This is a genomic window from Halorientalis regularis, assembly GCF_023698535.1.
Taxonomy (GTDB): Archaea; Halobacteriota; Halobacteria; order Halobacteriales; family Haloarculaceae; genus Halorientalis; species Halorientalis regularis.
The window spans coordinates 1-50,489 of sequence record NZ_JALJCL010000019.1 but is presented as its reverse complement, the minus strand read 5'-3'; the positions used below and the strand labels follow the sequence as shown (position 1 = coordinate 50,489).

56 protein-coding genes and 7 pseudogenes are annotated in these 50,489 nt (G+C 56.8%); 48 read left to right on the top strand and 15 right to left on the bottom strand.

Annotation, left to right across the window (positions count from 1 at the left end):
- The first annotated feature begins 162 nt into the window (after positions 1 to 162).
- Together MU521_RS19505 and MU521_RS19500 are read left to right on the top strand one after the other, a co-directional pair.
- The gene (locus tag MU521_RS19505) at positions 163 to 945 is read left to right on the top strand and encodes a glycosyltransferase family 2 protein (protein WP_175452940.1); all 783 of its coding nucleotides are present in this window, start codon (positions 163 to 165) and stop codon (positions 943 to 945) included.
- A 44-nt stretch (positions 946 to 989) separates the two neighbouring features.
- The gene (locus tag MU521_RS19500; RefSeq protein ID WP_139171189.1) at positions 990 to 1,358 is read left to right on the top strand and encodes a hypothetical protein; all 369 of its coding nucleotides are present in this window, start codon (positions 990 to 992) and stop codon (positions 1,356 to 1,358) included.
- A 51-nt stretch (positions 1,359 to 1,409) separates the two neighbouring features.
- Here MU521_RS19500 and MU521_RS19495 read toward each other — a convergent pair whose 3' ends face one another.
- Positions 1,410 to 1,634 carry a YgaP family membrane protein gene (locus MU521_RS19495; RefSeq protein ID WP_092695099.1) on the bottom strand — a complete coding sequence of 75 codons (225 nt, stop codon included), beginning with the start codon at positions 1,632 to 1,634 and terminating at the stop codon, positions 1,410 to 1,412.
- Between the two features lie 176 nt (positions 1,635 to 1,810).
- Between MU521_RS19495 and MU521_RS19490 the strand changes: the two genes are divergently transcribed.
- Positions 1,811 to 2,515: a type 1 glutamine amidotransferase gene (locus MU521_RS19490; RefSeq protein WP_092695097.1), complete on the top strand. Its 705-nt coding sequence runs from the start codon at positions 1,811 to 1,813 to the stop codon at positions 2,513 to 2,515.
- A gap of 437 nt (positions 2,516 to 2,952) precedes the next feature.
- Here the strand turns inward: MU521_RS19490 and MU521_RS19485 are convergent, their stop codons facing one another.
- Entirely contained in the window at positions 2,953 to 3,702 is a 750-nt protein-coding gene (locus MU521_RS19485; protein WP_092695109.1) for a helix-turn-helix domain-containing protein, read from the bottom strand.
- Positions 3,703 to 3,830: 128 nt separating this feature from the next.
- Here MU521_RS19485 and dps point away from each other — a divergent pair, with 128 nt between their 5' ends.
- From dps to MU521_RS21895, 4 genes are read left to right on the top strand one after another with little or no spacing between them, the layout of a single operon-like run.
- Positions 3,831 to 4,490, top strand: coding sequence for a DNA protection during starvation protein (dps, locus tag MU521_RS19480; protein WP_092665038.1), 660 nt, complete (start codon positions 3,831 to 3,833; stop codon positions 4,488 to 4,490).
- Between the two features lie 48 nt (positions 4,491 to 4,538).
- A complete protein-coding gene (locus MU521_RS19475; RefSeq protein ID WP_092695095.1) occupies positions 4,539 to 4,922 on the top strand; it encodes a 2Fe-2S iron-sulfur cluster-binding protein in 384 nt (127 codons plus the stop codon).
- 7 nt (positions 4,923 to 4,929) lie between these two features.
- Complete coding sequence (locus MU521_RS19470; RefSeq protein ID WP_092695093.1) at positions 4,930 to 5,415, top strand: thiol-disulfide oxidoreductase DCC family protein; 486 nt, start codon at positions 4,930 to 4,932, stop codon at positions 5,413 to 5,415.
- 22 nt (positions 5,416 to 5,437) lie between these two features.
- Entirely contained in the window at positions 5,438 to 5,587 is a 150-nt protein-coding gene (locus MU521_RS21895; RefSeq protein WP_432613038.1) for a DUF7563 family protein, read from the top strand.
- A gap of 74 nt (positions 5,588 to 5,661) precedes the next feature.
- On the opposite strand, the gene MU521_RS19465 is transcribed toward MU521_RS21895, so the two are convergent.
- Complete coding sequence (locus tag MU521_RS19465; RefSeq protein WP_092695091.1) at positions 5,662 to 6,072, bottom strand: DUF7475 family protein; 411 nt, start codon at positions 6,070 to 6,072, stop codon at positions 5,662 to 5,664.
- Positions 6,073 to 6,337: 265 nt separating this feature from the next.
- Here MU521_RS19465 and MU521_RS19460 point away from each other — a divergent pair, with 265 nt between their 5' ends.
- The 4 genes from MU521_RS19460 to MU521_RS19445 all read left to right on the top strand — a co-directional run bounded on the left by MU521_RS19460 (position 6,338) and on the right by MU521_RS19445 (position 8,411).
- On the top strand, positions 6,338 to 6,547 hold the full coding sequence (locus MU521_RS19460) for a hypothetical protein (RefSeq protein WP_217630195.1): 210 nt from the start codon (positions 6,338 to 6,340) through the stop codon (positions 6,545 to 6,547).
- Positions 6,548 to 6,935: 388 nt separating this feature from the next.
- Positions 6,936 to 7,709, top strand: coding sequence for a ZIP family metal transporter (locus MU521_RS19455; RefSeq protein ID WP_092695107.1), 774 nt, complete (start codon positions 6,936 to 6,938; stop codon positions 7,707 to 7,709).
- Between the two features lie 169 nt (positions 7,710 to 7,878).
- Complete coding sequence (locus tag MU521_RS19450; RefSeq protein ID WP_092695087.1) at positions 7,879 to 8,079, top strand: hypothetical protein; 201 nt, start codon at positions 7,879 to 7,881, stop codon at positions 8,077 to 8,079.
- A gap of 134 nt (positions 8,080 to 8,213) precedes the next feature.
- Positions 8,214 to 8,411, top strand: a complete 198-nt coding sequence (locus tag MU521_RS19445; protein ID WP_092695085.1) for a DUF8073 family membrane protein — start codon at positions 8,214 to 8,216, stop codon at positions 8,409 to 8,411.
- 7 nt (positions 8,412 to 8,418) lie between these two features.
- Here MU521_RS19445 and MU521_RS19440 read toward each other — a convergent pair whose 3' ends face one another.
- Complete coding sequence (locus tag MU521_RS19440; protein ID WP_217630193.1) at positions 8,419 to 8,991, bottom strand: cytochrome d ubiquinol oxidase subunit II; 573 nt, start codon at positions 8,989 to 8,991, stop codon at positions 8,419 to 8,421.
- On the opposite strand from MU521_RS19440, the pseudogene MU521_RS19435 reads away from it, so the two are divergent.
- The 3 genes and pseudogenes from MU521_RS19435 to MU521_RS19425 form a co-directional block, all read left to right on the top strand.
- Positions 8,942 to 9,310, top strand: a pseudogene (locus MU521_RS19435) (MBL fold metallo-hydrolase); the annotation flags it as partial. The gene MU521_RS19440 and the pseudogene MU521_RS19435 sit on opposite strands and share 50 nt — an antisense overlap.
- Positions 9,311 to 9,331: 21 nt before the next feature.
- Positions 9,332 to 9,481, top strand: a complete 150-nt coding sequence (locus MU521_RS19430) for a DUF7512 family protein (protein ID WP_175452939.1) — start codon at positions 9,332 to 9,334, stop codon at positions 9,479 to 9,481.
- Between the two features lie 2 nt (positions 9,482 to 9,483).
- Positions 9,484 to 10,525 (top strand): annotated as a pseudogene (locus MU521_RS19425) (sulfite exporter TauE/SafE family protein).
- Positions 10,526 to 10,619: 94 nt separating this feature from the next.
- On the opposite strand, the gene MU521_RS19420 reads toward MU521_RS19425, so the two are convergent.
- The 5 genes from MU521_RS19420 to MU521_RS19400 all read right to left on the bottom strand — a co-directional run bounded on the left by MU521_RS19420 (position 10,620) and on the right by MU521_RS19400 (position 14,536).
- A complete protein-coding gene (locus MU521_RS19420) occupies positions 10,620 to 10,850 on the bottom strand; it encodes a hypothetical protein (RefSeq protein ID WP_175452933.1) in 231 nt (76 codons plus the stop codon).
- 186 nt (positions 10,851 to 11,036) lie between these two features.
- Positions 11,037 to 11,615 (bottom strand): peroxidase-related enzyme, encoded by a 579-nt coding sequence (locus MU521_RS19415; protein WP_092695078.1) that lies wholly within the window; start codon positions 11,613 to 11,615, stop codon positions 11,037 to 11,039.
- 281 nt (positions 11,616 to 11,896) lie between these two features.
- Entirely contained in the window at positions 11,897 to 12,121 is a 225-nt protein-coding gene (locus MU521_RS19410; RefSeq protein WP_092695076.1) for a hypothetical protein, read from the bottom strand.
- The gene (cydB, locus tag MU521_RS19405; RefSeq protein ID WP_092695074.1) at positions 12,121 to 13,122 is read right to left on the bottom strand and encodes a cytochrome d ubiquinol oxidase subunit II; all 1,002 of its coding nucleotides are present in this window, start codon (positions 13,120 to 13,122) and stop codon (positions 12,121 to 12,123) included. Before cydB ends, MU521_RS19410 begins: the two co-directional genes overlap by 1 nt.
- Positions 13,115 to 14,536: a cytochrome ubiquinol oxidase subunit I gene (locus MU521_RS19400; protein WP_092695072.1), complete on the bottom strand. Its 1,422-nt coding sequence runs from the start codon at positions 14,534 to 14,536 to the stop codon at positions 13,115 to 13,117. The genes cydB and MU521_RS19400 overlap by 8 nt, the downstream gene beginning before the upstream one ends.
- A 266-nt stretch (positions 14,537 to 14,802) precedes the next feature.
- Here MU521_RS19400 and MU521_RS21890 point away from each other — a divergent pair.
- The 7 genes and pseudogenes from MU521_RS21890 to MU521_RS19360 all read left to right on the top strand — a co-directional run.
- Positions 14,803 to 14,991: pseudogene (locus MU521_RS21890) on the top strand (hypothetical protein); the annotation flags it as partial.
- 417 nt (positions 14,992 to 15,408) lie between these two features.
- A complete protein-coding gene (locus MU521_RS19390; RefSeq protein ID WP_092695070.1) occupies positions 15,409 to 16,134 on the top strand; it encodes a helix-turn-helix domain-containing protein in 726 nt (241 codons plus the stop codon).
- 97 nt (positions 16,135 to 16,231) lie between these two features.
- Complete coding sequence (locus tag MU521_RS19385; RefSeq protein WP_092695068.1) at positions 16,232 to 17,119, top strand: sulfurtransferase; 888 nt, start codon at positions 16,232 to 16,234, stop codon at positions 17,117 to 17,119.
- 98 nt (positions 17,120 to 17,217) lie between these two features.
- Positions 17,218 to 18,954: a cbb3-type cytochrome c oxidase subunit I gene (locus tag MU521_RS19380; RefSeq protein ID WP_092695066.1), complete on the top strand. Its 1,737-nt coding sequence runs from the start codon at positions 17,218 to 17,220 to the stop codon at positions 18,952 to 18,954.
- 174 nt (positions 18,955 to 19,128) lie between these two features.
- Positions 19,129 to 20,090: pseudogene (locus MU521_RS21715) on the top strand (DHH family phosphoesterase).
- Positions 20,091 to 20,300: 210 nt separating this feature from the next.
- Positions 20,301 to 21,977, top strand: a pseudogene (locus MU521_RS19365) (transposase).
- Positions 21,978 to 22,427: 450 nt separating this feature from the next.
- The gene (locus MU521_RS19360) at positions 22,428 to 23,654 is read left to right on the top strand and encodes a tyrosine-type recombinase/integrase (protein ID WP_092695064.1); all 1,227 of its coding nucleotides are present in this window, start codon (positions 22,428 to 22,430) and stop codon (positions 23,652 to 23,654) included.
- A gap of 18 nt (positions 23,655 to 23,672) precedes the next feature.
- Here MU521_RS19360 and MU521_RS19355 read toward each other — a convergent pair whose 3' ends face one another.
- A complete protein-coding gene (locus tag MU521_RS19355) occupies positions 23,673 to 23,921 on the bottom strand; it encodes a DUF8139 family protein (protein WP_092695062.1) in 249 nt (82 codons plus the stop codon).
- Positions 23,922 to 24,057: 136 nt separating this feature from the next.
- Between MU521_RS19355 and MU521_RS19350 the strand changes: the two genes are divergently transcribed.
- Genes MU521_RS19350 through MU521_RS19340 form a run of 3 tightly spaced genes read left to right on the top strand, consistent with a single transcriptional unit; the run spans position 24,058 to position 28,809 of the window.
- Positions 24,058 to 28,224 (top strand): Eco57I restriction-modification methylase domain-containing protein, encoded by a 4,167-nt coding sequence (locus MU521_RS19350; RefSeq protein ID WP_092695060.1) that lies wholly within the window; start codon positions 24,058 to 24,060, stop codon positions 28,222 to 28,224.
- A gap of 11 nt (positions 28,225 to 28,235) precedes the next feature.
- Positions 28,236 to 28,436, top strand: coding sequence for a hypothetical protein (locus MU521_RS19345; protein ID WP_245681228.1), 201 nt, complete (start codon positions 28,236 to 28,238; stop codon positions 28,434 to 28,436).
- Complete coding sequence (locus tag MU521_RS19340) at positions 28,426 to 28,809, top strand: hypothetical protein (RefSeq protein ID WP_139171188.1); 384 nt, start codon at positions 28,426 to 28,428, stop codon at positions 28,807 to 28,809. Before MU521_RS19345 ends, MU521_RS19340 begins: the two co-directional genes overlap by 11 nt.
- 56 nt (positions 28,810 to 28,865) lie before the next feature.
- Here the strand turns inward: MU521_RS19340 and MU521_RS19335 are convergent, their stop codons facing one another.
- The gene (locus tag MU521_RS19335; protein ID WP_245681227.1) at positions 28,866 to 30,443 is read right to left on the bottom strand and encodes a methyl-accepting chemotaxis protein; all 1,578 of its coding nucleotides are present in this window, start codon (positions 30,441 to 30,443) and stop codon (positions 28,866 to 28,868) included.
- Positions 30,444 to 30,593: 150 nt separating this feature from the next.
- On the opposite strand from MU521_RS19335, the gene MU521_RS19330 reads away from it, so the two are divergent.
- The 9 genes and pseudogenes from MU521_RS19330 to MU521_RS19290 all read left to right on the top strand — a co-directional run.
- The gene (locus tag MU521_RS19330; protein ID WP_092695054.1) at positions 30,594 to 30,974 is read left to right on the top strand and encodes a hypothetical protein; all 381 of its coding nucleotides are present in this window, start codon (positions 30,594 to 30,596) and stop codon (positions 30,972 to 30,974) included.
- Positions 30,975 to 31,046: 72 nt separating this feature from the next.
- Positions 31,047 to 31,331 carry a hypothetical protein gene (locus tag MU521_RS19325; RefSeq protein ID WP_139171187.1) on the top strand — a complete coding sequence of 95 codons (285 nt, stop codon included), beginning with the start codon at positions 31,047 to 31,049 and terminating at the stop codon, positions 31,329 to 31,331.
- Between the two features lies 1 nt (position 31,332).
- Complete coding sequence (locus MU521_RS19320; RefSeq protein ID WP_139171186.1) at positions 31,333 to 31,659, top strand: FUN14 domain-containing protein; 327 nt, start codon at positions 31,333 to 31,335, stop codon at positions 31,657 to 31,659.
- Between the two features lie 42 nt (positions 31,660 to 31,701).
- Positions 31,702 to 31,962 (top strand): hypothetical protein, encoded by a 261-nt coding sequence (locus tag MU521_RS19315; protein ID WP_092695050.1) that lies wholly within the window; start codon positions 31,702 to 31,704, stop codon positions 31,960 to 31,962.
- Between the two features lie 407 nt (positions 31,963 to 32,369).
- Positions 32,370 to 33,278 carry a hypothetical protein gene (locus MU521_RS19310; RefSeq protein ID WP_139171185.1) on the top strand — a complete coding sequence of 303 codons (909 nt, stop codon included), beginning with the start codon at positions 32,370 to 32,372 and terminating at the stop codon, positions 33,276 to 33,278.
- A 100-nt stretch (positions 33,279 to 33,378) separates the two neighbouring features.
- Complete coding sequence (locus MU521_RS19305; protein ID WP_092695046.1) at positions 33,379 to 33,708, top strand: helix-turn-helix transcriptional regulator; 330 nt, start codon at positions 33,379 to 33,381, stop codon at positions 33,706 to 33,708.
- Positions 33,709 to 33,777: 69 nt separating this feature from the next.
- Positions 33,778 to 34,416, top strand: coding sequence for a DUF7474 family protein (locus tag MU521_RS19300; protein ID WP_139171184.1), 639 nt, complete (start codon positions 33,778 to 33,780; stop codon positions 34,414 to 34,416).
- A gap of 648 nt (positions 34,417 to 35,064) precedes the next feature.
- Positions 35,065 to 36,282, top strand: a complete 1,218-nt coding sequence (locus tag MU521_RS19295; RefSeq protein WP_092695042.1) for an orc1/cdc6 family replication initiation protein — start codon at positions 35,065 to 35,067, stop codon at positions 36,280 to 36,282.
- 81 nt (positions 36,283 to 36,363) lie between these two features.
- A pseudogene (locus MU521_RS19290) lies at positions 36,364 to 36,543 on the top strand (IS4 family transposase); the annotation flags it as partial.
- Between the two features lie 159 nt (positions 36,544 to 36,702).
- Here the strand turns inward: MU521_RS19290 and MU521_RS19285 are convergent.
- Both MU521_RS19285 and MU521_RS19280 read right to left on the bottom strand, forming a co-directional pair.
- A complete protein-coding gene (locus MU521_RS19285) occupies positions 36,703 to 38,265 on the bottom strand; it encodes a methyl-accepting chemotaxis protein (protein WP_175452937.1) in 1,563 nt (520 codons plus the stop codon).
- A 23-nt stretch (positions 38,266 to 38,288) separates the two neighbouring features.
- Positions 38,289 to 38,753 (bottom strand): hypothetical protein, encoded by a 465-nt coding sequence (locus MU521_RS19280; protein WP_175452936.1) that lies wholly within the window; start codon positions 38,751 to 38,753, stop codon positions 38,289 to 38,291.
- Between the two features lie 113 nt (positions 38,754 to 38,866).
- Between MU521_RS19280 and MU521_RS19275 the strand changes: the two genes are divergently transcribed.
- The 11 genes from MU521_RS19275 to MU521_RS19225 all read left to right on the top strand — a co-directional run bounded on the left by MU521_RS19275 (position 38,867) and on the right by MU521_RS19225 (position 46,054).
- On the top strand, positions 38,867 to 40,108 hold the full coding sequence (locus tag MU521_RS19275; RefSeq protein ID WP_092695036.1) for an IS4 family transposase: 1,242 nt from the start codon (positions 38,867 to 38,869) through the stop codon (positions 40,106 to 40,108).
- Positions 40,109 to 40,529: 421 nt separating this feature from the next.
- Positions 40,530 to 41,690 carry a hypothetical protein gene (locus MU521_RS19270; protein ID WP_139171183.1) on the top strand — a complete coding sequence of 387 codons (1,161 nt, stop codon included), beginning with the start codon at positions 40,530 to 40,532 and terminating at the stop codon, positions 41,688 to 41,690.
- A 221-nt stretch (positions 41,691 to 41,911) separates the two neighbouring features.
- Entirely contained in the window at positions 41,912 to 42,148 is a 237-nt protein-coding gene (locus MU521_RS19265; protein ID WP_139171182.1) for a hypothetical protein, read from the top strand.
- A 69-nt stretch (positions 42,149 to 42,217) separates the two neighbouring features.
- Positions 42,218 to 42,571: a hypothetical protein gene (locus MU521_RS19260; RefSeq protein WP_092695030.1), complete on the top strand. Its 354-nt coding sequence runs from the start codon at positions 42,218 to 42,220 to the stop codon at positions 42,569 to 42,571.
- Positions 42,572 to 42,579: 8 nt separating this feature from the next.
- Complete coding sequence (locus MU521_RS19255) at positions 42,580 to 42,870, top strand: hypothetical protein (protein ID WP_092695028.1); 291 nt, start codon at positions 42,580 to 42,582, stop codon at positions 42,868 to 42,870.
- A 14-nt stretch (positions 42,871 to 42,884) separates the two neighbouring features.
- Positions 42,885 to 43,298: a hypothetical protein gene (locus MU521_RS19250; RefSeq protein WP_092695026.1), complete on the top strand. Its 414-nt coding sequence runs from the start codon at positions 42,885 to 42,887 to the stop codon at positions 43,296 to 43,298.
- Positions 43,299 to 43,313: 15 nt separating this feature from the next.
- Complete coding sequence (locus tag MU521_RS19245; RefSeq protein WP_092695024.1) at positions 43,314 to 43,589, top strand: hypothetical protein; 276 nt, start codon at positions 43,314 to 43,316, stop codon at positions 43,587 to 43,589.
- Between the two features lie 60 nt (positions 43,590 to 43,649).
- Positions 43,650 to 44,024 carry a hypothetical protein gene (locus tag MU521_RS19240; RefSeq protein ID WP_139171181.1) on the top strand — a complete coding sequence of 125 codons (375 nt, stop codon included), beginning with the start codon at positions 43,650 to 43,652 and terminating at the stop codon, positions 44,022 to 44,024.
- Between the two features lie 118 nt (positions 44,025 to 44,142).
- The gene (locus MU521_RS19235; RefSeq protein ID WP_139171180.1) at positions 44,143 to 44,469 is read left to right on the top strand and encodes a hypothetical protein; all 327 of its coding nucleotides are present in this window, start codon (positions 44,143 to 44,145) and stop codon (positions 44,467 to 44,469) included.
- Between the two features lie 26 nt (positions 44,470 to 44,495).
- A complete protein-coding gene (locus MU521_RS19230) occupies positions 44,496 to 45,254 on the top strand; it encodes a GIY-YIG domain-containing protein (protein WP_245681226.1) in 759 nt (252 codons plus the stop codon).
- A gap of 41 nt (positions 45,255 to 45,295) precedes the next feature.
- Positions 45,296 to 46,054, top strand: a complete 759-nt coding sequence (locus MU521_RS19225) for a hypothetical protein (protein WP_092695018.1) — start codon at positions 45,296 to 45,298, stop codon at positions 46,052 to 46,054.
- Between the two features lie 8 nt (positions 46,055 to 46,062).
- On the opposite strand, the gene MU521_RS19220 is transcribed toward MU521_RS19225, so the two are convergent.
- Positions 46,063 to 47,133, bottom strand: a complete 1,071-nt coding sequence (locus MU521_RS19220) for a hypothetical protein (protein WP_139171179.1) — start codon at positions 47,131 to 47,133, stop codon at positions 46,063 to 46,065.
- 60 nt (positions 47,134 to 47,193) lie between these two features.
- Positions 47,194 to 47,847, bottom strand: coding sequence for a DsbA family protein (locus tag MU521_RS19215; RefSeq protein WP_092695016.1), 654 nt, complete (start codon positions 47,845 to 47,847; stop codon positions 47,194 to 47,196).
- A gap of 146 nt (positions 47,848 to 47,993) precedes the next feature.
- On the opposite strand from MU521_RS19215, the pseudogene MU521_RS19210 reads away from it, so the two are divergent.
- The 4 genes and pseudogenes from MU521_RS19210 to MU521_RS19195 all read left to right on the top strand — a co-directional run.
- Positions 47,994 to 48,302, top strand: a pseudogene (locus MU521_RS19210) (DEAD/DEAH box helicase family protein); the annotation flags it as partial.
- An 89-nt stretch (positions 48,303 to 48,391) separates the two neighbouring features.
- A complete protein-coding gene (locus MU521_RS19205; RefSeq protein WP_092695832.1) occupies positions 48,392 to 48,823 on the top strand; it encodes a DUF5805 domain-containing protein in 432 nt (143 codons plus the stop codon).
- Complete coding sequence (locus tag MU521_RS19200) at positions 48,816 to 49,928, top strand: site-specific integrase (protein WP_092695833.1); 1,113 nt, start codon at positions 48,816 to 48,818, stop codon at positions 49,926 to 49,928. Before MU521_RS19205 ends, MU521_RS19200 begins: the two co-directional genes overlap by 8 nt.
- A partial coding sequence (locus MU521_RS19195; RefSeq protein WP_250864822.1) for a hypothetical protein occupies positions 49,921 to 50,489 on the top strand: 569 nt, incomplete at its 3' end. The genes MU521_RS19200 and MU521_RS19195, both read left to right, overlap by 8 nt.

Below are 50,489 nucleotides of genomic sequence, written 5' to 3'. Positions count from 1 at the left end.
AAGCCGACGCATGATTCTCGATGAGGAGGCTCTGTTGGACACAGCTATCGCCTCCTCATTCCTCTCGAAAAGTAGCCTCGATAAGCCGCTGCTGTCACGCGGTTTCTCTCTTAGCTAAAGACGGATGGGCTCGCGATTAGTGGGCTTAAAACGTATGACATCGTGCAGGCCAAACAGACGGTGCGGAATCACACCAGCGGTTGGCTGCCGAGACTAGAAGCGATGGGAATCGCCGCCTGGTGTAACTCTATTTATACAAAGACAACAAAGGGTCCATATCAACTGCTTGGGAAGGGATACTTCCTCACGGTGGAAGATCTTTGGGAGATTGGCGATTGGCAGATCGACGCAACGACCGAAGATCTCACCCTGGGAATTGATGCCTACGAAGCAGGCTACTCGCTGGGTATCATCGACCGATACATTCAGGACATCTGCCCCGCCGATTTCAATGATTGGGTCAGTCAAAAGCGTCGCTGGGCGGCAGGCCCATATTCCTATCTTGGTAGTGATGATTTTGACTTCCGTGAACTAGTTCGGTTCTGGACGTATAGCGCCTCGAATCAGGTTATTTCAGTCGTGAACGTCATCGGAGTTCCAGCAGGAATTCTGTACTTCATGTTTGTGCTTGCGGGCTTCGACCTTTATAATTCACCGCCACTGGTGATCATCACTATCGTCAATCTCCTCAATTGGGTCTACTATTCTGTGAAAACGTATCAGGCAACAATACACGGCGTGCAATTTGAGTCCCGCCTCGAACGAGTGAAGTTCTACCTGAGCTCGAATCCAATCAGTCAGCTTATTTATTCGATGCTGTGGGCAATTCCGATTTCACTCGCGGTTTGGAATTATCTGTTCGGGGACGAAACGAGAGAGTTCCACGTTACCCCGAAACAAACCGACACCGAAGTCGAAATGGATAGCTCATACGTTGACGATTGACTTACAACAGGCCCGTCCAAACACGACAACGGGCATTTCCTGGTATGACTCCGACCGAGTGGGACGGCGTCACAACGGCCGTCGCACTGGGAGTGCGTGTAGACGACACAGCCATCCCTCGTATCCTCGAGGACGTGGACGTATGTGTGCCCGACACACGCTCGGTCGCTCATGGACCGGCCGAACGGGGCCGCAGTGATTTATTTCTTCGCTCGCTCGACCGCCGAGGCAGGTCCGTCGGGCCGGTCGAGTCGCCAGAACTTGTCTTCGATCATCGAACAGAGAAATGCCCTGGACATGAGTTCGGGTGTCTTGATGTGGACGTCGATGAACTCGTCGGACCCCAGCTCTTACCGGATCTCGAAGACGAATTCGCGCATCTGGAGGACGGGAGGAGCCTCAGAAACAATTAGTTCCGGCTCGATTCTCGCCTTATCCGGATCGACACGGTACGACCGACCAGCTTATTGTGGGTTCGCCGGGCAGGTATCGACCCCCAGCAGCGCATAGAGGCCACAGAAGCCGGTCATACCCGTCATGAGCAGTATCACTGCGCCCAAACCCAACACAGGCGAGAGCACTGTCGAGAGCGGGAGAACACCAGCAAGTGTCCCGACCGATAGCAGCCCCGCGATGGCGCCAACAACGATTCGCACCAGTTTGTCCGTCGACCCAACGTTTGTGTCCATAGTCATACGATAGTTCCAGAGCGCAAAAAAGGTACTGATTGTACATTTTAACCAATATAGGTGGCAACCTTCGGCGGCCACGGATCGCTGACCATCCTTATAATGGGTTGAAAAACTCTCTCAGAAGTTTTGTAGGAATCGTGTTACTGAACAGTATTGGGATAAAAGTGCATACAATGGGCACGAACATAGCGATACTCGACGCGTCTCTCGGGGACACACCGGCAGAGCGAAATCTCACTCGGGAGATCGACGCCCCGACCGCGGTTTACAAGGTCAGTGACGGCATTCGTCCACCGTTGCCGATGACGCGTGACTGCTCGTACGACGGTGTGGTAATAAGTGGGTCACAGACAGCAGTGTACGACGACTACGCATGGGTTCACGAACTGACATTGTGGCTCCGAGCACTGCACCGAGCGGACGTTCCAGTTCTGGGAATCTGCTGGGGCCACCAGTTCATCGCGCAGGCACTGGGTGGCCGTGTTGTCGATATGGGTGAGTACGAACTGGGATATCGGACCGTCGAGCGACGCGGTGGCGGTGAACTGCTTGCAGACCTTCCCGACTCGTTTACTCCGTTCCAGACACACTCGGACCGTGTGGCAGAACTGCCGTCCGGAGCCGTTGAACTGGCAAAAAACGACTACGGGATCCAGGCGTTCAGGCTGGCATCGAGCTACGGTGTACAGTTTCATCCCGAGTATGACCGGGAAACCGCCAAGTGGGTAATCGGCAACAAGGCCCTGTCTGCAGATCGGGAGGCGTCGGTTCGGGAAACGATCACCGACGAGCGCGTCGCCGCGGCCCAGGTGGTGACACAAGTGTTCGATAACTTCGTGGCTACCGTGGCGGATCACCAGCGTCAGCCCACACGCTGAGTTTACAGAGAATCACCACCGCGAAGTGCGAATTTCACGACACTGTAACGGTCGCTGATAGTCTGTCTTCTCGGCAATTTCTGCTCCGTCATGGGGCCGACTATCGTTTGCGCTCATGTGGCGTAGATTGTTGGTGACGATCTCGTACATCGGGTGAGTCACCTGAGATTCCTCATTCAACCAGTTTCGCCCCAGTTCTGGATCGACTGATCGCGTAGTTCAGCTCTTACATAATCACCAGGCAACTCTCCACTAACAATTCTCTACCCAAGAGCGAAGCCCAGAATGCGGATGTTGGGATTCCGCGTGAACCGACATGAAAGCTTAGATACCACTGGAACGATCTTGGTGAGTCAGAACCGGACGATTGCTACGTGGTTGGGGTCGGGACCCGTCGTCTCAACGCATATAGAGCCATCTCCCTTCGATTGCCCCCATTAGAGTGTCTGCGCAACGAACTGCGACACAATGCGGTCTTCGGCAGTCCGAAGCCGATACTGGACCGTCGAACGGGGTTCGTCGAGTATTGACGCCAGATCGGCGACGGAGACTTTTCGGGGCCGCTCGTAGTAGCCGTGATCGACTGCGGCATTCAACACTCGCCAGTGCTCCGGCGAAAAGTCCGTGGCGATCCGCTCGGTCGCGCTCCAGTTGCCGGCACTGGTAATGTGCGACACTGAGAGTGATACTCCATCACGAAGATGGGATTCCATCGTGTCGTACACATCACCGATCGGATAGTCCCCAGGAAAGAGAACGCGCCAGCGGTACTCGTCGCCGACGCGGCGGGACTCAAACACGGTCCCCTCTTGGACGTGTTCAAGAACGAAACGTGGGAGTGAGTGACATTTCTTGATCTCCCGACGGAGAGTGTAGATCGTTCGACTCGTCTCCTGACGATCAAGGACCTGATACGTGCGCGCCGTATCACAAGTGTCGACGTCGAAACACTCGTTACACCGACTCTCGTCGAGAAACACCCCGTCAAACGCGCTCAGCGCTTCGTCGGTTCCCTTGGCGTGATCGAGTCGCCACATATGATTGTCGTTCACGAAAATCGCGGACGACCACAGTGAGAGACTCTCGTACTGCCGGAAGACGTCCATCAGCTCGTCGGTCCCCGACTCGAACTGGAGGACGAACTCGAACTCACGTGTCTCGTCGACCCTCACACCTTCTCCACTCATTTTCATCTAAAGCTAATCACTTCTAAGACAAAAACACCGGCATTTGGACTCTAATAACTACCTGATACAGATAGTTGGTTATTGCTAAACAAAAGCTGATTGCTGCTCCCGGGGTACGTCGGAATGCGATGTCCGACGAGAAAGAACACGGCAGCGGTTCGGTGGCACCGGGCGACACGAGCAAACGAGTCGGGGCCGAAGTGATTCGCGAGCGTGGTGTCGACCCCGAGGAACTCCGCGAGAAGCTGATCGACGCCATCGGGGCGGAGTTCACGACGTACTACTACTACACGAACCTCCGGATGCACCTCGCCGGCGAGGAAGACTACAAGGAGATCACCGAGGACGCCCGCCTCGAAGACCGGGCCCACTTCGAGCTGGTCGTGCCCCGGATCTACGAGCTGGAGGGATCGCTCCCGAACGACATCCGTGACTTCGCAGATCGCGCGTCCTGTCCGGACGCCGAAGTACCGACGCCGATGGACGACAGCGGCGGGTTCGACACGTCCGATCTGGCGGTCGAGGACATTCTGGAGGTGCTGCTGGAGGCGGAGCGGTGTGCTATCCGGACCTGGAGCGAGATCTGTGACATGACTCGCGGTGCCGACCCGCGCACCTACGACATGGCTCAGCGGATCCTCAACGAGGAGATGGACCACGAGGCCTGGTTCATCGAGCTGCTGAGCAAGGAACGGGACGACGAGATCAACCCGGCCGGCCACTTCGCCCGCGGCGAACCGGGCGACGCGCCTTACTCGACGAACAACCGGTTCAACGACTCGGCCTGATCCCGGTCGTCGGCGCTCCCAACCCCCACCTTCCCCTATTCCCCTGTCATGACACAATCGTCGAACGAAACGTGGACCGTCACGATCGTCGTTCCCGAGGACTCGTCGCTGGACGAAGCCGGTGAGACCTACGACCTCGAAGTTGGCGCAGACGAGACGATCCTCGCGGCCGCGCGTTCGGCGGGTGTGTGGCTGCCAGCCGACTGCCAGCAGGGCTGGTGTACCACCTGTGCCGCCCGCCTCGTCGACGGCGACGTTGCCCACCCGAACGCGCGTCGGTACTACGACGAGGACGACGAGGCCGGCTACGTCCTGCCCTGCACTGCGAAGCCACGAACCGACACGACCGTCGTCGTTGACCAGTACGACGACTTTCTGGAGTTCAGAGCGGCCAACGACAGGCCACCCGGCAACTCGAAACTGGACTCGTAGACAGATCATGAGTACGAATGATACACAGTCGACTGAAACGGTCGACACAGATCACGCAGAGCCAGCCTACGAGGCAGTCCTCATTTTCGATGGGGAGTGTCCGTTCTGTTCGGCAGCAGCGACGGCACTCCGGCAACTCCCCGAAGTTGGCGTCATCGAGTGGAACAACGACGCTGCACAGCAACTCCTCGCGGCCCAGTTCGACAATCCGCCGTTCGCGCTGATACTTGTCGACGGAAGAGCGGGCCGGCTGTGGATCGGCCCGGCCGCTGCAGGCGAACTGTGTGACCGTGCGGGGGTCCCGACGCTCGTCCAGGATATCGTCGCGGACAACTTCGAGCGCGTCGGTAACGCGGTGCGGGGCGTCGCCGGTGCGAAGCGGGAGCCAGCCGATCTCGACGGGACGCGTTCGCTCCATGCCGCTGCTGCTGCCGAGTATCAGACGCTCGCAGCGAACGCTCGACGGACCCACAGGACTGGAGGATCCCACTAAATAGCCCTGGAGGATACAGGATATGCCAGTCTGTGAAACCTGTGACGAACACGTTTCCGAGCAGTTTGCGCGAGTGTTCGGTGACGAAACCGGACGTGTGTATGCCTGTCCCAGTTGTTCCGCGAATGCTGGGATCGGTGAAGTAACACGTGAGCGACGGCCCGAGCACTGAGAGCGGCATTTCCATCCAGTCACAGTACCGTTCTCACCGGGGCTTCGAGAGGATTCAGACGGCAATACCTGTAGTCAGGAGGTAGATTGGGTGTACAGATACCCAGCACAGACTGCGACAACGAGTTCTGCAACTTTCGAGCCGATAGCCATGGGATTAAGCGACTCACCCATGTAGAATGCATCAAGGCTAACGCCCTGGAAAGCAAATAGCGCGATAATCGTGATAATGGCGTAGCCGGCGGCTACGAGATACAGTTCTCGACGCCAGTACGATGTGACGTACAGTGCGATCCCACCGAGGAACCCGAGCCCGTTCAGAATAAACAGGATTCCCAACAGTTGACTGAACCCCATCACGCGTGGTCCTAACAGGAGATGGATTACGCCCGTCACCAACGCCGCGAGAATCGCAAGATATCCGACCGGGTCTGCTGGCAGGTTGAAATACGATCCATCGCGCTCTGTGGTCGATTGAGCGGTCACATAAATCAAGTATGCCAGAATAGTAATGAATGAAGACCACAATTCTCGTCATCCAATAATGACCTTGCCATTATATATGGCCGCCATTTCCCAGCAGAAAACCGGCGGTTCGGGATTGATTTTCCGTATGTCTGTGAGACGGAGAAGCCACATCAGTACCTTTCTTGAGCTTCGGTCTGTTTAAATGTGTGAAATACCCACTATATTACGGGAACAAAGGGCTATGAATGCTGATTCGACCTCTGACGGTTCGTCGCCGCCCCTCATGGGCGTCGTCGTCAGTGCTTTTGTTGTCGTAGTACTGCTCGCAGCTATCGCCTATACAATTATTTTGGGCGTCGTTGACTGGGTAGCGGTTAGTCTATTAAGATACCCCGTGAACACGGTTGCTCCCTTCGCAGTCATTAGCGGGGCGATATTGACGATCGCGATTATTGTTCCAACTGCGTTGATAACTGTTACCAAGACCGACTGATGGGCTCGAGAATAATACGCCTGGCTCAATTATAAAAAAAACGTGGACTGGCGATTTGCCAACTCCGCAAATCTGGTTCGACTATCCAGTGTTCTTCACACACTGCATCGGCAGTTCACTACTGCGCTGCCGGTTCAACCGCTGACGTAACTGTCCCGTCGAACCGGTCCTGTCTGACACTCTTTCGCGATCGGCGTTCGGAGCTATCAGCGATCCGTTCCCGGTTCAGGGTAATACCCGGAATCCTTATTAACTAATACAATATAGTTATTAAAACACAATAATGACAGAGAACACTCGACACTCGAGCGTGGGGAACCGAACAGTGAACGATCGGGAGTGGATCGTCGGCGCGGTCGGCGTGGTGGCGCTCGTCATCCTGTCGGCAGTGGCGATGGTTACGGGCGTCAACTGGAAACTGGTAGCCATCTCGTGGACGGCGTTCGCGGCGATGGCGGTGGGTGTACCGCTCGGGGCGCGGGCGGTGCGCAGCAGTCATCCCCTAGAACCGGTCTGGGGGTACGGCCTCGCCAGTGGTGCGATGGTGACAAGCGCCGCACTCTTTCTGGTGCCCCAGGCGCTCGGCCAGCACGGTCGCCTCGGTAGTCTAGGCATCGCGGCCGGCTTCCTCGGCGGGTACGTCGGCCACACAATCGGCCACAGGTTCACGCACCTGGACCTCCCCGTCGACCACACAGCGACGGAGCTGACGGTCCACGCGCTCTCGGCCGGTGCCATCATCGGCGCGATCTACACGGCGATGCCGTCGCTCACCTCGATTCTCGGAATCGCTCTGATTTCCCACAAGGCACCAGCGGGGTACGCGGCGGCTCGCCGTCTTGCCGACCGTGGCCGGTCCGTCTTTCCACTTCTGTTGCCGGCGGCGGCGGTCGGCCTCGTAGCATTGCCCGTCGGTATCGTGGGCTTCTCGCCAGAGAGCGAACTGCGCGGGCTCCTGTTTGGCGTCGCGGCCGGCGTGTTCCTCCACGTCGCCGTCGATCTACTGCCAGAGTGTACCACCGGCAGTGAGACGTGCCCGGTCGACGCCGCGGCCCACGACGGCGACCTCCACCAGTTCCAGGACCGACTCCGCCGACACGCCGCCCTGAGCGCCGTCCTCGGGGGCGCGGCGGTCGTCCTGGCCTGGTCGCTGGTAGTGTGACCCTGCCGAAGTAGCCCGCCAGTCCGACGGAACGTGCCGACACCGCCGGAATGCCCCGACCTCGAAATTATTTCCGGTATCTTCGAAGGTGCGGCTACAACGGTCAATAATCGCACGCTGGCGACCCCTTTTGAGTCGACGACGCGTACTGTTGCTTGTGAGTCAACGTATGAAATCGACAGACACGTTCGACCGGATCGACACGCCCCTGTTCGTGGCTGGGGCGCTACTCGTCCTCGTGAGCCTGACCGCAGCGGTCTGGATGCTCAGCCTCGGCGATGTCGTCACGGCACTCGGACTGGGGCTGCTTGTCGCTGCCGGCGTGTTGCTGACCGGCATCGGCCTCTCGCCCGAAGCTGCGACGCACTGATCGACACGTTTCTCAGCGTCTGTCCCGTTGGATACCTATGTTCGAGCGAGACGATACGCCGGCGACAGTCCGCTCCCAGTGGGAACTCGGGAGCGACGATACCGCTCGCTGCCGCGATCTGGAGGTGACTGTCCGTGCCTGAGACCGCGTCTGCCGACGTGGCGACGTGGATGCTGGTCCTTTCGGGCGTCGTCATCGCTTTCCTGATCGGCGTCGGCCTGCTCCAGCTACTGCGTACCGGCGATCTGGGCTCGTTCCTCCGCGATCTGGGGATCGGTCTGGTCTTGTTACTTTTCAGCCTCGGGTTCTACCGGAAGTGGCACGACGCGTAGGGCGACCCTACGCGTAGGACTCCTCGTCCTCGACCGGACCGCTGAACGCCGAGTACAGCACGACGAAGTAGGACACGACGAGCGGCATGAGCAACCCCGCGCCGATTGTCGAGAGGTTCAGCGGGAGCGTCGACACGATTGCCGCCTCGACGTTGAGACCGGTCGCGGGGTCGATCTGTGGGTACAGCAGCGTCGCGACGAGCGCCACGAGGCCGTACACCTGGGCCGCGACCGCCGCGAACGCGAGGTAGTGTCGGTCGGCCCGGCCGGCGAGGACGTGGATGCCGGCCAGGAGGACCGTCAGTCCCACCAGACCCAGGGTCGGCAGCGAGCGGAACGTGATGTGAGACGCCGAGCGACTGCCGACGACCAGCGCGGCGACCGCCAGGACCAAGTAGGCGAGCTGTGCCAGGTGGCCAAGCGGCTGGGTCTCGAGTCGAACGTCGCCGCGCGTTTTCAGTCCGAGGTAGGCGGCACCGTCGACGACGGTGAGTGCGACGACGGCGAGGCCGACGAGGACGCTGGAGGGCGACGCCCGCGACGCCGCGCGCGTCCAGTACGAGACGCTCCACAAGGTCATCATGACCGAGCCCAACGACGTGAAGATCTTGCCCGGGCACTTCTCAGTCACCGACGACGGGGAGTACATCGACGTGACGCCCGGGCAGCCGATGTTCTCGACTGTCGGCTACATCTGGGAGAACAACGGAATCCTCCGGATGGCCGAAGACGAGTTCGTCGAGCATATGTTCGACAACCTCCCGTCGAAGCCGCCGAACTACGAACAGGTCATTGCGACCAACGCCGGCGAGTACCAGCCCGAAGACGAGGAGACCGAACTCGAACTCGGCCCGAACCGGTGTGCCGCCACATCCGAGAGCGCCGTCGCTGACGACTGAAAATATTCTCACTCACCCATCATGTTTGGACTCGACTCCCTGTCCGGAAACCCGCAGGCAGCCGCCTTCATCGGCATCGTGTTGATCGAGGCGCTCGTCCTCTACGTTGGATACGGTGCGCTCGAACAGGCGTTCGGTGAGTATGTCGTTGGCCTGCTGCGAGATGAATGACGATGGAACTGTTCGGTATAAGTGTCGCCCTCCTCGAAACGTTCACCGGGTTCGGCCTGCTGATCGGGATCTTGTTCGGGTTCTTTGGGATGGGTGGGTCGTTCCTGGTGACGCCGGCGCTCCTGGTGATGGGATACGAGCCCAACGTCGCGGTCGGGTCCGGCCTGGCGTTCGTCTTCGGGACGTCGGTGATCGCGACGCTGAAACACCTGACCTCGGGCAGGCCGACTACAAACTCGGCGTGTTGATGATCGCCGGCACCACTGCGGGGATCGAGGTCGGCAAGATTGGGCTGGAGTACCTCCAGCACATCGGGCTGGCCGGCTCGGTCGTTAGCGTCGCCTACGTCCTCCTGCTCGGTGGTATCGGTGCGTTCGTCACCCGTGAAGCGCTGAAAGGTGGCGACGACGACAGCGGCGGCCTCGAACACGACGTCGACGAGGACGCCGATCTCGAGGACGCGGACATCTCTGACGTCGCACAGAAGATCCAGTCCTACCCCATCCCGCCCATGATGTCGCTGCGAGGCGGATTCACCGTCTCGCTGTGGATGATTCTGGCCGTCGCATTCGCCACGGGCCTGTTATCGGGCTTCCTGGGCGTCGGTGGCGGTTCATCCGAATGCCCGCGCTGTTTTACCTGATCGGTGTCCCGGTGCCGGTCGCGGTCCGGACCGACCTGTTCGAGATCGTCTTCTCGGGCGGGATCGGCTCCTTCCTCTACGCCCAGTCGGGCGCGGTCGACCTGAGCATCGTCGTGCCGCTGCTGGCCGGGAGCGCACTCGGCGCGCGCCTCGGCGCAGCCGCGACGAGCCTCGTCGAGGAGGAAGACATCAAGGTCTACTTCGGCGTCATGCTCCTGCTGGGTGCCGTCGCAGTGGCGATTCGCGAGATTGACAACGCGATCGAGATGCTGGTCCTCGACACGGTGAGCCTCGCGATCATCCTCGGCGCAGCGCTCCTGGTCAGCGGAGCCGTCTCCTACAGCGCCGTCCGCGAACTTCGCGACGAAGCGCGTCCCACGACGAACGCAGCTGCAGACTAACCGGGGGGCACCTCTCTCCGCTGTAAAGCAGGTTGCTGAAAGCGTGTAGCGGGGGTGCTACCACCGCCGCTGTTCGTACCTCGAGCTGATGCGACTAGTCCTCGAGTCCAAAGTCAGCAAGTGAATGCGTGTGGTGCCACACTGCAACAATCTCATCCACATCAAACGTGAGGACACCGTCTGTCAACTGGATTCGGACAGTTCCGTCTTCAATTTCCGTGTCGTGGAGATGCATCTCTAACGGTTCATCGAATTCCGACACCGCGAGCATCAACTCTCCCTTCTCTTCGAGTTTCGACTGCAGATCCGCCTGTTTCAGTACCATTGCATCTGTCATAGGAAGTTACAACTTAAATTGTTGGCCTGACTTCCAGAATTATGATTTTTCAATCAAAACTTTAGTAAGAGAAGAATTCACGATGGAGCCCAATCCACCCAATCCTATTCTTTTGTTAACGATTGGCGAACTATAGTTAGGTGGGTGACAACAAAAAGCGACGCCGGTGAAATATTACTGACTGCGGCCCAAGTCGTAGAACTCTGGGTTAGGTCGCATATCCGCGAGGTGGGCCATCCGGTTAGAGAGGTTGTAGAAGGACACAACGTTGCCGATGTCCCAGATCGCTTCTTGGCTGAATCCGTGATCACGGAGTCGCTGGAGGTCCGCATCCTCGATCCGCTCGGGTTCTTCGGTGAGTTTGACGGCGAAATCGAGCATGGCGCGGTGGGCATCGTTGATGTTGGCTGTCCGGTGGTTCGCAGTCAGTTGTTCTGCCAAGTAGGGGTCGTCAGCATAGATCCGGCAAAGCGCACCGTGGGCGACGATGCAGTACAGGCAGTCGTTGACGCCCGAGACTGTGACGATCAACATCTCGATCTCCTCGCGTTCCAGAGCCGTTTCCTCCAGCAGAGCGTCGTGGTAGTCGAAAAAGGCCTGTGCCTGTCGCGGGCGGTAGGCCATCGCGAGGAAGACGTTCGGCGTGAATCCCGCGCGCTCGGATTCCTCCTCGATGCGTTCCTGCATATCCTCGGGCAGGTCGTTGATATTGGGCACTTCGAACCGCGTCATCGCCTCGATGTCGTCTTCCATATACCAATGTTGCCTCTACAGAACTTGTATGTTTTATAATTTTACAAACATTAAATGCCACAGCATAGTGATTTTTGCCGTGCTATTGGTAGCTAAGCTGCTACAAGCGGGGATATCGTAGTAGTGCGAGTAGAGAGAAGTACAGCTTTGACTACTGAACTGACTATGTCACAGATTGACATCCTCTGCGGCCTTCAGGCTGTGGAGGATATCAAAACTGGCATCTTTTGTGAACCGCTTGGGGTCAAGCCCTGAGGCACTTGGCCTGCGCGCCCTGTATATTAATAATTCTCGTCCCCCTCGTCGCGTGCGGTTCCCATTTTCGCCGTCAGTAGCGCGTCGACATTGTAGAAGAGGATGCCGACCGAGACCAGCGTCGTGAACAGGTAGACGATGAAGCCGGGCGGACCGCCGAGCGTCGTCCCGACGGCGGCTCCGGCGGTCCCGGCCAGCGTCAGTTCGAGCCAGGTGACGAGCACACGGGACCCGAGTTTCGCGTCGGCCATCAGTAGGACTCCCCCGCTTCGATTTCGCCGCTAAACGTAGAGTACAGCACCGCAAAGTAGACGAATATCAGCGGGAGCAACACGGCCGCGCCGACGGACATGAGGTTCAGCGGGAGCGTCGAGACGATTGCCTCCGAGACCGTCGCCCCGGCCGCGCGGTCGACGTAGGGGTAGGTCAGCCGCGCGACGACCGCGACCAGCGCGAACACCATGCCCGCGGCCGCCACGAATGCCGCGTAGTAGCGGTCACGGACGGTCGCGAGCGCGTACCCGCCCGCGAGGACGAGCGTCAGGCCAACGAGCGCGAGCGCGACCGGCGAGAGCAGGGCGCCTCGGACCGTTGGGACGGTCGCGTAGATCGTCGCCAGCGCGGCCACGACCAGCACGAGGTACCCGGCCAGTGCGTAGAGGCTATCCCGGCGCAGGTCGGCCCGCAGGTCGCCGCGGGTCTTGAGCCGGAGGAACGCCGCCCCGTCGACGACCGTGAGCGCGACGACCGCGAACCCGACGACGATTCCGGATATAGTCAGCGTGCCCGTCGCACCCAGTGCCCAGTTGGCGACGAACACCCCGAGCAGGAACGGGGCCGCAAGGCTCCCGACGACGAACGAGCGACCCCACCACCGCTGCCAGGTCTCGTCGTGGCGTTGCTCGTACATCTCCGGGGCCAGTCCGCGCAGGATCAGCGCGCCGAGGATGCCGAACATCAGGAGATAGTGCCGGCTGAACAGGGCGGCGTAGATCGAGGGAAACGCGGCGAACAGCGCCCCGCCGAAGACGACTAGCCACACCTCGTTGCCGTCCCAGAACGGGCCGATAGCCGCGAGCAGTTGCTCGCGCTCCGCGTCGTCCTCGCGGGTGGCAAACAGCGCGCCGACGCCGAAGTCGAACCCGTCGAGGAAGAGGAAGGTCCCGAGGATGAAGAATATCAGCCCGAACCACAGCTCCGCGAGCGGCAGGCCGAAGAGGGGATCGGCGGCCAGCGACAGCGGCTCAATCATCGCCGGCCACCCCCTCGGCCGACGGATCCTCGCGCTCGACGACGCGCAACTCCTCGCCGCTGGGCGGCCCGCTCCGGATTATCCGGACGACGACGTAGGTGTACAGCGCGAGCAGCCCGAGATATACGACGGCGAATCCGAGGAGAGTCGTCGTCGCTTCGGCTCCGGTGAGCCCCTGCGAGACGCCGTCGGTGGTCTTGAGGACGCCCTGGATCACCCACGGCTGGCGGCCGACCTCGGTGACGATCCACCCGAGTTCGACGGCGACGATCCCGAGCAGTGTCGAGAGCATCAGCGACTTGTGCAGCAGGTCGTCCTCCAGCAGTTCGCCCCGCCACCAGCGGTAGACGCCCCAGAACCCCAGCAGGATGAACCAGAAGCCAAGCGCCACCATCAACCGGAACGACCAGAACACGATGGCGACGGGCGGGGCCTCCCCATATTCGTTCAAGCCGACGATAGTGGCCTGTGGATCACCCCCGCTGGCCAGCCACGACGCGCCGCCGGGGATACCGATGCCGAATATCTCCTTGGCCTTCGGGTCGGTCAGGTCCTCAAGGCTGGTCGGGAAGGCGACGATGTACTCGGGGACGTAGGAGTCGGTCTCCCAGACGGCCTCCATCGCGGCGAACTTCTGGGGCTGGGTTTCGTAGACGTGCCGGGCGTACATATCGCCGTGGATCGCCTGCAGGGGCGCAGTGATCACCAGCGCCACCAGCGCGATCTTCAGCGTCGCCTCCCAGAAGTCGACGTTCTCGATGGGATACTCCCAGACGTGGTGTCGGAAGACAAAGTACGCTCCCAGTCCAGCCATGAACAGCGCGACCGACAGCACGGCCGCGTTCTGCATATGGACGAACATATACGGGAACCGCGGGTTGAGGTAGGCCGCCATCGGATCGGTCAGCGTGACGATCTCCCGGCCGCCCTTCTCGATCATCTCGAAGCCCCGCGGGGTCTGCATCCAAGAGTTGGCGATCAGGATCCACACCGCCGACAGCCAAGTCCCGAGCCCGACGGCGACCGCCGAGACGAAGTAGAGTTTGTCCCCGACTCGATCCCGGCCAAACACAAACACCCCCAGAAAGGTCGCCTCCAGCATGAACGCCATCATCCCCTCCAGGGCGAGGGGCCCGCCGAACAGTTCGCCGGCCACCGTCGAGAACGCTGCGAAGTTCGTCCCGAATTCGAATTCGAGGACGATCCCTGTAACCGTCCCGACGACGAAGCTGATGGCGAATATCTTCGTCCAGAACCGACGGAGTTGCTCGTAGATTGGCTTCTCACTGCGGATCTCTTTCCAGGTGAAATAGACGAGGAAGGGCGCGAGCCCCATGCTCATCACCGGGAAGATGATGTGAACGATCGTCGTGAGCGCGAACTGGAGTCGACTGGCGATGACTGGATCGAACATGGATGTGGGGGGCGACGGGACTGCCCTCGCTAGTTTGGAGCCTGATCTACGTTTTGCGTGTGCTTATTCAATTCCGCTGTTCGCGACTCCATAAAATACCCGAACATATTTTATCGCTTCAGAACTAATATTTAGATCTGTCGAAAAATTGACGAACTGCACAAAAAATTGCGACCGGCATCGAAGAGATATCTCAGGGGATTCAAAAAGTATCAGAGCCGACAGATGATCAGGCTGCCTCTACTGAAGAAATAGCTAGCATCGTCGGCGAACTCGTCGAACAGTTGACTGTCGCCGCTGACGACCTCGGCGTGACGGTGCGGGTCGTTCCAGCCGAAGAGTGGATCCACGGCGAGACAAAGGGCACCTGCGAGCAGCTAAGCCTCGTCGACGCTCAGACGCTCGTCGAGGTACGTGATCGGAAGAACGTAATTCACCTGCAGGCGCAGTGCTGACCCAAGACAGTGAAGCCTCGGGGCTTGACTCCGAGGTACTTCACCTCACGGCCTAGGAGTCAGACGATTCCGCGGTCGTTCGCGAGCGTCTCGGATGGATCAGCACTACGGCTAAAGAGATTATTCTGGTGGATCCGAATACGCGACTGCCAAGGTATGGCTGCAAGAAATGATAGAAGAGTAACTTCATCCGATTGTCAGTGGTTCGATTGGATATCCTCATATGCGATAAAGGACATCTGTAGAACTGTGTTTGGCGGACGACAATATTTTTATGCCGAACATCTTAGCTACGAGTATGCCCGGCACGAGTTCCCAGCCTCTCCGATTCGGAAATTGCGATATTCTGTCGGGGCGTACCGTGTTCTCCACAGGCCATTCGTCTTTCTCCCCAACTGCGAATCGAGGAGCATCATAATGCGCGAATTGACCTTCGGCATAGAATACGAGATGAATGCGGATCCGGTGATGGACGTGTTTATCGAGTATCCGGACGTCATCGCCCACTCCCTCGACGGGTGTGTCACCGAAGATCACTTCTGGCGCGTCGAGCGCATCACCGGCCCGACAACGGCGCTCAATCGTATCGAGGAACTCCGTCTCGACGATTCGATCTGTGGCGAGTCGATAACGGAGACAGACTGTTCAGCAACGCGGCACCACGATGTCCTCAAGCGTACGAACAACGAACGCGTGTTGTACACGTATCTCGAAGGAATCAGTGGCTGTGAATCGGTACACACGCTTGCAGGGCGGTATCTGCCGCCGGGCTTGATATTCGAAACACACCGCCAAGAAGATCGGCACGACTGGCGCATTTTGATGCGCTCGGACGAAAAAGTCGGGATGCTGTACGACTCGCTCGGAGCGGCACTGCGTTCACAGCTCACCTTTCGGATGGGCCACTTACGGGATGCGGAGGGCTGGCAACAGGACACGCTTGCTGCGGTGTCGCTTCCTGCATCACAACGAGCAGCGCTGAAGGCGGCGATTAAAAACGGATATTACGAGACCCCCCGACAGATCAAGCTTGACGACCTCGCCGAGCAACTGGATATGCCCCGGTCAACGCTCTCCTACCGCCTCAGACAAGCCGAAGCGAAACTGGCTCGTGGGTACATCGGGGAGACAGTCGAAGAGTGACAACAAAGCATCGTGTGTATTCGGTGAGTTGGAATCACGGTAGTTGGCGGACTACAACACGAAGTTAAAACGCGTTCAGAAAAAATCTGTAATCAAGATGGCGGCGTACGCAAACGACATTCTCGTCTCTTCCGAGTGGGTTTCGAACCGGCTTGACGATATTCGAGACGATGACCCGGCTCTACAGCTGTTCGAGGTCAGCGTCGATACTGAGGTGTATGCCGACGGGCACATTCCTGGTGCAGTTAACCTCGACTGGAACGCCGAGTTACAAGACCCCGAGACCTTTGACGTTCCAACGAAAGCCGAGTTTGAATCATTACTCGAGTCATACGGCGTGACTCCAGAGACGACCGTTCTATTGTACGGTGACATGATGAACTGGTTCGCTGCGTACGCCTATTGGTTGTTGAAATATTATGGGCACGATGATGTCAGACTCGTCGATGGTGGGCGGGATTACTGGACCAACAAATCGCGCCAGGTGAGTACAGAGCAGCCATGCGTATCTGAACGGACCTATACGGTAACCGGTGTGAACGACGAGATTCGTGTCGATAGGGAAGTCGTCCAAGACGCGATCGATAGCGGCGTGTCGATCGTGGATGTCCGTTCCCCGGAGGAGTACCGTGGTGAAGTCCTCGCACCACCGGGATGGAACGAGGGGGTACAGCGTGGCGGTCACATTCCTGGAGCTATTAACATCCCATGGAGTCGGGCCGTTTCAGCAGATGGACGGTTCAAATCACCTAGTGAACTCCAGGACGTATACGAGCCGGTAACTGACTCAGACGAGGAAGCAATAGTGTACTGTCGGATCGGTGAACGCTCGGCTCTTGCATGGGTTGCGCTACACGAATTGCTCGGTCTTGACCAGGTGCAGCACTACTACGGCTCGTGGGTCGAGTGGGGGAACACCGTCGGCGCACCGATCCAGCGGGGCCGGTACGCCGAGCAGAAACTCGAGAAAAAAGACGAGAACTAGGGGGTACTGCGTATTCTCGATTGGAACGAGAACGAGTTGAAATCCCGTTGTCGTGCGCCAATTCAAAATATAGGTGAATTCGGGCCGGGAGTCCGAGTATGGCTACGACCCAGGTCCTGTTAACGGTCGTGATGGGCGTGTTTCTCGTCCTCGTCGCTGCTTGGCTCGCACGGATGGAGAAGTGGAGTTCCTACTCGCCGCTCGGGAGCGGTGGAGCAAGCAGTGAAACGGGAACGGCACACCAAGAGAAGCCGTTCGGGATTGTCCGCTGGTTGACTACAGTCGACCACAAGGACATCGGAATTCTCTATGGCGTCTACTCCGTCGCCATTTTCGGCTGGGCGGGGTTCACAGTGCTAATTATGCGCTTCGAGCTGCTTACGCCCGCACAGGATCTTATCTCTGCGTCGTTTTACAATGCACTGATGACGAGCCATGGGCTCTCGATGCTAATTCTGTTCGGGACTCCAATTTTGGCAGCCTTCTCAAACTACTTCATCCCGCTGTTGATCGGAGCTGACGACATGGCGTTCCCTCGCATCAACGCAATTGCATTTTGGCTCCTCCCGCCATCCGCATTACTCGTGTATGCGGGCTTCTTCATCCCTGCAATTCCAGCTTCTCAAACTTCGTGGACGATGTATGCTCCGCTCTCGATTCAAATGCCGAGTCCAGCTGTCGACCTCATGCTCTTGGGGCTACACCTCTCGGGAATCAGCGTCACGATGGGAGCAATCAATTTCATCGCGACGATCTTCACCGAACGGGGCGAGAACGTTTCGTGGGCAAACCTCGATATTTTCTCGTGGACCGTACTCGTACAATCCGGCTTGATACTGTTCGCCTTCCCACTCCTCGGGAGTGCACTGATTATGTTACTCCTCGATCGTAACTTTGGCACGATGTTCTTCACCGTCGACGGCGGTGGGCCCATCCTCTGGCAACATCTCTTCTGGTTCTGGGGCCACCCAGAGGTCTATATTCTCATTCTCCCAGCGATGGGGTTCGTGAGTCTGATTATGCCACGGTTCTCAGGCCGACAACTGTTCGGGTTCAAATATGTGGTTTACTCGACGCTCGCAATCGGCGTCCTCTCGTTTGGTGTCTGGGCACACCATATGTTTGCGAGCGGAATCGATCCCAGGCTCCGGGCATCGTTCATGGCTGTCTCCCTCGCAATTGCAATACCAACAGCCGTGAAAACGTTCAACTGGATTACAACGATGTGGAACGGACGGATTCGCCTCACGACGCCGATGCTGTTCTGCATCGGGTTCGTGTCGAATCTGATTATTGGAGGAGTGACGGGCGTCTTCCTCGCATCGATCCCGGTCGACCTCATTCTCCACGACACCTATTACGTCGTCGGGCACTTCCATTACTTCCTCATGGGCGGAACTGTCTTCGCGGTCTTCGCCGCGATATACTACTGGTTCCCGCTCGTCTCAGGGCGAATGTACCAGCAGACCCTCGCAAAGTGGCACTTCTGGTTGAGTATGCTGGGCGTGAATATCACGTTCTTCGCAATGCTTCTGATGGGGTATCTGGGAATGCCCCGCCGATACGCAAGTTACAACCTCACAGTGGGCCCGGTCGACGTACTCACGGCTCTCCATCAAGCAGCCACGCTGGGGGCAGTTATCATCACGGTTGCCCAACTCATTTGGTTCTATAATATGGTCACCTCGTGGCTCGAAGGCCCGCGAGTACCGGATGCTGATCCATGGAATCTCAAAGAAGATGGACTCCGAACAGCAGAATGGGCGTGGTTCGAACAAAAACGCGAGACCGCGTTGGCTGACGGGGGCGAAGAATCGGACGAATACTGTAAATAATAATTCAAACGACCAATCCATGGCAGTGACACTGTCTAGTTGAGGGAGTTTGAGAAGTGAGCAGGTCGTAGTGAGTGGTATCTTGTACTCGACCTCCCCTGTATGACTGCTATACAACACACTTTCTTGATCTATCCTGTACTGTAACTGTACAGAGATTGTAGATATGAGTGTATGAGTCAGCCACAACAGCTAGATGACCTTCTCGAGGGGGGCAGCGATCTCAACATCGTTTGCCACAATAACCCCGACCCGGATTGTCTCGCGAGCGCACTCGCATTGGGTCGGATCGCGGCTCCGGCTGGCATCGACGAACAGCAGATCCTCTACAGTGGCGAGATTTCCCACCAACAAAACCGAGCGTTCGTCAATCTCCTTGACATTGACCTCCAATCCTTCGATTCGGCGACCGTCCAGAACCGTCAGCCGGACTCGTTACTTGCACTCGTTGATCATTCCATCCCGGGCGAGAACAACACAGTTCCCCCGGACACGGCCGTCGATATCGTGATCGACCACCATCCTGCCGAGGATATCGACGCTCGGTTCGTCGATCATCGTGAGGAACTAGGAGCAGCTGCGACGATCCTTACAGAGTACGTGCGCACCCTCGACATTGATCTGGATACGGATCTCGCGACAGCACTCCTGTTTGCTATCCGTTCGGACACCCTCGACTTCCTCCGCGGGGCGACATCTGAGGAGTAGGATGCGTCGGGGTATCTTCACGAGTACGCGGATCAAGAGATGGTCCGCCAGCTTTCCTCGCCGTCAGTGTCTGGGGGAACCCTCGACGCGATCTCGACCGCGATTGACAATCGAATTATAAACGGAGCGGTACTCATCTCTCACGTTGGCCGGACGACCGAACGAGATGCGCTCCCACAGGCCGTCGATTATCTGGTGAGACTCGAGGGCGTTCAGACCGCCATCGTGTTTGGACTCGTCAACGACGCAATGTACTGGATGAGGCGTTCGATGATGTCGGGAGTGGCGGTGGCCATCAGGACGTCGCGGGCGGTGAAATCCCGCTCGGTCTCTTTGCTGACTACACGTCCGACGATGCACAGTTGCTTGATATCGTCGGACAAATCATTACTACACGCCTGTTCGCGGAACTCAATCTGTCCGAATAGATAGAAGAGTAACACGAACGGTCATTCGATATGGACAGTTATTATCCAACTCCAGACCTCACCATGTTTTGCTTGATAACTCAATCCACACACGTGTGGTGAGCGGATCGCTCAGCGGTTTCGACGTGAAAAATAGCTGTAATGCTGACTACAACCTCTGCGCTGAGCAGTTGGACGACTACTTGAGTGTGTCGTCACCACCATCCCGCCGTGGCTCTGACACGTGAGTCTCGCCGCACCATCTTCCGGCAGATCGCCCAGCGATCCTATGCTGAGTAGCCCACATACGAGTCGGGCCTGCTGTTCGATCGCTCATCCCTCCCAGCGCTGGAATCGGACGTTCGGCTTGTTGCGGAGACATGGTTCCAGCATGACGATCACGAGGCCGTCGAACCAGTCGTCCACGCAGTGCCCCTCGCATACGTCCAGTTTGATGCCCACGACCGGTATGCAGGTTCGACAAGCTACGAGATGGAGACGCTGTTTCGCCTGTTCCTGCTGAAAGAATGCCATGGCTGGGATCACGAGACTGCCCTCGTCGAATACCTCACCCAGCACCCTGATTTCTGCGAACAGATCGGGCTGGACTCGATGCCGAACCAATCCACCCTGTGGCGCAGCTGGCACCATCGGTTCACGGCCGAACTCCAAGACACCGTCCAGACAGCAGCGCGAACAATTCTCATCAAAGCCCAAAATGCGGGTGTCTCTGTTCCGCGTGAACCAGACCGACAGAGCCGCAGACAAGGTGGCGAGAATACAGAATCAGATCCTGACGATCAAACAGTGTTAGACGAGGCCAAGAGAGTCACTGAGCGGGTCAGTGATGTTGCGTTCCCCGCGTTCTCACTGGACCGAGGCGAGGGGTGTGAGATCCACGAGAATGCCTACTGGGATCTCCAGACCTATCTCGGGCTTCGAGAAAACTTGGCCGCCAACGAAGGCGCTCGGAGCTTCATCCACGAGTCCAGTCGGGAACGGACACCGCTCGGCCACGCCCATCGTGAGCATGTACGCGACCTCTCCATCGAACAGATGCGGGAGATGTATCGACAGGCAGTCGGCCGACTCTTGCATCGTGTCGCAGAGACTGAGGAGTTCTTCCGAGCCGGCATCGTCGCGATCGACATCACCGAGGGCGATCCCTTCACGGGCGATCGAGCCGGCCACGAAGACGAGATTATCGGGACGAAGGAGAAAACGGACGAGTACGCCTACCAGTGGGCGACAGTCCAACTGGTCGGGAATGCCGTCCCCATCGTCTTAGATGCGCGCCCAGTCCGGAAAGGCGATACGCGTAAGGAGATCGTCGAGGACCTCCTGGACTCGGCTGAAGCGGCTGTCCACGTCGATAACGTGCTAATGGATCGGGAGTTCGACAGCCAGCATATCGTGGAGATGCTGAGTCAACGCGGGCTGTCCTATGTCGTCCCGAAGCGAATGCAGACCAGTGAGAAAGCCCAGGCGAAACGGCTCCTCAAGAAGGGAAAGGACCGCTACGAGACTGATCGGAAATTGCATCTCGGTGACAACGAGTGGCATTCAACGACGCTCATCTATCGCCGGAAGGAGGATTCCGAACACACCGATCATCGGCAGTACTCGGTGTTCATGACGAATCGGAAGAGTGGCCTTCTTACCGAGTACGGGTACAGATGGGAGATTGAGAGTGGCTACAAGTCCATCAAGCGGTTTATGGGTGCGACGACCTCGAAGCATTTTGGACTGCGATTCTTCTATTTCGCGTTCGCGTGTCTCCTGTACTCGATCTGGCGGGCGGTCGATTTACTCGTGCAGGTACAGTTGACCGGTGAATACGAGCATTCACCGATTGTAACAGCCGACAATACGCTAACGCTGTTGAAGAAGGAAACGGGAATTGGATAGCGACGGCTTCTCCCCGTTGTAGCCCGGCGTCTGAGTGGCTACGCTGTCGAAAGTCGCTGAAATTCGCGTATATGGTTGGAAGTTCAACAGAATTGGCTGTCTGGAGAGCAATCTGAGTCAGTTTCCGTACTCCGACTCGGCCAAAAACACGCATTACAGACCTGCTATACCTGCTGTAGTCTCAACTTCCATCCGGCTGGCATTCGATATAGCGGTATGTGGTTTATGACCCCACAATCTCCGTGTTTTCCTAGTGCTGTGGGGGGTCTCTGTAGGGAATTCGTGGGATTTTGGCGGAGGTGTAGTTGGTCGTGATTAGCCGAGTAATCACGACCACTTTGAAGTGTCCCGACGTCCTCCGGTAAGCACGAATGCCACAATTCACACAGCAGATTCCCTCTCCCCCGAGAAATCGGGCAACACACGGGGGCAGCAGAGGTGAGTTCCTCAATGTCTGAGCAGGACGATCCGACCCCACTCGCCAGTTCCTTCGATCGCTACCTCCAGGACAAAGGCAAAGGCCGCGGGGGAGACGGCGGAAACTACCGCCGTAACGCCGAGCGGGAGCTTCACCGGTTCGCAGAGTGGGCCGCCGGCGACCGTGGCGACGACTGGACCGGGATCGTCCCCGACGACGTCGACCGAGAACCCGCATTCGAGGACCTTGACGAAAGTGCGTTCCGCGAGTATGCACGACATCTCGCCAGTGACCGCGGACTCAAGCAGAACACGGTCCAGACCTACTATGCCTACATCTCGGCGTGGTGCGGATGGTGCGTCAACGAGGGGTATCTACAGTCCCACTACGCCCAGCGAGCGAGTGCGACCGCTCCACTGCCCGAAGACGACGGTCGCAAACCCGGCGACCAGCAGGCCTGGACACCCGAACAGCGCCACGAACTCACCCGCCACGTCGATCAGCAAGCGCGTGAGGCTATCGAGTCCTACGAGAAAACACCGTCGGTGGACACGGCGGCGGTAGACAAACAGCGAGCGCGCTACAGGGCACTGAAAGCGACACGGGATCGGGCGCTCGTGTTCCTCATCGCGTACACGGCTGTCCGGGTGGGAGAACTTCTTCGAGATCCGGATGATCCACGTCGACGCGGGGTCCGATGGGAAGACCTCAATCTCGAAGACGGAGGCATGGACGTCTACCGGAAGAAACAGCAGTGGGACACTGCCAGTCTTCCCGACCCCGTCATCCACCCCCTCAAACAGTATCGGAAGATGCTGAAGCCCCCAACCGACCGGTGGCCAGTCTTTCCCACGTTCGATCAACGGACGCTCGGCACACTCGTCCAGGAAGAACTCGCAGATCGTGGCCACCAGCCAGCTGCAATCGAAGACCGTCGCGATGAGTTCGTCCGCGACCTCCTGCTCGCGCTCGAAGAGGATATTCGGCCCCAGTCGATCACGACCGACGGGGCGCGGTCGATCCTCCAACGACTCACCAACGACGCCGGCGTCGACGTTGACCATCCCCGGCACCAGTATCTCGCACCCCACGGGGGACGGCGTGGAATGGGCGAGGTCCTGGTTCGATCGTTCGGGTACACCGTCGCCGCCCGGTATCTCGATAACTCCGAAGAAATGGTCCGAGAGCGGTATTCACATATCGAAGCCGGCGAACTCGGCGACGTCGCGACTGAAGCGCTCAATGAAATCGACGGATAGATCTGTTCCATCACATCTTCAATCGGCATTCGGCACGAGATCCCGATGACGAAACCAAACGTCGAGTTCCTCACTATCTACTTCAATCTTGTAGGAGTGAGAGTCTAGCTCTCGTCCCGTCTCTGTACTAAGAGCATCCTGCGATATGTCCACAACTATCCCAGTCTTCCCATGATGACGCGCGTCTGGATCGTCCTCTGCAACGTAAACCATCACCTCGTCGCCGGTCGAGTAGGGTTCGTCGGCTGGTTGTGGAACGTCTTCCATCACCAATAATCACGGTCCTGCGTCGTTACAATTTTGATGGTTGGATTGGAGGCGGTCAAACCACAAGACATCCAGCCTGCTCCGTCCACAGACCCACAGATTCTTTACTGTGCTGTGACCTGTCCCATGTACTTGCATGAGTCAGGCCACACTGGGGACCGCCCCCTATCGCAATTCGAGTCTCTTCTCGGGATACTATCTCGACGAGCGGGTCACCGATCTTGAGGACTGGGACTGTGACGAAGAGGCCGAGGCCGCGTTCGAGGAACTGGAGGACCTGTGGGCCGCTGAGGGTGATCTGCTGGCGTCATACAAGGAAGACGAACTACTGGGCTCGTGGATTGATGAGGTCCTCGATATCCTTGGGTTTGATTCGCTCCCGGAGACGACGATCCCGAGTGGGAGCGGCTACAACGACCGCCTGCTCTTTGGCTCGGCCGAAGCCCGTCGCCAAGCCGCCGGGCAGAAACGCGACGGTAACATCGAGGGGATGTACGGCCAGGCCGCGGCGGTGCTTGAAGCCAAACAGTGGGATGCGGATTTCACCGCCCAATTGAACGAGACACGGAACTATCGCGACGCCTCCCACCAGATCAAATACTATCTCGAACACACGCCCGAACGGGTCTCCTGGGGTATCCTGACCAACGGCAAACAGTGGCGACTCTACGGCACCAAGGACTACGCCACCGAAACCTACTACGAGATCAACCTGCCCGAACTACTGGAGACGGGCGACCTGGAAGCGTTCAAGTACTTCTATGCCTTCTTCCGGCCCGAAGCATTTCGAGAGACGGCCGGCACAACGTTTCTGGACACGGTCTGGAACGAATCCGAGACGGCCGCTCAGGAACTGGGTGCAGACCTGCAGGATAACGTGTTCACGGCGCTGCGTGTCCTCGGGGAGGGGTTTGTCCATACGAACGATCTCGATATCGACCCCGACGATGCGGCCGCCCGCGCGGAGCTGAAAGAGCAATCGCTCGTGTTGCTGTATCGGTTGATGTTCGTCCTCTATGCCGAATCCCGGGGACTGATCCATCCCAACGACCCAGACAAGCAATCTGAATATGACGAGCATTTCAGCCTCGACCAGCGCCGCCTAGAGATTCACGAGGCCATTACCTCCGGCGACACCTACGAGGATTACAGCGGGTATGCCACCCAGATTTGGGGCCAGCTGGAAGACCTCTTCCGACTCGTCGACGAAGGCGAGGCCGACCTTGGCATCCCCCCATACAACGGCGGGCTCTTCGATGATGATCAGCACATGTTCTTGGCCGACAACGAGGTGGCTGACCGCTATATTGCTGAAGTGATCCATCGGCTGGGCACGACTGAGGATGCCGATGGCGAGCCCGTGCTGGCTGATTATGCCGACCTGGACACGCGCCACCTCGGCAGCATCTACGAGGGGCTGCTGGAACACGAGTTCCGCATTGCATCCGAGGAGTACGCCGCAGTCGCCGAGGACGGCGGGCAGGTCTGGAAGCCCGCCACGGAGGTCAGCGTTGCCGAGGCCGTCGAGTCGGTTGAGGCAGGCGAGTTGTATGTCGTCAACGACGAGGGCGAGCGCAAGGCCACGGGAGCCTACTACACGCCCGACTACGTGGTGTCGTATATCGTCGAGGAGACGATCGACCCGCTACTCGATGAGATCAGATCCGATCTCGAAGCCGATGGGCTTGAACCCGGTGACCGGGGGTATTTCGGACGCTTCTACCAGCGCGTGCTGGATCTGAAGATCCTTGACCCGGCGATGGGGTCGGCGCATTTCCTGACGAGTGCGACCGCGTATCTCACCGAGCAGGTGATGGAAGTCGCTCGCGAGCAAGAACAGCAGGGCCGCAACGAGCAGGCACTCCGGCGGACGATCGCCAAGGAGTGCATCTATGGGGTCGACATCAACGGCATGGCCGTCGAGTTGGGGAAGCTCTCGATGTGGCTGGAGACGCTGGCCGCCGACCAGCCGTTGGCCTTCCTGGATCACCACCTCAAGGCCGGCAACTCGCTGGTGGGGTCAGATATTACGGAGGTGCTGGCTGACGATGCCGGGAACGAGGACGGCCAGTTGACGCTCATGCAGTCGGTCGCGCGGGCGCGTCGCCAGACACTCGAACACGTCATGGACCTGATGGCGGAGTTGCTGGCCATCGATAACGAATCGCTGGCCGATATCAAGTCCATGGAGGAGATCTACGACGAGATCCGCTCGGACAAACTCTATCAGCGCCTTTTCGAGATTGCCAACGTCCACACAGCCGAGCAGTTTGGGCTAGATGTACCCCGTGATGGAGACGAGAACGGGACCGAGGACGCCTATCGGATGCTCGCCGAAGCCATCGAGGATGACGATGCCTGGGCCGACGTACAAGAGGAAGACTGGTTCCGGACGGCTCAGACCATGGCCTACGAGGAAGCCTTCTTCCACTGGGAACTAGAGTTTCCCGAAGTGTTCTTTGATGCGGATGGGGAGAAACGTGCGGATGCCGGGTTCGATGCAGTAGTCGGGAATCCGCCGTGGGGGGCAGATTTAGGCACTGAGACGGTGGAGTATATGTCGGGTGAATACTCGCTCCCTAAATCAGCTAATGACACCTTTGCGGTCTTTACAAAGCTAAGTCTACAGCTTGCACGTTATAACGGTGGTATCGGGTATATCCTCCCAAGTGGCTGGCAGACTTCAGACAAATATGCTGATTTCAGGGAGTGGCTGGTCCATACCGCAGAGCTAGAGAAATTGGTGAATCTGCCGTATGATGTCTTTAGCGATGCGTACGTCGATTCTTCCGTCTTCGTGTTACAGAATACTTCCACCAGGATTGAGGATCTCTCGGCAACCGATACGGTTGCTCAGGTGATCAACTACGACCGGAAAGCCGAGATCGACAAAATTGAACGGGAGAGTGGTAGTCGTGTCGATTATTCACGGTGGTTCCTGGACCACTTCGATGAGGATGATGAGTATGAATTTGTTTCCTATCTGAGCAAGGACGAACTTGATCTCGAAGAGAAGATCGCAAAGAACGGGATCCATTTGTCTGCTGTTGCTGATATCCAGCGTGGCATCACACCATTTGATTTGGTTGACGATGGGGACGACAACTATTCCCCGGCACTAGACGGGAATCTACGTCGATACACGTATGGCTTTTCTGGCGAAAAGTACGTCGAATATCATGATGGGATTGCGGAATACAAGCCGGAACGGTACTTCACTGGCGAGAGGTTGATTCTCCGTGAGTTGATTAGTCGTCAGTTCCGGATCCAACTGGCGCTCACTGATGAAGACTTTGTGACGAATAAATCATACCAGAGCATCTTAGTCGATGATGACCGGTATGATGCAGGCTATCTTCTCTCAGTCCTGAATTCAAAGCTTCTCTCCTATTTCCATGTTCGCCGCTCGGCCGTTGCACTTCGAGATGACTTCCCGAAAATCGTGCTGTCGGAAACGCGGTCGTTGCCAGTCCCAGAGATTGACTTCGATACTCAGACACAAGAGTATCCGTCTTCGATCTCTCCGACACAGATAGAGATCGAAGATGGGGTTGTCAATATTGCTGCTGATGGTGGTGGCTGTTCGGTTGCGATCCGTCCGGATGCAAGTACACATGATTTACTTGCGACCTTGGCGCGAAGTACGGTGAATCATCACAAGAAGTACCGGAAGTTAAATACGAGTTTGAGCGACCACCTTGGCAACTATCGCCAGGGGCAGTCACTTACCGAGATCGGTTTTGCTCAACCTCCAGAGGGTGCGGGTGATTCTATCCTTCACCAGACTGCCGAGCAAAAACCGAATCTCCGCGTTGGTGAAGCATCCGTCGAACGCGATTCGGCCAATACCATCCGCATCCAGATGACGGCCCGATATAAACCAGATCGAGAGGCTGAACATCAGACTGACCGCTGGGGGTATACTGAGACGGAGCCTCTTCCAGCACTTCGGATCACAGACCTAACTGAAACGGAGGCTGATCTTATCGAAGTCTTTGTCCCCATAGCTGTTGACAAGGCTGATGGATTCGCTAATTTCCGCGGGACGGCCACCAAGACGAATTCACTTATTGATCGTCTGCGAGCACTGACTTTGCCAATCATGGACGATGTTCGGGAGGGGTTGAAGAGTTACATTCAAACTAAGCAACGGGCAGATGAACTAGAGCGCCAAATCGTGCAGATGGAAACGTTCATCGATGAAATAATCTATGAGTTGTTTGGTGTGACAGACGATGAAATCTCACTCGTTGAGGAAGCTGTGGATACATTGGGACCATCACTTCGAGCTCAGTCTGAGTGATGGCTTAATTTGTGACCGTGGAGATTCGGTACGCCCCCGCGGTCGCGGACGTGGAGGCCGGGCTGGAAAGTTACATCGAGACGATGGAACGGGCCGACAAACTGGAGGCGAAGATCGAGCGGACCGACGCATTGATCGACGAGATCGTCTACGAGCTGTATGGGCTGACCGACGAGGAAATCGAGATCGTCGAAGAGGCTGTTGGGAATTGAAAACAGCCACCAGTTCGAAGTTGAGATTGACTTCCTCCCACCCCTGAAGGGGGTGGGCTTCCGCTATCATCGTGTCAGCGGCCAAACTGCGATGAACAACATCCACGACGCAGTCCGGTCATTGCTCGCCAAGCGACGTCAATACGCGAAAGAAGCCGTTGTTGACATCGCTGTTCGCGATCAACAGATGTCCGACAACGGAGCAGATTCCCTTTACACTGAGAAGGCCCGTGCCCTCCGCCGACTCGAACACAAGATCGAAAACAAAACCGTCGATGGTGACGACCTAGGTCTGATCGCCGAGGCCATCCTCCGGTACGAACTCAACAAAGCGGTCGAACAGTCACCAGATCAGGTTAGCGCAGCGCGCTAACAATGGCCTCCGGAACCGAAGCCGTCGCGACAGGGATGGAATTTGATTTGACAGTACTAATCGTCGGTCGCAGCGGCCGGCGAAGCGGGCTCAACATTTTCGGCGGCGGTGTCGGCTTGGAACTTCTCGAGGTCTTCCCGGAGCGTCCCAATCTGTTCGCTGAATTGGTGTGTTTCGGTGGTCATCTCGCCCAACATCGACTCCTGCTGTGATGCCGTCGCCGCCAGTTCGTCCGTGTTGGACGCCGTTTCCGAAACCGACTCCGAGAGTTCGTCCACGATCGCGACAACTTCCTGTGTCGATTCAGCCTGCTCATCGGCGGCCTGATCGACCTCTTGAATGGCTGTATTCACCTCGACAACATCGCCAACGATGTTCTCCAGTTGCGTTATTGTCTTGCCGACCGTCTCGCTCCCGTCTGACACCCGTTGTTGGACGCCCGTGATTTCCTGTCGAGTCGTTTCAACCTCGGTTTGGATGTCGTCGATCAGGCCTTCCACGTCTGCCGTTGCCGCGCGGGTTTCCTCCGCCAGTTGTTTCACCTCACTTGCGACGACGCTGAACCCCTCGCCTGCAGTGCCCGCTCGTGCCGCTTCGATGGACGCGTTCAGCGCGAGGATGTTCGTCTCTTCGGCGATTCCATCGATCAGTTCCACAATGTCGGCCACTTCGTCCGTGATCTGTTCCAGGCTCTCGACCGCCGATACAGCCTGTTGGGTCTGGTGATTGATCTCGTCCAAGGCACTCTGTGCATCTGACGAATTGCGCTGTGCTTCACGGCCGATTTCAGTAACAGTCTCAGTCTGGTTGGCGATCTGGGTGACTGACGACGAGAGTTCCTCAACGGTCGCGGACACTGTCGACAACTCTTGGGCTGCATCACTCAGCTGTTCCTGTTGAGTCGCACTCCGGTCAGCGATCGTATCGGCAGTGGCCGAAACCAGCGCAGACTGGTCGGCAACCTCGCTGCCGGATGCTTCGACAATCTCACTCTTATCGTCGACTGTCTGGGCGACTGACTGCGTCTGGGCAATCAATCCTTCAAGTGTCTCTAACGTCTCGTTCAGCTGGTCCCCCACGTCGGACATGGCATCGCTCAGGCTCTCCGGATCGACACGTGCCGTGAGGTCACCATCCGCGACCGCCGATAGCGTCTCGTTGTACTCAGTCGCCTTCAGTTCAAGATGTGAGGCGAGTGCGTCGGCTTCGTCCCGGTTCGCCTCAGCCTCGTCGCGAGCAGCCTCAGCCGTCTCTCTCGCTCCCTCGGCCTCCTCACGGGCCTGTTGAGCCTCACTGAGTGCGCTCTCAATCGAGTCGGCGGTCCGGTCGAGTGAATCGAATATCTCGCCAATTTCGTCAACGCGGCTCGTCTCGGCTTTGTTCCCATATTCTCCGTCATCGATTCGGTTGACCTGTGCGTTGATCTGCAAAAGTGCCCGGTACATCTCCGCGTAGCCAAGAAAGCCTGTTGTCGCTACGACGGCCGCGATGAATATGGCCGCGAGCAAGACGCTGTCGAATAGAAACACAGCGAGCGCAGGGCCAAGCGTGACCGACAGGACAGGGCCGAGGATGAACAATCGTAAACCCAGGCCACGCCGCAGTACTCCCGGAAGGTACGGCTCGATTCCCATCGGAATTCGCCCAATCGCAGAAAGGATTTGTCCAGTGGTGCTCATTCGCTACCAGATATACAAGCATGAAGGCTCAAAATACACCGACGCAACTCACGAGCCGATATGTGGGGTGGGCTCAAGTGCGGTCGTAGTAACAGTGGGATTCGTATGACATCTGACCTCCCCACCGGCTTGGACTACGAGGAACGCGACGGGATCGGCATCTGGAAAATCGACTCGCTGGCAGAAGCGCTAGAATCCGGCGCGCTTGAAGAAGGCGAACAACACTTCCGAGAGCACGCTGGCCAGCCCGACATGAATGGCTGCGTTGTCCAGATCGATGACGCGGAGACAGGCGGTTCAGACACACTCGAGCACGTTGCCGAAGAGTGGACTGCACTGGGCGAAGAAACAGGCATCGATAGGACTGCGTACGTGACCGAAGGGCTCGCCCGGATGGCGATTGCACAAAAAAATGATGCGGAGGGCCACACTGCGAAAGGTTTCACAGACCTCGAAGAAGGGCTCGCGTGGGCCAAAGAAGCCTGACAAAAACCGATTGCGATCTTCCGGCCCCAATTTTCAGCCTACATGGTGTTGAGAAACAGCGAGGAGAGTGCGATGCACAGCAACATCCACGACGCAGTCCGATCGTTGCTCGCCACCCGTCGCGAGTACGTCAGAGAAGCCGTCGTCGACACCGCTGTTCGCGATCAACAGATGTCCGACAGCGGTGCCGACTCGCTGTACGCTGAGAAGGCCCGAGCCCTCCGCCGACTCGAACACAAGATCGAAAACGAAACCGTCGATGGTGGCGACCTAGGTCTGATCGCCGAGGCCGTCCTCCGGTACGAACTCAACAAAGCGGTCGAACAGTCACCAGATCAGGTTAGCGCGATGCGCTAACATGGTCTCCGGAACCGAAGCCGTCGCGACAGGATTTCTCGGCGCGGGTGCGATCGGGGCCACCATCGGATACGCGGTCAAGAAAATCGCCAAGATCGTCGCCGTCCTCGCCGGCCTCGAACTCGCCTTTCTCGCATATCTCGAACAAATCGGGATCATCACCGTGGACTGGTCAGCGTTCGCGTCGACACTCGGCAGTGGAACGTTTGGCCTGGTCGTCAACGGAGCCTCATCGTCCGGATCGACGCCGCTCCTTGGCCTTCTCGGGACACTCCCCGTCGGGACTGGGTTCGCAGGCGGGCTGTATCTGGGGCTGAAGAAAGGGTAGTTCCAGGGCCAGGTATTAAGCCCCGGAAGATGACAGACGAGTGTGCGAACGGTCGAAATCGAGGTACTGCGCGGTAGCGAGTGGGAAATGCTGGTCTTCGAGGATATCGAGAAGTTGACTCTGGCGGGCGCTCCACACGAGGACGGACTGCTCTTCACGCTCACCGGGACCCGTGACGATCAACCCAATCAAGTCGAGACAGGAATCCTCGATATTGCCGAGAGACACGAGCCGTTGCTCGATACGCCCGTCCCGCGAAACGAGTGTGGCACGAGCGTCCCTCAATCCCTACGAGAAGAATAGAACGGCGAAAAGCCTCCGTGATGGGACAGTCGATGGCTGTTTCAACGGATTCACCAGTTGGGCTTAACCAACAAGTATGGGGAGGTACCCCTGCTTTCGCCCCAGTGTTGGTTAAGACTGGCCCACCCAAGAATCTGCTTCGTGCCAAATTGGCTCGTGGCAAATTGCTTCGAGGAAAGATTGGGGTACGGCGATCCAATTGACCAATGTCGCAGAACAAACGACTCACTGAGTACTGGGATGCGGACGGTCCAGGATCGGGACAGAGTGGAATCGCCGCCTCCTATCGAGAGCCCGTAACGGCCGACCGGCTCGTCACCGACGGGTTCTACCAGCTGAAGGACGGCCAGAGTGCCGACTACGGACTCACACTCCGTCGATTCCAACGCAAAGACAAATCCAGCCAGTTGTTCCACAACGAGCGCCGGTATCTCGCCCACGCTCGATGGGTAAGTGACGGCGACGTCAATTCCTACGTCGACGAGCATGGTGAAGCCGTCTGGGAGCTCCCATCCGCCTACGCGAACTTTCGCGAGGAATTTAACCGGTGGCTCCACCAAGCGAGCGGAACGCTGACCCGATACGGCTACGGGATCGGCCCCAAGGCCGTCGAAATCGCACTCCGGGCGCTCGCCGGCAAAGGGCGGTATTCGGTGGAGAACTACGACCTCATCGTCTGCGACGACGCTCCTGCCGTGCTGCTGGGTCCAGCCGGAACAATCCTCATCCGACAACACCCGATCCACAAGCCCGATCTGGAAAGCCAGCACGCCGCACACCCGGTTGAAACTCCAGCCGGTGAGATGATCGTCGAAGAAGACAAGCCCGCCATCCTGACCGGAATCGAACGCTTCGCGAGGATCCTCGAGCAGGACTTCGGCATCACGATCACCGACCACGTCTCCCCGCCACGATCGGGAACCAGCCAGCACCGGTTCGCAGTCGAGAACTTCACCGTCGACGGAGAGACAATCGAAAGTATCGCGATCAACGCCGACGGGCTTGCGACACTCGGCCAGTGCCACCGGGACCCAACCGACGTGCCAGTGTGCGGTGGCGGTGTCGTCGACGCGCCCGTCGGAGACGGACAGTACCGCTGCAGCTGGGACGGCCCAGACGAAGATGAAGAAATCGGCACAGTGGACAAGTACGGTCGAATCGTGGTCGGCTACGAGTTCGACTGGCGGTCAACGGTGACCGGACCGAAGAAGGATCAGGCCTGCGTCCGCGTTCACTACCTTCGGTTTAAAGGCGGAATCCAGAACGAGTTCGTTCGCGATGATTCGGTGACAGACCTCGAATCCACTGGAATTTAAGCTTCAGAAGTTTAAAACAGATCAGTCATCAACAAGTTGTGGCTGTGCGAATTCCCCAGCCGGACAGTAGTAGTTCCGGCACACAAACCCCACCCCACCTATGAGTAAGCACGACACGAGATCCGCAGACGTATCGGCAACAGACTTGACCGCATTCCAGAAAGAGGCCCTACTCGCCATCACTCGGCTAGAGAACAGCGACGAAGAACCGTACGGCCTCGGAATCAAGCGCCAACTGCAAGAGCGCCTCGGCGAAGAGGTCAACCACGGCCGCCTCTACCCCAACCTCGACGACCTCGTCGACCTCGGACTTCTCGAAAAAGAAGCACTGGACAAACGAACGAACACGTACACTCTCAGCGAAGAAGGGAAAGAACTCCTGCGGGCCTACCGCGACTACGTGGACGAAATGGTCTCAACGGCACTCTAGATCGGTCAAACACGTTCGCAGCCACCGTTTTGAGTTGCGGTTGTGCGACCTAAATAGCCGATTCTATCTATGTACGACAGATATCCTTGCCCAGATTGCGGCGAACCAAACGGACACGAGCCACAGTGTACGCACAGTACAGCATCGCGAGCCGACGTCGAGAAAGCCTACATCGATATTATCTCCAGACTGATGGTCAGCCCAGCGCCGGGCGACGAACTCCGAGACACAGCCGACAGTGAGTGGTCCGATCTCCATGACGACGCCTTCGCTGAGTTGCTTTCTGCAGGACTCGTCGAGATGGACGGCGACGGCGTCTTCGAGCTGGTCCCACTGGACGAAGCTCAAGACCCAGTCGATCCTCAGTACGATCCCCTCGCGACGATCTTCAAACACGGCTCCGTTCCAGGAGCCCACGACAACGCGATCTTCGCACTCGTCGCCTGGTACGAAGCCCGCGGCCTCTCGTGGCACGAAACGAAAGAGCGGGTCATCGACTGGTTGCACGAAACCGGCGCGTGGGAACGTGGCGGGTTCAAAGAGAACTCGCCCGAAGAAGTCCTCGCGAAGAAGAAACATGTGTACGAAGGCCCCGGCAACGGTGACAGGTACGGCTGGAAGAACAAAGCGAAAGAGGCCAAACGAGTCATCGATCGACATAGCTCATCCATAGAAAGTAGTAGACCGGAGAGAATGCAATCGGACTGACCATATCACCCTCACATCAGTATAGACGGAGGGAGAAGAGAGGGACACACACCTCGTCCCGAGTTATAGAATCACAAAAGGGGGCGAGGGGTGCTCAGAGGGCAGATTTGGACTGGGTATAACTTGGGACGAGGTGTGTACTACTAGTCTAGGAACTCTAGACTAGAAGAATAAAGTTAGAACACGTTTTCGATACTCTGCAGCATTATCCTCCCAATTCAAGCTATACGGCTTCTATCCTCCTCGATCTGTATACAGACCGTCCGCCATGTTGTCTCTTCCCTCAACTGGATTCTGTCGTCTCGGGCCCCAGTACACTTGCTGTCTCTATAACTTGGGAAGAGGTGTGTGTCTGCTGCCTCTCTATAACTTGGGACGAGGTGTGTCCGGTCACCTCTATAGCTCGGGACACGGTGGGGGAGCAAAGGTAACAGCCAATATCTGAATATAATACGACCGTCACCTCATAGTATAACCAGGTACGAGGTGTCCCCTCTGGAAGCAGTATAACTTGGGACGAGGGGAGGGTTGACCTCATCCCAAGTTATAGGTATTCTACCGGTTTCAGTGCATTCAGGCTCTATATCCACGGTTATAACTCGGACCCTGCTCCCCTAGATTTATTCCAGATGCGTGAGTGCTCGCCATATGGAAAACAGGAGCCAAGACGGCGAGGAGGAAGATCCCCTCTTTGCAGATACTCTCAACAAGGGTGGTGGTGGGGTCTTCCAAAATCGAAAGCTGGTCGACATTGACTATATTCCAAACGAAGATCGGATCGTGGGGCGGTCGGACCAGATACAGCAAGTGGCTGAAGAGATCGCCCCTCTTTTAACTGGTACCCCTGCAAATTCGATTCTTATTTTTGGAAAAACAGGAACAGGAAAATCTCTCGTCGCAAAACACGTGATGGAAAGGCTCCAATCTGAAGGGAGGAGGCAGGAGACAGACATCGGGATTGCATATGTGAACTGTTCTCAGACCACGACTACTTCCAGAGTTGTTCGGAATATTGGTCAGAACCTCTGTACTGAGGAGGCAGCGACGAACTTTCCAGAAAGAGGGATTTCTGTCGACGAGTACTATGAACGGCTCTGGCGGTTGGTAGACGATCAGTTTGATGGCGTCGTCATAACCCTTGATGAAGTGGATATGTTGAAAGACGACAATCCACTCATGATCTTATCTCGAGCGGGAGAGTCTGGTTCGGTAGAAACGCCGATTAGCATCATTGGAATCTCTAACAAAATCAACTACCGGGACCAAATGAACCAGAGAACAAAGAGCTCATTTGGACATCGTGAGTTCGTCTTCGATCCATATGATGCGAAACAGCTACAAGAGATTTTAGAAAACAGACGGGATGCATTCAAAGAGGGTGTTCTTGAACAGGGGGTCATCCCAAGGATAGCAGCACTGGCAGCAAAAGAACATGGAGATGCTCGAAAAGGGGTTGAAGTTCTGAAGTACCTTGGTCAGTACGCAGAGCAGAATAACAAATCCACGATCGCTGAGGACGATATTGATCAAGTCCGAGAGATTGCAGAAGCAGAGCGACTGCAGGACTTACTAGCAGGATTGCCTCAGCATACCCGATATGTCGTAATCGCAATTGCTCTTCTGACGGAAAACAATCCGAATGAGGATTGGTTCCGTACAACCCAGATCATCGATGCTTATCGACGATTCTGTAGCAGAGAAGGATATGATGCGCTCTCGACAGACCGTGTTCGGGAGCTACTCGACGAAATCGCGTTCTTGGAGATTACCGAGAAGGAAACCCAACACTCCGGTAAGGGGAAAGGTACGTTCAACCAACATCGGCTGTTGTGGAAACCCGACGTCGTCGAGCACATCAATACGTAATCTTCTGAGACGACAAAACTCCATAGACCTCTCGCGTTCTGAGTATTTAAAACCGGCGTGAGCAGGTAGTGACGGCCTGTGATGTCTGTGAGTTCCAAGTCAACAGAGGGGCCGTCAGAGGATATAACGAACGCCAGCAATATCAATGCTGACGAAATCGCCGCCGATGAACTGTACTCGCTGCTCGACCCAGTCGACAGCGAGTCCATTGCTGGCGAGTTCAGAATCGGCGTTCACTCCGACAAACACGACTTCACGAACGACTGTATCAAATTCAGCAGTTGGAATCGCCATCGGGGATTTCACGGCCATTGCAGTGATTCCATCGAAGACGAACCAATCTTCTCAGCTCCGATGTATTCACCATGTATCCACCACTCTTCACTCATCAGTATAGTTCATAACAGGTCTGTCTCTACATCAGTCGTCAGCCATCGTTGATTCCCGTACAGCGGAGGTGTTGGAACGGGTTGTCCCGACATGGAACGTTGCTAACTGCTCAGTCAGCTCACTCGCTTGCTGATTGAGCTCGTCCGTTCGATCAAGTGCCTGTGTCAGCGCTCGGACCTGACTTTCGGCCTTTGTCTCGATATGCTCTGTTTGGGTCGCAATGGTCTGACTCTCCTCTGAGACGCTGTCAATTCGGCCGACAACGTTCTGTGCCGTCTGTGCCTGCGAATCGGTCGCGTCGTCAATCTCTTCGATCCCGGCACTCAGTGCCTCTGTCTGATCAACCATGCTGTCGAACGCCTCTACTGCGGAGGTGACAGATGTCACGCTCTGTTCGACCTGAGTTTGAACGTGTTCGACATCTGTTACTGTCGTGTCCATCTGATCACGAGCGTTATCGATTATCTGCTCGATGCGATCGGCCGACTCTTGGACTTCGTCAGCCAGCGTCTTGATTTCGTCGGCAACCACCCCGAATCCGGAGCCCGCATCTCCAGCACGCGCTGCTTCGATAGATGCGTTCAGCGCGAGCATATTCGTCTGTTCGGTGATGTCGGTAATGAGTTCGACAATCTCCGCAATGTCGTCGAACTGTGATTCAAGTTCACGCACAGCGTCGGCAGTCTCGACTGTCCGTTCTTGGACATCTTCCAGTTGATCCAGACTCTGTGTTGCCTCTTGTCGTCCGGTTTGGCCGATACGGGCCGTCTCGGCGGCTTGGTCTGCGATGGTCGTTGTCTGGCTTGCCACCTCTTCCACTGTCGCTGAAAGCTGCTGGAGGTCAGTTGCGACATCGTCTAAGTGGTCGCGCTGACGCTGTGTACCCGTCGAAATATCTGTCATCGATGTCTGGACTTCATCAACCCCGGCCCGAACCGAATTGACATCCTCCTGAACACCGTCGCTCGCTGTATCGACACTGTCTGCAAACGACCGAATGTCCCCAATTGTCGCCTCAAACGTCGACATCATCTGGTTGAACGACTCGGCAATCGAACGCAGTTCGTCGTTAGCAATCTCGGTCTCTACCCGGGTCGTTAGTTCTCCCGACGCGGCACGTTCCATTGCTGTACTCAGTTCACTGTCTAATTCAGCCAGTAACTCGTCAAGCTCTGCTCGGGCATTTTCAGCCCGTTGCTCTGCCTCCCGTGCCTCTGTTTGACGCTTTTCCGCGTACGAACGCTGCTGTTCACTTTCCTCGATACGTGTTTGTAACCGCTCACGGGTCGTATCGAGCGTCCGAAACATCTGCCCGACTTCGTCGCTTCGCTCGGAGCCAATCTCGCGGTTGAGTTCCCCGTCGGCGATTGCCTCCATTTCGGTCACCAGCCGGTCGATAGCTTCGGCAATTCGGTACGAGACGACACCGATTACGCCAGCAGTGAGTACAGTTGCCCCGAGCGTCACCAGCATCAGTGGCAGGCTTCCGACAACAGCGTAACTGCCAACAGCAACGGAACTACCTGAAATCATGACGACACCGGCGAATCCCACTAATTTCAGTCGAAGGTTCGATTTGAGACGGTCGATCATATATTGTGAGGAGTAATCATCGGTTAGACTGCGACGTTCAGCAGTGCAGAGACGGGCTGACATGACCGCACTGCACCGACTGAGAGAACGTTCTGCTTACTCCCCGCGGCCCACTGGACAGCCTCCTCAATATCACTGAACCATTCTACCTCGGCATCGTTCTCGACCTCGACGTTCGCAGAGACAGCCATCGCTTTGAGCCCCTCTGAGGCGAATGCAACACGCTCGACACCCCGTGCGTTTTCGCCCCACTCGTCTGCCATATACTCTTGGGTCTCTGTCGGAAGGTCTGTCTCTTCGCCGAAAATTGCCACTGTTCCGGTGATGTCAGACTCTTTCGTTCGAATATCGTAGTGCTGAGAGACACTCTCGAGTGCTTCCTGATCGTATCCGTCCCATCCTTTCATCGTCCAGACGCCAACGTTGTCGTGTCGTGTCTCGAAGTCCCACGGCCAATCTTCTGGGTCTGGCAGATTCTGTATCGGCATATCTTTTTTTCTATTTCACAAGTAATAGTCTTACGATCAAAATATCATCTTTGATTTCTTCAGTCACGTTCTGAGTATTTAAAACCGGCGTGAGCCGGTAGTGACGGCCTGTAATGTCTGTGGTTTCCAATTCAACAGAGAGGCCGTCAGAAGATGCAAAGACCGCCAGCAATATCAATACTGCCGAAATCGTCGCCGATGAACTGTACTCGCTGCTCGAAGCAGTCGACAGCGAGTCCATTGCTGACGAGTTCAGAATTGGTGTCCACACCGACAAACACGACTTCACGAACCACCTCAAGGTCGCTGTTCGTGAGGGCCTCGATCCGTCCAGTTCGCTTGCCGAACTCGAAGACAAGACAGCCGTTGATGACTCGCTCGAACACATGCCCAAGTCACGATTTTCCGAGCTCACGAACGACCGCGATTACCGCGCGGTCGTTCGCCTCCTGTTCGAGTTACTGCACACGCCACAGCTGTATCATCAGCGCGCTGTCCAGCGAAAACGGTTGGGGTGGCTAACGCGGGGTGTTGTCGCTGCTGACGCGACAACCCTCGAACTGACACGCTCTGTTGTCGTCTCAGACGAGTTCGTCGGAGACGACGACGATATCTACGAGATTGATCCAGATAACGGCGGACTTGAACTACACTGCGCCGCGCGCGTAGACGGCCACCACAAACATCCACTCGATGCCACTGTCACAGAGGGTGATACGCATGAAAGCCCGCAGTTCGATCTCCTTGAAGACGATGTCGAGGTCTTCGCAGACCTCGACTCGGTTATCTGGGTGTTTGATCGTGCATACACGCGCTACCTTCGGTTCTGTGAGATCAAGTACAGTGACGATGACTTCGTCACACTGCTACACTCAGACGCTCGATTCGAGGTTATCGAAGTCCTCGAAGAGTTCGAAGTTACCGTCACCGAAAACGACGCCGCTCACGCAAACAACTCTGATGAGGATCTAACGCGGCGGATTCGTGACGAACGAATCGAGTTAGCCGAGACTGGTGAGGAGTTTCGTCGGATTGCACTGGAAACACCTGACGGAGAGGAGATCGAGTACCTGACGACGCTGGCGTCGTCAGCGTACGATCCAATCGACGTGATCAACATCTACACGCTTCGGACAGTGATCGAGATTCTATTTCGAGAGTTCAAGCAGTATCTTAACATCGAGAATTTCCACTCCAAATCGCTGAACGGCGTCTTGTTCGAGCTGTTCTGTGCGTTGGTTGGATACGTACTTGTGGTGTGGTTTCGCCAACGCCACCCGGTTAAGGGTTGCGTGGCGCGTGCAATCCAAAAAGTCCGCACCTTCTGGAACGAGACGCTGGATTCGTTCGGCTGATCGCCTTTCACTTCCCGGCGACAGCCGTCACCGACCAGCGACTGCTGTCGCCTGTCCCACGGTAATTCCAGATACGTTTCCCTGAGGGGTCAGTTCTCTTGGCTCAACATGGAGTTCACCGACGACTGCTATGCTTGTGAGCTTCTACACGATTCGGACTCAACAGCTCGTCGGGAGAGAATCTCGCAGTGGCTTTATCAACTCAGAACGCGACAGGCAAACGATCGACTTTTCAGAAGGGATAACCGCGATTGTGTCGGGGCTACCTGACTGGAATGCGAGTCCGAGTTTAACCAACACCAGCAATAGTAGCGACCAGATGTGTTGGTTAAATCGATTCTCGATTCCAAAATACAATGACTTCCTACACAATTAAATTCGACCATACCGCTCCGAAATCAAAATCCCCTCGGTGAAAATGGTGGACCACCAGTCTTCTCTCGGGGCCTACGGTATCAACACGCCGGGGGAGCCAACAGCCACGCTCCGGCCAGACCCAAGTAGCTTCTCGCTCCCCGGCACAGCCGACCAGTACTGCAAGCACACGCTAGACAGGGATTTGCTACCGGACATCGAAGGATTTGACTGGGAAGTGGCTCCCGAGCAGGAAGGCCCCGCCGAGATTCTGGACCTCTGGCGGCTGAATCCGAAATCATTCTGGGACACAGATATCGACCACGAGCGGATCCCAGGAAACAGCGGTATCTTCATTGACGGCGCCCGGGACTACCTCAAAAAATATACACTCACCGAAATCGAAATCCCTCGGTACTACAGCCGGTTTGAGGAAGAATTCGAGCATCAGTACCGATGGAGTGCCGATGGGAAGTGCTGGCTCTCTCCGCAGTTTCTTCGGCGGTGCGTTCGGCTGTCGAACGGTTCTGGTCGAATCGATGCCGAAGCAACAACCGCCTTCCTGTGCAGCCCAGGCACCATCATTGTCACAGGTCCACGAGGAGCATTCCGCTGTGAATTGCCGGACGCCGCCCACACTGTCTCTCACGACGGTAGCATTCCAAAGCCACCAACAGAAGAAGTCAAACATACTATCGACGGACTCGACGTGCCCGAAGAACATCCGAGACTTCGCACTGGCTTCGAGCGGTGGACTGCTCTGGTCAACGAATACGATCCCTCGGAGGCGTATACCGAATTCAATGTAGGACACGAGATTCGTCTCGCCTCCGGGGCTGTCACAACACTGAACGCGAACCACCTCAGACTACTTGAGGACTGCAACAACGATATCGACGCTGTCAGGGGCACGCACAAGTTCATCCACGAAGGGGACTCGTACCGAGTGTCTGTGGGTCCTGAGGACCTGCCTGGAGCCATCGGCGTCGAAGCAACAGTCGAGCCAGATACCGACCAGGACCACTACAAAACTCAAGACCCAGTCACCGGCATCATCGCCGGCTACCGGCTTCGGTGGACCGAGCAGGATCACATTGCCCCGACGAGTTCTGGAACACGCTGGATCCACTGCGACGTCGAAACGGCCCTTGTCTGCGAACCACCAGCACCAGCCGTCCAGGTCGCTCGGCTTCCGATAGCCTCTCTCGACCCCACAGAGAGCGGTTGAATTCGTCTATTTGGCATGAAACAGTGGGGGCCAAAAAGCCGGTTCTTGGTTAGGTCGATCCAGACGCCGTCGATGAGCTTGAAGAGTACCTGAACAGGTGCCAGTTCGTCGGCGGTGTCCACGACAGCCTCACCGTCGCGATTCGAGAGCAAGATTCCGAAGAGCCGTATCTGACGATGCACGGCATGGGTGCAGGGTTCCAGCCCGTTCCTGCTGAAGTAGTGGAAGAGGCTTCGGCCGAGCAAATCACCTCGCAGGAACCCGCCGACGCCGAACAGTTCCTCACCGACATCGCTCCACACCTCCAAGAGCGGTGTGTGGTCCAGACTGTCGGCCACGACAAGGCCCGATTCCCGCTACTCGCCCGGCAAGATGCAGTTTCAGCTAACGGCAAGTACTACGGAGATTCACTCGATTGGGGCAAGGTCGGCCAGGCCTGCGACGGGGCAGAAGGCTAGTCGAATGCTCTTCCCGTCTCTTGGCCGATCAGCATATTGTGGCCGTGCAACCAAACCTGAGGTTAAGCCATGGAAGTCGATATCAATGTATCGCTAGACGAAACAGAAGCACAGCTCCCGCTGATGAAGCCCATCGACGTTCCCGATGGAGGCCTTCCGCGCGAAAAATTCCCAGACGCTCTCGACACAGCAGAAGTGGGTTTCACGCCACAGATACCAGACAACGGCTATCTGTACGCAGGTGATGAAATCACCTTCGAGGTTCCGATCGAGGACGTGTTCGATGAAGACGGACTGATTCCTGACTGTTGTGAAGCATCAGACCAGCTCAGAGAACATGAAAACGCGCCTCGGAAAGCCAAGCAGTATCCATTCCCCTTCTACGTCACTATCAACCGACTGTTCAACAGTAAGACAAACTAGTTCCAACAATGTCAGAAAATGCAGAGACAGACCGATTCGCCGGAACGTACTACGTGCTGATCAATACTGAACCGATCGGGACAAAGGCCGATCAGCCGTTCTTGCCCGTCAACAAGCTCATACTCGTCGATGAATCGTTCGATCCCGACGACGTTCCCGAATCCTTCAGCCCCGAACCCAGCTCCGAAGATGCGATCTTCTACGACCGAGAGACTGCAGAGACCCACCGAGACGCGTACCACGCCGCCGGGGAAGAGCATATCGAACTCAGGGAAGTCACGCTAGCGCCAGTCGAGTGAATCAGCCGTCAAATATGGTCAGCGAAGAAATCATCTGCTTCCTCCGAAAAAAAGGGACGCTAGAGATTTTGGTCGAAATCGGTCACGAACCACAACGCCACACAGACCTTCGCGAGAAACTACTGCTCAGTTCGAGTACCGTCCACGATAGGCTCAAAGCCGGTATCCAACACGGGGTCTGGGAACAAAGGTTGCAGGAACAACCAGACGGTCTCTCCAAGAAGGTGTACGGACTCACTGGCCTCGGACGACAGATCCGGGATATCGCACAGGACGAAAACCTACAGCGGGCCCACATCGCAAAGCGGCAGGTTGTTCGGCAGGCGACGGCCAAAGAAGATGCCGTCATACAATCTCTAGAGACGGATCAAGCGAATCGCGATAAAGCAAACCTAGAACACGACCCGCAAGCCGGTATTGGGGACTAGCCAGCAAAGTGGATCATGGCAGACCAGCCGGTTAACTTCGAGGATATCCGAGAATCGTTCGAACTAGCACTGCAGGAACACGATATTTCCGACGACACTATCAACGAGATCGTCGCGACGGTCGAAGAAGCAGTCGCGAACAACGAACAACACCTGATGTGGCGAGACGATTTCGACGAATTCGTCAGCCACGTCGACGGGCTCTGCGACAGCGTCCACGAAACCGGATACGAGGACGAAGTAGCTCAGATCGATGATCTTCGCAAACGGCTAGAACCAAAGCGAGACTGAGCAGAGCAGTGTTCTCCGCTGGGAACGAGCCGCTTTGAGGGACTGCCAATTGAGCGAGTCATGCCCCTAAAAACAACGACAGGACACGATGGAGGCGAGATCCATCGCAACATCACTGAATACACGCTCGAAGGGCCCGGTGGAGAAGTCGAATCGCTTCTTCGGGTCCGAACCGCCGAATTCGACGGTATCGGCAGTGAGTGTCCGTTCTGTGGCGGTCTCGAATTCACTCGTTTCGAAACACGCGGTGACCACATGGGCGGGTCCCCGGCAATCTCCCGGACGGACTACGGGTCAGCCACACGAACGCTGTTCATCAGCTGCAAGGAGTGCCGCCGCAGGCTCTTCCAGGAGCCGTTGGCCGGCCAGATGTTCGACCTCTCGAACTACACCGACGAAGACGTCAACGATCTTGTGGATCAGCAAGGAACGTGACGATGCCTGATGAAGAATCCGAGCCAGTACAATTCGAGCCAGAAGTCGAGCGCGACGGAACCATCGGAGACCTGTGGGTCGAAGATGGGACTGAACACTTCGTTCCCTTGTTCGACCGATGACCGAGATTCGAGTCGACGCAGATCCGACAGAAGAGTTCGAAGAGTATCTCTCTGAAGTGGTCGAAGGCTTACGGGGCCATGCTGCCACAGAAGAGAATACCGCACGAGCAATCGCCAATTCCCTCATCGTCAGCGCAGTGTTCCTTGACGATCAACCGACGGTTGGACTCACTACGAGCGGGATGCCGTATGTCCACGAGCGGATCTGGCCAAAGGATGTGCTCCGAGGGAGCGACAAGTATCCCTACTACACAAGCAGCTCATCGCTCCGCGAAGTCGCCGTTGACGTCCTCGCTGACGAACTTGACGAACGTCTCCCCTGATCGGCCGCCGTTGAACACACGACCCCATGCTCAGTTCCGCATACGCCGGCCGCAACACAGCACACAGCCGGCTCCAGTCCATTTTCGCTACACTGCAGGACAACTGTGGTGGGCCATTCTATCTCGAAAACACCACGGGAAACCAAGACTGGCCAGACGCTGGCATCTATTACTTTTTTGATCCGACGACAGATTTCACCCAGCCCCCATCTCAGTGGCGACTCGTCAGGATCGGAACCGTCGGTGTGAGTGCTGGTTCGAGCAACGGGCTCTGGTCCCGTCTGCGACAGCACCGAGGGAACACGGAGCGGGCAGAACACCCGAATGGCGGCAACCACCGCGGTTCTGTCTGGCGGCGGCACGTTGGGCGAGCCCTGATCGAACGAGACGGACTCCACGAGCAATTCCCGCACTGGGGAACGCCCCACCGAGACGGAATCCCGATCGAAACAACGGAACTACGAGAACAGGAACATCCGCTCGAACTCGCAGTCAGTGCGTATATCCGCCGGCTGCCGTTCTTGGTCGTCGATATTCCGGGCGAGCCGGGCCCGAAGTCGGACCGGGCCTTCATCGAGAAGAATACGATCGCGCTCGTGAGCCAGTCGCGATTGCGTGGCGATCAGCAGATTCCAGACGGCTGGCCCGGCAACCACGCGGCGACCGGGGAGATTCGGCAATCCGGGCTGTGGAATATTGATCACGTCGGAGGTTTCCACACGACCGCCGCCCTCGACCTGCTTGAAGACTACACAGCCAGTACCGATCCAGTCGCAAACGAGTAGGACACCTCCCACATTGGGACTTCGCAAACGAACCAAGTCTGATGGTTTCGATCACCTACCGAATAGCAGATGCGCTCGAAACACTCCACTCTCATCCCAACAACAGCGTATCGCTCATCCACCTGGACGACGCATGGGCGAGGCCGATGCGGAATGGGCAGTTCGGAGTCGAATACCCAACACACACGTTTTCCAAGTCGGACGACCATCACGACGACCACGACACGTCCCTCACTACCTCCGCCCTCATCGACGCTGTCCACGAATGCCTCAAACCCGGTGGCGTTCTGATTGCCGACGTCGATGATTGGCTGCTCCCTCGACTCTGGGACTACATTCAAGACACGTGGGGGGAGTCGAGAATCCGGACCGGGCAGGTGACAGAGTTGACCCAAGATGGAGAACCAGACCGATCGACACCCGGAATGTATGGCTCCAACGGGGGCTACTCTGTCCTCTTTGCCTGGAAGCAAGCCTGTCCGGTGCCAGCTGACCATCCAGTCGGAAGCAACCTCCGACTCAATATTCCCTGCGAACGGCAACGGGAGAACTTCGGATGGGGGACAGCAAAACCCCTCGCGCCATACCAGAGCTACCTCTCGCAGTTAACCACTTCCGGCGACACGGTTGTGGTCCCCTGCGCTGGAACCGCCCCTCTCGCAATCGCCGCTGAACTCGAGTACGACGACGGAACACCACTCACCGTCGAGTGCATCGACATCGAAGACGAAGCGAAGGAAGCGTACGAGCGTCGGCGAAAAACGGATCTTGACCGCCAAGCGTCATTGTCGCAATTCTAGACCAGTGTTTATATCTCCCAATCTCTCTTGAGCCATCTCTCGATATTATCAGTGATCTTTGGTTCAAAATCGCCTGTATATTCGGCCAGATATCCATCGCAACTGTGTCCAGGAGATGGTGAACACCCCTCCACGTTGGGTGGCATCCCAATGATGTTATGCATGAGCTCGTGGATGATGACCCCCTGCCTATAATCCACATCATGTCGAACAACCGAAATATGTCCTCTGAGGTTAGCTCTACCTCCAATATCCTCGTTAGAGAATCCGGTTACGACAACCATCCTGTGTATAGATCCTGACCCGTACTCTTCTTCAAACACTTCTTCAGCCTCTCGAATATTGAAGTCCTGTGGGTATTCTCCTTCGAATGTGATGTTTTCGTTTACTTCAATATGGGCATCGATTGAGTACTCAGACGGGAACGATTCCCACTTCTCTTCAAGATCTTCAATATCTGATTCCGATAATCTGTCTATGGCGGAATCAGAGTAGACAATGTCCACCACAAGATCCCGTTCTTGTGGGTCGGCATCGAATTTGTTTCCAGGTGGCCCTTCTGCTACAATTGTCCTCTTGGGGAATCCAGCCAATTCAGCCCCATCAGGAACCGTGTCACCATCAGAGTCCTTTTCACCAACAATTAACCCTTCAACTTCTCTTTCATATTCGTCACGGACATAGTCCCCATCGTCATCATTGTCTGGATTGTCTGCGAACCACTCGAAATCCTCGTAGAACCATTTTCTGTCAGGATTCTCATCCTTATTATCCTCAGGAACAAGTCTAAATGGTGTTCTTTCGACCTCAGGTACAGAAGTAGTAGTATCTGGTTTAGGGGTACTCACTGATTCTGGAGTATCTGCGGTTGGAACCGACTGTGTGCTTATAGGCTCATCGGTAGTGTCTCTTTTAATGGTAGGCTGCCTAGTTGTGGCAATAGAGTCTGACGCAGTTTGGCCCTCAGATGTTTGGGATGGACCATCAGAGACAAGCATCAATCCTCCGACCATGGCCCCACCCAAAATTACTGAGACAGACAACACAGTCCCCAGAATAACAGCCAATGCCCGTGCCATACTACGAAATGAGAGAGGGGAATAATATAAAAGCTAACCAAAGTGGGCTTAAGAAAAAATTCAAAGCTGGCTTTGAATTTCTTCTCGGATCGTATCCTGATACGTTTGGTCACCGTCAGGCGGCGATACGACCGTCCCGTTGACGACGACTCCGGGCGTTCCGGAAATTCCATGTGAATTCCCGCGTTCTTTGTCCGCTTCGGCTGGTTTTCGATAGAACTGGTTTTGGACATCGTCCCAGACCGAATCGGACACACCAGCCGTCTCTTCGAGTGTCGTCCGGATCAGGTCCGTCGACGTGTTCTGAGACTCAAACATCTGGTCGCGATACGACACGTAGGTGGATGCTCCGCTCTCGACACCAGCCGCAACGCCTGCCATCGCAGCCAGCCACGAGTTGTTGCCAACCGGAATCGGATACTCGTAGAACTGGAACTGCACGTTCGGATCGGACGGCGATCGGACAAACTCGTCGACAAGCTGTTGTTCAGGGCCGCTATGGAAATCATGGCAGTGTGGGCACTCGTAGTCGGTGAAGAGTTCGACCGTGACAGACGCGTCCTCCGGCCCACGAGCTGGGCGTGGTGCATCGGAAGGTTCGACGCCGTCGGGGGCCGGCGTTGCGTTGTTTCCTGAGCCGCCAAGACAACCTGCAACAGAACCAACCGCAACTGCAGTACCGGAGAGAACCGCTCTTCGGGACCAGTTCTTCATACTTGTCAATAACTAGCTGAACCGGCATTACAGTGGCGGTTTTGTTCTCAAATTCTGTATCAGTAGCCCTCCACTCGACAAAATAGCCCTTCAACAGTAGCTACCGACAGATTGACAGACACCGGAATAATCAACTACAATAATAGATGGAGCCGGGACGCATTCATCAAGAATTCCCCGCGCCAAGCTATCGCGGCTACCAGAAGCAGGCCCTCACGCAGATCAAGAAAGCGTATCAGGACGGCAACGACGTGGTCCTGATTCGAGCCCCCACAGGCAGCGGCAAGAGTCTCTTGGCCCGTGCCATTGCCGGCTGTGCAGATACACTCTCTGAGGTCGAGAGTGAAGACGCAGCCACAGATGCCTACTACACGACGCCACAGGTGTCCCAGATCGACGACGTCGCCGAAGACGAACTCCTCGATGACTTTGACGTGCTGAAAGGGAAGGGACACTGTGTATGATAGCAACAGCAGTACTACTTCCCTGCTACTATATTCTAAATTATTAAATTTTTATTAACATTGTAGTTTCTTCACTCTATATGATTCCAACAACCGGTATTTTTTACTTTCTTGGCTCTCAATTCACTATTGTGAAAATGGCTCACGTGCAAATTGAGGTGCCTGACGAATGGGTTGCGGCGGCCGACGAGCGCAATCTCTCTGTGAAAGAATACTGTCATCGAATGATTCGAGCCGGGCGGCGTCAGTATGGTGCCGACTATGCTGCCGCGGAGTCACCCGCTGACCCACAGACGCTCAAAGTCGACGACACCGACTCGGAAACCAACATCAACGACACGATTCAAGAGTGGGTTCTTACTAACCTCTCCACCGACGATGCACTCGATAGCGAGGACCTGCTCGACCTCCTCGAAGACGACCTGATTACTGTCGCAGATGACCTCTGTGACCAGGGCAAGGCCAAGTATCGCCGCTCAAAGGGCGGCTACCTCAAGATCACCGATGAGTAAGTACGGCGACCTTGATTTCGACGACGAGTGGTACGACGAGCCCTTGGAACGATATCTTTCTCACAAACAAGACGTCGACGACGTGACCGACGTGCGATTCGAGGAGATTCAGCGAGCAATCGCTGATAGTCCAGATGACGCCGACTGGGACGCTTGGGACGAGGTTGTGGACTGGCGAGATGGCATGACCACCGACGACGCCCGCACCTTTCTCAGCCAGTTGCGCCGTGCTGGACTCGGGGAACGAACGGTGGAAAACGAGATGCGAATCGTCCAGTCGTTTTTGAAAGAGTTGCTGGATAGGGAGGTCGTCGACTCCAATCCGGTCGCCTACGTCACCGACGAAGCCACGTTCGATGTCGACGACAAAGACAAACTTGACCGCTCGGTGGACGAGATTGGCGCGTATCTCCGTGGCATCCCTAACCTCCAATTTCGGGGGATAGGGATGACATTCGCCAAAACCGGTATCAGACTCGCTGAGAATCTCAACATCGACTTGCCGTTCATTCACTTGGACCACGACATCTTCTACGAGACGTTGGACCGCCATGGCGTCTCGATACACGAAGAGATAGCTGACCAGCCAGACACGCTCTACATCCCAGCAGAGCCGACGATAGGAGAGGTGTTCCGTGGCGAACAACGGCGGTCCGGGAACAAACGCAAGCGGGCCACCCGTATCCCCGTCGACGGCGAATTGAAGCGAGCATTGCTAGACTGGCTGGCCGTCCGCCCGGAGACAGCACATCCCCATCCGCTGTGGACCAGTCCACAGAGCGACCCAACTCGGCTGAGTCATAAGCAGGTCGGTAAGAAGCTCACCAATCACTTTGCAGAGCAGACAGGCCTCGTCGACGACGGCTCAACCGGTGCGTTCACCCCCCACTGGTTCAGACACTTCTTCACGACCAATATGCAGCCAGGGCGCGGGTATCACGACCGGTCCATCGCGCCAACGCTCGTCAAGTACATCCGGGGCGATGTTGGGACCGCCACCGAGGGCAGCGGCAGCGACATCATGGACGTCTACTCTCACGACTGGGGCGACCAAGTGCGTGACGAGTACCTCGACAACATCTACCAGTTCGGCATCTATGACTGAGGACGCCAGCGACGACCGGGACGACTGGCCGAGTCCCGGCCCGAACGAGCCCGTCCCGTCGTGGGACGAGTACGACCAGCTGCGCGAGGCCGTCCACGACTACCTCGAACATGACCCCGACGATCCGGCTTGGACCGGCATCTGGCGGGCGCTGGGCGCAGTCATGGGCGAGTACCAGCGGGACGGGTTCGTCGAGGCGTTCGACCTCAACGAGCCGGCTGAGAGGAGCTGCATCCGTCGTCTCATCACCGGCGAGGACGAGTGCCCCTGTCACGAAACACGCGGGTGGGAGGAACGCGAACTCGAGACGATCGGCGCTCGCGACGAGCCGCCCCACTCGCCGCCCCACGCTGATCACAAGACGCTCTGGCTCGACGAGGACGGCGAGCCGGCGCTGTATGGGATGCACGTCTATCCCGGCAACATCGAGATGATCACACCCTCCAAGACCGCCGATCCCAACCAGCAGCAGCGAAACGGCTGGATGGATATCACGCGCTGGGCGCGGGAGTGGGGCCTCGAAGTCGGCTTCCTTCCAAAGTCCTGGTACAACCTTGGTTC

Excerpts from the sequence above, each read along its gene's own strand:
- MU521_RS19500 (WP_139171189.1), top strand. The coding sequence starts at position 990 with ATGACTCCGACCGAGTGGGACGGCGTCACAACGGCCGTCGCACTGGGA.
- MU521_RS19495 (WP_092695099.1), bottom strand. The coding sequence starts at position 1,634 with ATGGACACAAACGTTGGGTCGACGGACAAACTGGTGCGAATCGTTGTT.
- MU521_RS19490 (WP_092695097.1), top strand. The coding sequence starts at position 1,811 with ATGGGCACGAACATAGCGATACTCGACGCGTCTCTCGGGGACACACCG.
- MU521_RS19485 (WP_092695109.1), bottom strand. The coding sequence starts at position 3,702 with ATGAGTGGAGAAGGTGTGAGGGTCGACGAGACACGTGAGTTCGAGTTC.
- dps (WP_092665038.1), top strand. The coding sequence starts at position 3,831 with ATGTCCGACGAGAAAGAACACGGCAGCGGTTCGGTGGCACCGGGCGAC.
- MU521_RS19475 (WP_092695095.1), top strand. The coding sequence starts at position 4,539 with ATGACACAATCGTCGAACGAAACGTGGACCGTCACGATCGTCGTTCCC.
- MU521_RS19470 (WP_092695093.1), top strand. The coding sequence starts at position 4,930 with ATGAGTACGAATGATACACAGTCGACTGAAACGGTCGACACAGATCAC.
- MU521_RS21895 (WP_432613038.1), top strand. The coding sequence starts at position 5,438 with ATGCCAGTCTGTGAAACCTGTGACGAACACGTTTCCGAGCAGTTTGCG.
- MU521_RS19460 (WP_217630195.1), top strand. The coding sequence starts at position 6,338 with ATGGGCGTCGTCGTCAGTGCTTTTGTTGTCGTAGTACTGCTCGCAGCT.
- MU521_RS19450 (WP_092695087.1), top strand. The coding sequence starts at position 7,879 with ATGAAATCGACAGACACGTTCGACCGGATCGACACGCCCCTGTTCGTG.
- MU521_RS19440 (WP_217630193.1), bottom strand. The coding sequence starts at position 8,991 with ATGACCTTGTGGAGCGTCTCGTACTGGACGCGCGCGGCGTCGCGGGCG.
- MU521_RS19430 (WP_175452939.1), top strand. The coding sequence starts at position 9,332 with ATGTTTGGACTCGACTCCCTGTCCGGAAACCCGCAGGCAGCCGCCTTC.
- MU521_RS19420 (WP_175452933.1), bottom strand. The coding sequence starts at position 10,850 with ATGGTACTGAAACAGGCGGATCTGCAGTCGAAACTCGAAGAGAAGGGA.
- MU521_RS19415 (WP_092695078.1), bottom strand. The coding sequence starts at position 11,615 with ATGGAAGACGACATCGAGGCGATGACGCGGTTCGAAGTGCCCAATATC.
- MU521_RS19410 (WP_092695076.1), bottom strand. The coding sequence starts at position 12,121 with ATGGCCGACGCGAAACTCGGGTCCCGTGTGCTCGTCACCTGGCTCGAA.
- cydB (WP_092695074.1), bottom strand. The coding sequence starts at position 13,122 with ATGATTGAGCCGCTGTCGCTGGCCGCCGATCCCCTCTTCGGCCTGCCG.
- MU521_RS19400 (WP_092695072.1), bottom strand. The coding sequence starts at position 14,536 with ATGTTCGATCCAGTCATCGCCAGTCGACTCCAGTTCGCGCTCACGACG.
- MU521_RS19390 (WP_092695070.1), top strand. The coding sequence starts at position 15,409 with ATGCGCGAATTGACCTTCGGCATAGAATACGAGATGAATGCGGATCCG.
- MU521_RS19385 (WP_092695068.1), top strand. The coding sequence starts at position 16,232 with ATGGCGGCGTACGCAAACGACATTCTCGTCTCTTCCGAGTGGGTTTCG.
- MU521_RS19380 (WP_092695066.1), top strand. The coding sequence starts at position 17,218 with ATGGCTACGACCCAGGTCCTGTTAACGGTCGTGATGGGCGTGTTTCTC.
- MU521_RS19360 (WP_092695064.1), top strand. The coding sequence starts at position 22,428 with ATGTCTGAGCAGGACGATCCGACCCCACTCGCCAGTTCCTTCGATCGC.
- MU521_RS19355 (WP_092695062.1), bottom strand. The coding sequence starts at position 23,921 with ATGGAAGACGTTCCACAACCAGCCGACGAACCCTACTCGACCGGCGAC.
- MU521_RS19350 (WP_092695060.1), top strand. The coding sequence starts at position 24,058 with ATGAGTCAGGCCACACTGGGGACCGCCCCCTATCGCAATTCGAGTCTC.
- MU521_RS19335 (WP_245681227.1), bottom strand. The coding sequence starts at position 30,443 with ATGGGAATCGAGCCGTACCTTCCGGGAGTACTGCGGCGTGGCCTGGGT.
- MU521_RS19330 (WP_092695054.1), top strand. The coding sequence starts at position 30,594 with ATGACATCTGACCTCCCCACCGGCTTGGACTACGAGGAACGCGACGGG.
- MU521_RS19325 (WP_139171187.1), top strand. The coding sequence starts at position 31,047 with ATGCACAGCAACATCCACGACGCAGTCCGATCGTTGCTCGCCACCCGT.
- MU521_RS19320 (WP_139171186.1), top strand. The coding sequence starts at position 31,333 with ATGGTCTCCGGAACCGAAGCCGTCGCGACAGGATTTCTCGGCGCGGGT.
- MU521_RS19305 (WP_092695046.1), top strand. The coding sequence starts at position 33,379 with ATGAGTAAGCACGACACGAGATCCGCAGACGTATCGGCAACAGACTTG.
- MU521_RS19300 (WP_139171184.1), top strand. The coding sequence starts at position 33,778 with ATGTACGACAGATATCCTTGCCCAGATTGCGGCGAACCAAACGGACAC.
- MU521_RS19295 (WP_092695042.1), top strand. The coding sequence starts at position 35,065 with ATGGAAAACAGGAGCCAAGACGGCGAGGAGGAAGATCCCCTCTTTGCA.
- MU521_RS19285 (WP_175452937.1), bottom strand. The coding sequence starts at position 38,265 with ATGATCGACCGTCTCAAATCGAACCTTCGACTGAAATTAGTGGGATTC.
- MU521_RS19280 (WP_175452936.1), bottom strand. The coding sequence starts at position 38,753 with ATGCCGATACAGAATCTGCCAGACCCAGAAGATTGGCCGTGGGACTTC.
- MU521_RS19275 (WP_092695036.1), top strand. The coding sequence starts at position 38,867 with ATGTCTGTGGTTTCCAATTCAACAGAGAGGCCGTCAGAAGATGCAAAG.
- MU521_RS19260 (WP_092695030.1), top strand. The coding sequence starts at position 42,218 with ATGGAAGTCGATATCAATGTATCGCTAGACGAAACAGAAGCACAGCTC.
- MU521_RS19255 (WP_092695028.1), top strand. The coding sequence starts at position 42,580 with ATGTCAGAAAATGCAGAGACAGACCGATTCGCCGGAACGTACTACGTG.
- MU521_RS19250 (WP_092695026.1), top strand. The coding sequence starts at position 42,885 with ATGGTCAGCGAAGAAATCATCTGCTTCCTCCGAAAAAAAGGGACGCTA.
- MU521_RS19245 (WP_092695024.1), top strand. The coding sequence starts at position 43,314 with ATGGCAGACCAGCCGGTTAACTTCGAGGATATCCGAGAATCGTTCGAA.
- MU521_RS19240 (WP_139171181.1), top strand. The coding sequence starts at position 43,650 with ATGCCCCTAAAAACAACGACAGGACACGATGGAGGCGAGATCCATCGC.
- MU521_RS19235 (WP_139171180.1), top strand. The coding sequence starts at position 44,143 with ATGACCGAGATTCGAGTCGACGCAGATCCGACAGAAGAGTTCGAAGAG.
- MU521_RS19230 (WP_245681226.1), top strand. The coding sequence starts at position 44,496 with ATGCTCAGTTCCGCATACGCCGGCCGCAACACAGCACACAGCCGGCTC.
- MU521_RS19225 (WP_092695018.1), top strand. The coding sequence starts at position 45,296 with ATGGTTTCGATCACCTACCGAATAGCAGATGCGCTCGAAACACTCCAC.
- MU521_RS19220 (WP_139171179.1), bottom strand. The coding sequence starts at position 47,133 with ATGGCACGGGCATTGGCTGTTATTCTGGGGACTGTGTTGTCTGTCTCA.
- MU521_RS19215 (WP_092695016.1), bottom strand. The coding sequence starts at position 47,847 with ATGAAGAACTGGTCCCGAAGAGCGGTTCTCTCCGGTACTGCAGTTGCG.
- MU521_RS19205 (WP_092695832.1), top strand. The coding sequence starts at position 48,392 with ATGATTCCAACAACCGGTATTTTTTACTTTCTTGGCTCTCAATTCACT.
- MU521_RS19200 (WP_092695833.1), top strand. The coding sequence starts at position 48,816 with ATGAGTAAGTACGGCGACCTTGATTTCGACGACGAGTGGTACGACGAG.